At 65.2% G+C, this 57223-nt stretch carries 51 protein-coding genes (1 of these 51 running past the window's edge); 27 read left to right on the top strand and 24 right to left on the bottom strand.

Annotated features, from left to right (window positions below; translation table 11 throughout):
• Both rfbD and ACFOLG_RS12915 read left to right on the top strand, forming a co-directional pair.
• Positions 1-393, top strand: partial view of a dTDP-4-dehydrorhamnose reductase gene (rfbD, locus tag ACFOLG_RS12920; RefSeq protein ID WP_386092480.1) — the end only. The gene continues 507 nt to the left of window position 1, outside the view; 393 of the gene's 900 nt are visible here — the last part of the coding sequence; its start codon lies off the left edge, out of view; its stop codon occupies positions 391-393.
• Positions 394-546: 153 nt separating this feature from the next.
• The gene (locus ACFOLG_RS12915) at positions 547-981 is read left to right on the top strand and encodes a hypothetical protein (protein WP_386092477.1); all 435 of its coding nucleotides are present in this window, start codon (positions 547-549) and stop codon (positions 979-981) included.
• 65 nt (positions 982-1046) lie between these two features.
• Here the strand turns inward: ACFOLG_RS12915 and ACFOLG_RS12910 are convergent, their stop codons facing one another.
• On the bottom strand, positions 1047-1928 hold the full coding sequence (locus ACFOLG_RS12910; RefSeq protein ID WP_386092475.1) for a dienelactone hydrolase family protein: 882 nt from the start codon (positions 1926-1928) through the stop codon (positions 1047-1049).
• 367 nt (positions 1929-2295) lie between these two features.
• Here ACFOLG_RS12910 and ACFOLG_RS12905 point away from each other — a divergent pair, with 367 nt between their 5' ends.
• The 3 genes from ACFOLG_RS12905 to ACFOLG_RS12895 all read left to right on the top strand — a co-directional run bounded on the left by ACFOLG_RS12905 (position 2296) and on the right by ACFOLG_RS12895 (position 3634).
• Complete coding sequence (locus ACFOLG_RS12905) at positions 2296-2505, top strand: glycine zipper 2TM domain-containing protein (RefSeq protein ID WP_386092473.1); 210 nt, start codon at positions 2296-2298, stop codon at positions 2503-2505.
• Positions 2506-2642: 137 nt separating this feature from the next.
• A complete protein-coding gene (locus ACFOLG_RS12900) occupies positions 2643-3425 on the top strand; it encodes a substrate-binding periplasmic protein (protein WP_386092471.1) in 783 nt (260 codons plus the stop codon).
• Positions 3426-3505: 80 nt separating this feature from the next.
• Positions 3506-3634: a hypothetical protein gene (locus ACFOLG_RS12895; protein WP_386092469.1), complete on the top strand. Its 129-nt coding sequence runs from the start codon at positions 3506-3508 to the stop codon at positions 3632-3634.
• 135 nt (positions 3635-3769) lie between these two features.
• Here the strand turns inward: ACFOLG_RS12895 and ACFOLG_RS12890 are convergent, their stop codons facing one another.
• Positions 3770-5017 (bottom strand): nuclease-related domain-containing protein, encoded by a 1248-nt coding sequence (locus ACFOLG_RS12890; RefSeq protein ID WP_386092467.1) that lies wholly within the window; start codon positions 5015-5017, stop codon positions 3770-3772.
• Positions 5018-5056: 39 nt separating this feature from the next.
• Between ACFOLG_RS12890 and ACFOLG_RS12885 the strand changes: the two genes are divergently transcribed.
• Positions 5057-5284: a hypothetical protein gene (locus tag ACFOLG_RS12885; protein WP_386092465.1), complete on the top strand. Its 228-nt coding sequence runs from the start codon at positions 5057-5059 to the stop codon at positions 5282-5284.
• 206 nt (positions 5285-5490) lie between these two features.
• Here the strand turns inward: ACFOLG_RS12885 and ACFOLG_RS12880 are convergent, their stop codons facing one another.
• From ACFOLG_RS12880 to ACFOLG_RS12870, 3 genes are all read right to left on the bottom strand, one after another.
• Positions 5491-6108, bottom strand: coding sequence for an outer membrane beta-barrel protein (locus ACFOLG_RS12880; protein WP_386092462.1), 618 nt, complete (start codon positions 6106-6108; stop codon positions 5491-5493).
• 1316 nt (positions 6109-7424) lie between these two features.
• Complete coding sequence (locus ACFOLG_RS12875; RefSeq protein ID WP_386092459.1) at positions 7425-8078, bottom strand: hypothetical protein; 654 nt, start codon at positions 8076-8078, stop codon at positions 7425-7427.
• 57 nt (positions 8079-8135) lie between these two features.
• Entirely contained in the window at positions 8136-10958 is a 2823-nt protein-coding gene (locus ACFOLG_RS12870) for a valine--tRNA ligase (protein ID WP_386092456.1), read from the bottom strand.
• 215 nt (positions 10959-11173) lie between these two features.
• Between ACFOLG_RS12870 and ACFOLG_RS12865 the strand changes: the two genes are divergently transcribed.
• Positions 11174-12394, top strand: a complete 1221-nt coding sequence (locus tag ACFOLG_RS12865) for a response regulator (protein WP_386092454.1) — start codon at positions 11174-11176, stop codon at positions 12392-12394.
• A 61-nt stretch (positions 12395-12455) separates the two neighbouring features.
• Here ACFOLG_RS12865 and ACFOLG_RS12860 read toward each other — a convergent pair whose 3' ends face one another.
• A complete protein-coding gene (locus tag ACFOLG_RS12860) occupies positions 12456-13286 on the bottom strand; it encodes an SDR family NAD(P)-dependent oxidoreductase (protein WP_386092451.1) in 831 nt (276 codons plus the stop codon).
• A gap of 145 nt (positions 13287-13431) precedes the next feature.
• On the opposite strand from ACFOLG_RS12860, the gene ACFOLG_RS12855 reads away from it, so the two are divergent.
• The 5 genes from ACFOLG_RS12855 (at position 13432) to ACFOLG_RS12835 (ending at position 18916) form a co-directional block, all read left to right on the top strand.
• Positions 13432-14403, top strand: a complete 972-nt coding sequence (locus tag ACFOLG_RS12855; RefSeq protein WP_386092449.1) for a TerC family protein — start codon at positions 13432-13434, stop codon at positions 14401-14403.
• 150 nt (positions 14404-14553) lie between these two features.
• The gene (locus ACFOLG_RS12850) at positions 14554-14787 is read left to right on the top strand and encodes an exodeoxyribonuclease VII small subunit (protein WP_386092447.1); all 234 of its coding nucleotides are present in this window, start codon (positions 14554-14556) and stop codon (positions 14785-14787) included.
• Positions 14777-15673: a polyprenyl synthetase family protein gene (locus ACFOLG_RS12845; protein ID WP_386092444.1), complete on the top strand. Its 897-nt coding sequence runs from the start codon at positions 14777-14779 to the stop codon at positions 15671-15673. The genes ACFOLG_RS12850 and ACFOLG_RS12845 overlap by 11 nt, the downstream gene beginning before the upstream one ends.
• Before the next feature lie 19 nt (positions 15674-15692).
• Positions 15693-17549 (top strand): 1-deoxy-D-xylulose-5-phosphate synthase, encoded by a 1857-nt coding sequence (gene dxs / locus ACFOLG_RS12840; protein WP_386092442.1) that lies wholly within the window; start codon positions 15693-15695, stop codon positions 17547-17549.
• Between the two features lie 77 nt (positions 17550-17626).
• On the top strand, positions 17627-18916 hold the full coding sequence (locus tag ACFOLG_RS12835; RefSeq protein WP_386092439.1) for an MgtC/SapB family protein: 1290 nt from the start codon (positions 17627-17629) through the stop codon (positions 18914-18916).
• A gap of 3 nt (positions 18917-18919) precedes the next feature.
• Here ACFOLG_RS12835 and ACFOLG_RS12830 read toward each other — a convergent pair whose 3' ends face one another.
• Positions 18920-19702, bottom strand: coding sequence for an alpha/beta hydrolase (locus ACFOLG_RS12830; RefSeq protein ID WP_386092437.1), 783 nt, complete (start codon positions 19700-19702; stop codon positions 18920-18922).
• Positions 19703-19987: 285 nt separating this feature from the next.
• Here ACFOLG_RS12830 and dsbD point away from each other — a divergent pair, with 285 nt between their 5' ends.
• Complete coding sequence (gene dsbD, locus ACFOLG_RS12825) at positions 19988-21736, top strand: protein-disulfide reductase DsbD (protein WP_386092434.1); 1749 nt, start codon at positions 19988-19990, stop codon at positions 21734-21736.
• 9 nt (positions 21737-21745) lie between these two features.
• Positions 21746-22324: an HD domain-containing protein gene (locus tag ACFOLG_RS12820; RefSeq protein WP_386092431.1), complete on the top strand. Its 579-nt coding sequence runs from the start codon at positions 21746-21748 to the stop codon at positions 22322-22324.
• Between the two features lie 88 nt (positions 22325-22412).
• Here ACFOLG_RS12820 and ACFOLG_RS12815 read toward each other — a convergent pair whose 3' ends face one another.
• The 3 genes from ACFOLG_RS12815 to ACFOLG_RS12805 form a co-directional block, all read right to left on the bottom strand.
• Positions 22413-23567, bottom strand: a complete 1155-nt coding sequence (locus tag ACFOLG_RS12815) for an acyl-CoA dehydrogenase family protein (protein ID WP_386092430.1) — start codon at positions 23565-23567, stop codon at positions 22413-22415.
• A 10-nt stretch (positions 23568-23577) separates the two neighbouring features.
• The gene (locus ACFOLG_RS12810) at positions 23578-24762 is read right to left on the bottom strand and encodes an acetyl-CoA C-acyltransferase (RefSeq protein ID WP_386092427.1); all 1185 of its coding nucleotides are present in this window, start codon (positions 24760-24762) and stop codon (positions 23578-23580) included.
• Positions 24763-24876: 114 nt separating this feature from the next.
• Entirely contained in the window at positions 24877-25272 is a 396-nt protein-coding gene (locus ACFOLG_RS12805; RefSeq protein ID WP_386092424.1) for a MerR family transcriptional regulator, read from the bottom strand.
• Positions 25273-25501: 229 nt separating this feature from the next.
• Here ACFOLG_RS12805 and ACFOLG_RS12800 point away from each other — a divergent pair, with 229 nt between their 5' ends.
• The 9 genes from ACFOLG_RS12800 (at position 25502) to ACFOLG_RS12760 (ending at position 35554) form a co-directional block, all read left to right on the top strand.
• Entirely contained in the window at positions 25502-26350 is an 849-nt protein-coding gene (locus ACFOLG_RS12800) for a 3-hydroxybutyryl-CoA dehydrogenase (RefSeq protein ID WP_386092421.1), read from the top strand.
• Positions 26351-26515: 165 nt separating this feature from the next.
• Positions 26516-28015 carry a CoA-acylating methylmalonate-semialdehyde dehydrogenase gene (locus tag ACFOLG_RS12795; protein ID WP_386092419.1) on the top strand — a complete coding sequence of 500 codons (1500 nt, stop codon included), beginning with the start codon at positions 26516-26518 and terminating at the stop codon, positions 28013-28015.
• A 19-nt stretch (positions 28016-28034) separates the two neighbouring features.
• On the top strand, positions 28035-29195 hold the full coding sequence (locus tag ACFOLG_RS12790; protein WP_386092417.1) for an acyl-CoA dehydrogenase family protein: 1161 nt from the start codon (positions 28035-28037) through the stop codon (positions 29193-29195).
• Between the two features lie 32 nt (positions 29196-29227).
• A complete protein-coding gene (locus ACFOLG_RS12785; protein ID WP_386092415.1) occupies positions 29228-30007 on the top strand; it encodes an enoyl-CoA hydratase in 780 nt (259 codons plus the stop codon).
• 123 nt (positions 30008-30130) lie between these two features.
• A complete protein-coding gene (locus ACFOLG_RS12780) occupies positions 30131-31249 on the top strand; it encodes an enoyl-CoA hydratase/isomerase family protein (protein ID WP_386092413.1) in 1119 nt (372 codons plus the stop codon).
• 71 nt (positions 31250-31320) lie between these two features.
• Entirely contained in the window at positions 31321-32205 is an 885-nt protein-coding gene (gene mmsB / locus ACFOLG_RS12775) for a 3-hydroxyisobutyrate dehydrogenase (protein WP_386092411.1), read from the top strand.
• A gap of 354 nt (positions 32206-32559) precedes the next feature.
• Positions 32560-33009 carry a DMT family transporter gene (locus tag ACFOLG_RS12770; protein ID WP_386092408.1) on the top strand — a complete coding sequence of 150 codons (450 nt, stop codon included), beginning with the start codon at positions 32560-32562 and terminating at the stop codon, positions 33007-33009.
• Between the two features lie 125 nt (positions 33010-33134).
• Positions 33135-33527 carry a VOC family protein gene (locus tag ACFOLG_RS12765; RefSeq protein ID WP_386092405.1) on the top strand — a complete coding sequence of 131 codons (393 nt, stop codon included), beginning with the start codon at positions 33135-33137 and terminating at the stop codon, positions 33525-33527.
• 299 nt (positions 33528-33826) lie between these two features.
• Complete coding sequence (locus ACFOLG_RS12760; RefSeq protein ID WP_386092402.1) at positions 33827-35554, top strand: DEAD/DEAH box helicase; 1728 nt, start codon at positions 33827-33829, stop codon at positions 35552-35554.
• Between the two features lie 228 nt (positions 35555-35782).
• Here ACFOLG_RS12760 and ACFOLG_RS12755 read toward each other — a convergent pair whose 3' ends face one another.
• From ACFOLG_RS12755 to ACFOLG_RS12700, 12 genes are all read right to left on the bottom strand, one after another.
• A complete protein-coding gene (locus ACFOLG_RS12755; RefSeq protein WP_386092399.1) occupies positions 35783-36535 on the bottom strand; it encodes a competence/damage-inducible protein A in 753 nt (250 codons plus the stop codon).
• Positions 36536-36540: 5 nt separating this feature from the next.
• Complete coding sequence (locus ACFOLG_RS12750) at positions 36541-37311, bottom strand: YdcF family protein (protein ID WP_386092396.1); 771 nt, start codon at positions 37309-37311, stop codon at positions 36541-36543.
• A gap of 108 nt (positions 37312-37419) precedes the next feature.
• A complete protein-coding gene (locus tag ACFOLG_RS12745; protein WP_386092393.1) occupies positions 37420-38130 on the bottom strand; it encodes an ABC transporter ATP-binding protein in 711 nt (236 codons plus the stop codon).
• Positions 38127-38897 carry an ABC transporter ATP-binding protein gene (locus tag ACFOLG_RS12740; protein WP_386092391.1) on the bottom strand — a complete coding sequence of 257 codons (771 nt, stop codon included), beginning with the start codon at positions 38895-38897 and terminating at the stop codon, positions 38127-38129. The genes ACFOLG_RS12745 and ACFOLG_RS12740 overlap by 4 nt, the downstream gene beginning before the upstream one ends.
• A 3-nt stretch (positions 38898-38900) precedes the next feature.
• Entirely contained in the window at positions 38901-39959 is a 1059-nt protein-coding gene (locus ACFOLG_RS12735; RefSeq protein ID WP_386092388.1) for an ABC transporter permease subunit, read from the bottom strand.
• Between the two features lie 21 nt (positions 39960-39980).
• Positions 39981-40910: a branched-chain amino acid ABC transporter permease gene (locus ACFOLG_RS12730; RefSeq protein WP_386092385.1), complete on the bottom strand. Its 930-nt coding sequence runs from the start codon at positions 40908-40910 to the stop codon at positions 39981-39983.
• A gap of 495 nt (positions 40911-41405) precedes the next feature.
• Positions 41406-42755 (bottom strand): N-succinylarginine dihydrolase, encoded by a 1350-nt coding sequence (astB, locus tag ACFOLG_RS12725; protein WP_386092382.1) that lies wholly within the window; start codon positions 42753-42755, stop codon positions 41406-41408.
• The gene (gene astD / locus ACFOLG_RS12720) at positions 42752-44212 is read right to left on the bottom strand and encodes a succinylglutamate-semialdehyde dehydrogenase (protein ID WP_386092379.1); all 1461 of its coding nucleotides are present in this window, start codon (positions 44210-44212) and stop codon (positions 42752-42754) included. The genes astB and astD overlap by 4 nt, the downstream gene beginning before the upstream one ends.
• Positions 44209-45240: an arginine N-succinyltransferase gene (gene astA / locus ACFOLG_RS12715; protein WP_386092376.1), complete on the bottom strand. Its 1032-nt coding sequence runs from the start codon at positions 45238-45240 to the stop codon at positions 44209-44211. Before astA ends, astD begins: the two co-directional genes overlap by 4 nt.
• Positions 45237-46274, bottom strand: a complete 1038-nt coding sequence (locus ACFOLG_RS12710; RefSeq protein ID WP_386092373.1) for an arginine N-succinyltransferase — start codon at positions 46272-46274, stop codon at positions 45237-45239. Before ACFOLG_RS12710 ends, astA begins: the two co-directional genes overlap by 4 nt.
• A 118-nt stretch (positions 46275-46392) precedes the next feature.
• Positions 46393-47613 carry an aspartate aminotransferase family protein gene (locus ACFOLG_RS12705; RefSeq protein WP_386092371.1) on the bottom strand — a complete coding sequence of 407 codons (1221 nt, stop codon included), beginning with the start codon at positions 47611-47613 and terminating at the stop codon, positions 46393-46395.
• 186 nt (positions 47614-47799) lie between these two features.
• Positions 47800-48480 carry a Crp/Fnr family transcriptional regulator gene (locus tag ACFOLG_RS12700; RefSeq protein ID WP_386092368.1) on the bottom strand — a complete coding sequence of 227 codons (681 nt, stop codon included), beginning with the start codon at positions 48478-48480 and terminating at the stop codon, positions 47800-47802.
• A 102-nt stretch (positions 48481-48582) separates the two neighbouring features.
• Here ACFOLG_RS12700 and ACFOLG_RS12695 point away from each other — a divergent pair, with 102 nt between their 5' ends.
• The 3 genes from ACFOLG_RS12695 (at position 48583) to ACFOLG_RS12685 (ending at position 52126) form a co-directional block, all read left to right on the top strand.
• Positions 48583-49812, top strand: a complete 1230-nt coding sequence (locus ACFOLG_RS12695; RefSeq protein ID WP_386092366.1) for an NnrS family protein — start codon at positions 48583-48585, stop codon at positions 49810-49812.
• 69 nt (positions 49813-49881) lie between these two features.
• On the top strand, positions 49882-50886 hold the full coding sequence (locus tag ACFOLG_RS12690) for a response regulator (protein WP_386092364.1): 1005 nt from the start codon (positions 49882-49884) through the stop codon (positions 50884-50886).
• Between the two features lie 190 nt (positions 50887-51076).
• The gene (locus ACFOLG_RS12685) at positions 51077-52126 is read left to right on the top strand and encodes an oxidoreductase (protein WP_386092362.1); all 1050 of its coding nucleotides are present in this window, start codon (positions 51077-51079) and stop codon (positions 52124-52126) included.
• A gap of 187 nt (positions 52127-52313) precedes the next feature.
• On the opposite strand, the gene ACFOLG_RS12680 is transcribed toward ACFOLG_RS12685, so the two are convergent.
• Together ACFOLG_RS12680 and ACFOLG_RS12675 are read right to left on the bottom strand one after the other, a co-directional pair.
• Complete coding sequence (locus ACFOLG_RS12680) at positions 52314-53051, bottom strand: response regulator transcription factor (protein ID WP_386092359.1); 738 nt, start codon at positions 53049-53051, stop codon at positions 52314-52316.
• Positions 53033-55087: a PAS-domain containing protein gene (locus ACFOLG_RS12675; protein WP_386092357.1), complete on the bottom strand. Its 2055-nt coding sequence runs from the start codon at positions 55085-55087 to the stop codon at positions 53033-53035. The genes ACFOLG_RS12680 and ACFOLG_RS12675 overlap by 19 nt, the downstream gene beginning before the upstream one ends.
• A gap of 364 nt (positions 55088-55451) precedes the next feature.
• Here ACFOLG_RS12675 and ACFOLG_RS12670 point away from each other — a divergent pair, with 364 nt between their 5' ends.
• Positions 55452-57092: an acyl-CoA synthetase gene (locus ACFOLG_RS12670; RefSeq protein WP_386092355.1), complete on the top strand. Its 1641-nt coding sequence runs from the start codon at positions 55452-55454 to the stop codon at positions 57090-57092.
• Positions 57093-57223: the final 131 nt, after the last annotated feature.

Below are 57223 nucleotides of genomic sequence, written 5' to 3'. Positions count from 1 at the left end.
AAGGAGCAGCTGCGGGTGGTGAACGACCAGTTCGGCACCCCCACGCCGGCCAGCCTGCTGGCCGATGTCAGCGCCCAGCTGCTGGCGCGCACGCTGGCCGAGCGCGAACAGCCATACGGCAGCTACCATGTCGCCACCCAGGGCTGCACCAGCTGGTACCAGTACGCCGCGTACGTGATCGGCCTCGCCCGCGAAGCAGGTTGGCCGCTGACCCTGCCCGGCGACGGCCTGCAGCCGATTCCCAGTGCCGACTACCCGCAGCAGGCGCTGCGCCCGGCGTACTCGGTGCTGGATTGCCGCAAGCTGCAGCAGACGTTTGGCCTGCAGCTGCCCAGCTGGCAACAGGGCATCCGCCAGCTGTTTGCCACCCTGGACGCCGCCCGCCGCGGCTGAGCCGCACGGCAGCCGCAGCCACGCCGGCAAGGTCGGGGCGGCGCCATGTCACCAGCATGCCCCTTGCCCTGCCGCGCCGAGCCGAGCCGGTGGCGCCGGGCCCGGCGCCGGCTGCGGGCTATACTGCAACAGCAACTGCAACAGGAGCACACCATGCGTATATCCCTACTGACCCTGGCCGTGCTGGCGCTGAGCGGACCGGCCGTGGCGCTGGAGCTGAACACCGCCACCGTGACGCAGCTGGTGGACGCCGGCTTCAGCCTGACCGACGCGCAGACCATCTACGACGCCACCCACCCGCTGAGCGGCACCCCGGTCACCTTTACCAGCAGCAAGCAGCTGCTGACGCTGCCGGGCATCACCCAGGGCGACCTGAACCGCGTGCGCGCCAAGCTCGCCGTCGACGGCCAGCGCATCACCACCCGCTCCGGCACCGCGCCGGCCATTCCGGGCGTCAGCCCGGCAATACCGGCCAAGAAAGCCAGCCTGCCCAGCGGCAGCACGGATGACAATCCGGGCAACAAAGGCGGCAACAAGGGCGGTAATGGTGGTGGCAACAAGGGCGGCAACGGCAAGGGCAACAGCTAAACCGTTGCCATAAAAGGACACGGCGCCGGTGGCGATGGCTACCGGCGCCGTGTCCATTTGCCGCCTCAGCTTAATTGCTGCTGCAGGAAATCCAGCGTGCGCTGCCAGGCAAGGTTGGCCGCACCCTGGTCGTAGCGTGCCGTGTTGGTATCGTTGTTGAAGGCGTGATTCACCCCCGGATACAGGTACAGGGTGTAGCGCTTGCCCGCTGCCTGCATCGCGGCCTCGAACGCCGGAATGCCGGCATTGATGCGCTCGTCCAGCCCGGCATGGTGCAGCAGCAGCGGCGCCTGGATGCGGCCAACCTCGGCCGCCGCCGGATGGCTGCCGTAGTAGATCACCCCGGCGCGCAGCGCCGGCTGCTGCACCGCCAGCTGCCCGACCTGGCCGCCGCCCCAGCAGAAGCCCACCGCCCCCACCTTGCCGTTGCCCTTCGCCTGCAGGTACAGCAGCGCCAGCTGCGACACATCCGCGGTCATCGCCGCGTCCAGTTTGCCGAACAGCTCGCGCGCCTTGTCCTCGTCGGCCGGGGTGCCGCCCAGCGGCGACAGGTAATCCGGCGCCAGCACCCAGTAGCCGGCCAGTGCCAGCCGCCGCGCCACGTCGCGGATATGCGGGTTCAGGCCGCGGTTTTCGTGGATCAGCACCACCGCCGGCAAGGCCCCGCCCGCCGCCGGGCGCACCAGGTAGCCGTTCAGCAGCATATCGGCGCGGCGGCCAAAGCGGACATCCTCCGCCAGCAGCCGGCTGTCGCCGGCGGCCACCTGCTCGGCCTGCGCATAGTTGTTTTCCAGCAGCGGCAGCACGGCATAGGCGGCGGCCACCCCGCCCACCAGCCGCGCCAGGCGCTCGACAAAATCCCGGCGCGACAGCGGCTGATGCGTGTACTGGTCATACAGATTGATCACCTCCTGCGACAAGGCAGGCTGACGGGGTTGCGGCTTCATCGACGACTCCTCTGCAGGCAAGGGAACAGCTTGGCCGCAACCGGCGTGGCGGGCAGCGGCGGGCAGCAGCTGGTTGCCGCCGGCCCGGCGCACGGCGGCGACAGGCGCTAGACACCGCGTTATAGAAAAAGTTGGCCGTCATCGGCAAGCGGCGTGGTCGATGACAACCCGTGCGCCCCGATGCCGCCACGCGTGGCGCAGCAGAAATGGCGCCATTGGCATCGATCAGCGCACAACCGCCATGTCAAAAGGCTAAAGTCGGCGATTAGCCGCCCGAAACCGGAACTCGCCAAAAAAATGCCGGGTCATACTGGCGTGACAAACTGTGCGCTGGTTACCCAACGCCAGCCGTTACAAGGAGACCTCCATGAAAAGCACCCTGACCCGCAGTGCCCTCGTGCTACTGGCCATTGCTTCGCTGTCCGGCTGTGCCGGCATGACCCAACGTCAGCAAAATGCAGCCATCGGTGCGGCAGTCGGCGGTGTCGCCGGCTCGGTACTGACCAACGGCAGCACCGCAGGTACCGTAGGTGGTGCTGCCATCGGCGGCATTATCGGCAATGGCGGCGTGAAGTAAGCCCCGCCAGTGGCAAGCGCAAACCGCCGTCACCACCCGTGGCGGCGGTTTTTGCATGCCCGGCCGCTGCGCACGCAAACGGGCTATCGCCGGCGCAACTGCGCACTATATTTCCCTTGCCACCGGGAAATATCGCCATGCGCCACCTGCTGCCCACCCTGCTGCTCTGCACCGCCCCGCTGCTGGCCGGTGCGCAGAGCATCCTGATCGCCGCCGAGGACGACTGGGCGCCGTACTCATCGCGCCAGGGCAATAGCGACCAGCCGGAAGGGCTGACGCCGCAACTGGTGCGCGAGATCTTTGCCAGCCAGCAGGTAACCGTGCGCTTCATCGCCGTGCCGTTCTCGCGCTGCCTGCAGATGGTGGCCACCGGCAGCGCCGTCGCCTGCTTCAACACCACCATCACCGACGACAACCGCCGGCAATTCATCTGGCACCCCACCCCGCTGTTTCACGAAGAGCTGGCCATCTTCGCGCTCAAGCCCGCCGCCACGCCGCTCACCCTGAAAAACCTGGCCGGGCGCCTGGTGGGCATCACCCAGGGCTACACCTACCCCAGCAACTTCATGAACGCACCGGCCATCCGCCGGGTCACCGCGCTGTCCGACGACAACCTGATCAGCATGCTGCTGGCGCGGCGGGTGGATTTCATCCTGCTGAACACCCTGCCCGGCCTGCTGCGCGCCAGCCGCAACGCCGCCAGCGCCGGCAAGCTGCACAAAGTGGGCGTCATCAGCCGCGACGGCTTCTGGCTGAACTTCTCCCGCCACCACCCGGACGGCGCCGTGATGGCGCGGAAGTTCGAGGCCGGCCTGCAGGCGCTGAAACAGAGCGGCCGTTACCAGCAGATCATGCACAGCTTCCGCCAGCGGCTGGGCGCCGCCCCAGCTGGAACGGAGAGCAGCGCCGCGCCGCCATGACGCCCGCCGACGCGCCAGCCACGATCTATACTGGCGATAAGCTGCGACGCGACGCCGCGGCTGCGTCAAGGAGCATCGCCATGAGTAAAACCCGCCATAGCACCAAGGAAGCCAAGAAGCCGGCCATGCACACGGCCAAGGAAAAACGGGCTGCCAAACACATGAAGAAACACGCGACGGAAATGCCGCCTATCATCGTGCCGCATTAAGCGCCGGCGCTCCCATCAAATAATGCGGCCAACGTTGGCCGCATTTTTGTTTTCCCGTCACCGGCGCCACGCCCGCGTTGCCGGGCTAACACCAGCGCGGCGGGCTGTCGCCGTTGGTGTTGTGCGCCCCCGGCATTAGCCCAGATCCGGCAATGGCTTATCGTTACGATGCAGCAACTCGGACAGCTGGCAGGCGGCACACTCCACAAACAGAAAATCCCCTTCCTTACGCAGCTTGGTCTGGCGCCGGCACTGCCGGCAATCCAGCTTGATGGTGGTGTTGTCGCCGCAATCCCGGCACTTCAGGTAGTAGCCGAACTTGCCATAGCGAAACTCCAGCAACTGCGAACTGCAACCCTTGCAACAGGTGAAATACTGCTTTTGCGGACCCTCTGACGACAACAGCTTGTCGAGGAAGCCGACCTTGCGCAGCTTATTCCCAATGAACTCGAAATTGCGATAGCCCGGCGCCTTCTCCTGTGGGTGTAGCGGCACCGCCGGCTCGGCCAGCACCACTTCCACTACCGTGGCGGCATACTCGCGCACCGGCTCGTTTGCCTGCACCGCAGTGCTTGGCGTCACTGGGGGCACCGACTGCGCCTCCTGCCTTGGCGCGTGCATCTTGGCCATGTACTCGCCCAGTATCTTGCGGTACGGCGCCGGGAAAGCCATCGCCCCCGCCACCTTGGCGCGAATGCGCTCCCCCACCAGATCGGCCTTGCACACCTCGGCCACCGTCTCGCCCTTGGGCGGAATGAACTGGCCACGGCTGGAAATGGCGATCATGAAGTCGATCGACAGCGCATCAATCACCTGCGGCTGCTTGGCCATGCGGCGCAAAAACTTGCGCAGAAACTCGGCCTGTAGCCGGGCCTGCACAATCGGCGACGCCATGCCACTGGAACGGTCGTCGAACCAGCGCAGCCACTCGCCATCGGCCTTCATCTGCAGCTTGCCGGCCACACTCTTGCTTTCCACGATGGTCAGCCCCGCCGGGTGAATCAACACATGGTCCATCTGTGCTGCATCGCCATCCATCTCCAGCCGGATATCGTTGAGGATGAACACCTCCGCATCGTCGCCAAAATAGCGCCGCAGGTAGAACGCCATCTCTTTTTCGGCGGCATCGCCCGCGGCTTGCTTCCAGTCGCGGGCTTCGGTGAAAATTTTTTCTTTCAGGATCATGGTGTGTGCATCGATAACGACAGGTGCCAAAATTATAGGCGTAAAGCATATATTAATGACATTTACCTGCCGCCGAGCAAGGCAGCCTCGACAGTGCCACCCACCGTTGACCGCACGCCCCTTGCCCGTCTCCCGGCGCGCAGCTGCTCTTGAACCGCAAGGTGCACGGTGCCCAGTGACGGCAATGCGATAAAGCACGCCGCAACAACTACCATCAAGGATGAGGAGGGCATCATCATGAAATGCTGGACATACGACACCCGCTACGGCCCCTTCGAGATCGTGCCGCTCGATGGCAGCTACCACATCATGCACGAGGGCGAGGCGCTGGGCGCCTACCCCAGCCCGGAGGAAGCCGCCCGCGCACTGGCCGAAGGCCGCACCTCGTGGCCACCATTCGGCAGCCCGCAAGACCTGGGCATTCCGGCCGAGCTGCAGCAATGGCATGCCCGGCAGCTGGTTTAACACTGCCACCGGCAAGCAAGAGTGAAAAAAGGTTGGCCGCATGCCCATCAGGGTCTGCGGCCAACCTTTTCCCGTGTGAGCCAAACGCCGGGCCGCATGGCATGCCGCCCCAGCCGGCGCACAGCGTGCGCGCCAGACACTACCAGCTTGACCGCAACGCCTTGCACCATGCGGCCAAGCTTGCCTACCGCCCGACTACCGGCAAATCAGAAACCGTACTGCAGCCCCAGCGACAGGAAATCGGTATCGCTGCGGAAGTGCGCGCGGCCGCTGCCACCACCGGTTTCATACTTCATGCCGTCGAAACGCTCGAACTCGGCACGCAACGACAACGCCGGCGTCAGCGCGTAGCGCGCACCCACGCCGTAGTTGGCGTAGATGCCGCGATGGTCGTTGTTTTGCAGCGCCGAGCAGTTGACGACACAGGTGTAGTTGGTGGTCACCACGGCGGCACCCAGCTTGCCGAACAGCGCCAGCTGGTCGTTGAGCGGCAGCTCCGCCACCGCCGCCAGCGACAGCCCCTTGGCGCCGAAACGATCCTGCGCCGGCGCAGCACTCGACGTGCCCGAGAAACGGGAATGACCCAGCTTGAACACGCTCAGCTCAGCGCTCATGCTCTGGCTGAACGCATAACCAGCGTAAAGCTTCTGCGCGGCGGAGTAGTCATACACCTTGGCGCCGGCGTCGTAGAAAAGCTGGCCCTGGCCGGTAAAGTGGGTTTGCGCCTGGCCAGCAGCCACCCCGGCATACCAGCCCGGCGCGGCCGCCACGGCGGCAGTGCTGCTACAGGCGACAATCAGGGCAAACAGCGTGTTGCGGTTCATGTTCTTGCTTTCGTTTGGAGGTGCGGGAAATCGGGCCGGGCCGGGTAGTGCGCTTGCAGCAGGCAAGGGCCTCGCAGTATGGGCCGCTCGCCACCAGCAAGCAGCAAATCCGTGGCGCTTGGGGTGGGTCATTTTACATGGGCTTGTGACGTACCGCCGGGGCAATGGCAGTCGCAGGGGAAGGTGTGCATGCTCCAGGCCGGTCTACCGGGTGGCAGGCGGCGGGTGGTGACTACCTCCACGAAATACACACCGCAGACAAAACAAGGTTGGCCGCAATGCCGTCACAGCATGCGGCCAACCTTGGCACGGGCGCGGTGAGCGTTGGGCTTCATTGCATTCAACCCAACCTACCGTGCTGCATTGCAAGCCGCCCGCCACAAAGCAGGTTGGCCACAAACCTGTGACGGCTTGCGGCCAACCTCCGGTCATCGCCCACGCGATGAACGCAGGGCTTTGCTGCACTCAACCTGCAAAACTACGGCAAACCCCACCCAACAATCCAGCCCAATGTAACAACCAGCAGAACCGAACCGGCTTGCCCTTCCCGTTGGCGCGAGCCGGGCAAAACGGTGCGCCCCAGGTTTTAAGACGCTGCCTGAGCCGCGCGACGTTAGCGCTCGGCGAATCAGCGGCGCCTGGGGCGTACCGTTTGGCACGGGGTTTCGAGCAGCCACCGGGTCGCCTTTTCTTTGGTAGCTTTCTTTTGGCGAGGCAAAAGAAAGCTACCCGCCGCCGCGCGGAAAGCGGCATTCAAACAAGCCTCGTAGCGGCACCACAAACAAAACAAGGTTGGCCGCAGCGCCATCACGGCATGCGGCCAACCTTGCAGCGTGCGGTGAACGTTGGGCGTCATTTCATTCAACCCAACTTACCGTGCTGCACTCAACTTGCAGCACAGCAACAAACTCCACCCAGCCATTCTGCCCAACGAAACAACCAGCAGAACCGAACCGGCTTACCCCTCTCGTTGGCGCGAGCCGGGCAAAACGGTGCGCCCCAGGTTTTAAGACGCTGCCTGAGCCGCGCGACGTTAGCGCGCGGCGAATCAGCGGCGCCTGGGGCGTACCGTTTGGCACGGGGTTTCGAGCAGCCACCGGGTCGCCTTTTCTTTGGTAGCTTTCTTTTGGCGAAGCAAAAGAAAGCTAAAGCGGCAATCAAACAAGCTGCGTAGCAGCACTACAAACAAAACAAGGTTGGCCGCAACACCATCACGGCATGCGGCCAACCTTGGCATGGACGCGGTGGACGTTGGGCTTTATTTCATTCAGCCCAACCTACGAGCTGCCCCAACCTTCAGCATCAGCCAAAAAAAATCAATCTTCTTTTTGCAAAAGAAATTCTTTCAGCCCCTCAATCTGCTCATCAATATGGGTTTTTACCTCATCTGCAGCCGCTTCAATAGTAGTATCCAGATTCCACTCTACCTCATCGGGTACATTACTTACAGCCGACTCCAACTCTTCCAAACGGCCGAGCAATTCTTCTATCAGAGAATTATCACCCAAAAGCTCACCAACTTTTCTTGCAATGGAAACAGGAGAGTCCGCAACATGCCCATCCTCATAAGAGCGAACATTTTCCTTAATACCATTAATGGCAGCACTTGCCACTGCTATATCGCTAACACTAATTGGAATTGCTCGAACACCGTGTATATCAAAAGGTAATTTATCACCTTTTTCAATAAGATGAATATATGGCTTATTTGAACAATGCCGAATTGCCAATTCATAAAAAACGTTTGGATTATGACCTGTTAAATCCGCAATAACCAAATCAGAATCAACAATAGCATTAACAATTTGGCTAGTAATCATGCCCGTCTTAGGCATACTATCTGCGCGAATTATTTCGTAACCCAAGGGCTGCAATGCTGGCTTAATGATGTGCAACAAAACTTTATCCGCACGCTGCCTCACCTCAGAACCATCATCACCTATCGGCGAAATAACAAAACAAGTCTTCATATAAAACCCCCGCCACCTTTCGATGACGGGGGTTTTATCACGGATGACAATTAGTTATCAAGCCAACTTGGCGAGCTGCCCCTTGATCTTGTCCAGCTTGTCATTCAGCTCCGCCAGCTGCGCCTTGTCGCGCTCCACCAGGTGCGCCGGCGCCTTGTCGACGTAGCCCGGCTTTTCCAGTTTGGCGGTCAGCTTGTCCAGCTCGGCCTGCGCCTTGCCCTGCTCCTTGGTAAGGCGCGCGGTTTCGGCGGCTTTGTCCACTTCCACCTTCAGCATCAGGCGGGCGTCGCCAGAGATGGCTACCGGGGCGTCGTCGGCCGGCAGTGCGGCGACGATGCTGCCTTCGCTGATGCGCGCCAGCAGTTTCAGGTAGGGCACGAAGTCGGCCAGGCTGGCGTCGCTGGTTTCGATGAACAGCGGCGCTTTCACCGCCGGGCCGATGCCCATTTCACCGCGCAGGTTGCGCACCGCGTTCACCAGATCCTTGAACGCATCCATGCGGGCGTTGGCCGCAGCGTCGATCTTCTCGGGCACCGCCACCGGCCAGGCGGCAACCATGATGGAGTCGCTGTGCTTGGCGTTGGCCAGCGGGGCAACGGTCTGCCACAGTTCTTCGGTGATGAACGGCATCAGCGGGTGGGTGAGGCGCAGCGCCACTTCCAGCACGCGCACGATGGTGCGGCGGGTGGCGCGCTGCTGCGCGTCGTTGCCGTTCTGCAGTTGCACCTTGGCCAGTTCCACGTACCAGTCGCAGTACTCGTTCCAGATGAATTCGTAGATCACCTGGGCGGCGATGTCGAAGCGGTAGGTTTCCAGCGCGTTGGTGACATCGGCCTCGGCCTGTTGCAGGCGGCCGATGATCCACTTGTCGACGAAGCTGTATTCCAGCGGCAGGGTTTCGTCCTGGCCGCAGTCCTTGCCTTCCACGTTCATCATCACGAAGCGGGTGGCGTTCCACAGCTTGTTGCAGAAGTTGCGGTAGCCTTCGGCGCGCTTGAAGTCGAAGTTGACCGAGCGGCCGAGGGTGGCGTAGCTGGCCATGGTGAATCTGAGTGCATCAGTACCGTAGGCCGGGATGCCGTCCGGGAACAGCTTCTCGGTGGCCTTGGCGATCTGCGGCGCTTTTTCCGGGCGGCGCAGGCCGGTGGTGCGTTTTTCGATCAGCGGTTGCAGCGCGATGCCGTCGATCAGATCCACCGGGTCGATGACGTTGCCCTCGGACTTGGACATCTTCTTGCCTTCGTGGTCGCGCACCATGCCGTGGATGTACACGTCGCGGAACGGCACCTTGCCGGTGAAGTGCTTGGTCATCATGATCATCCGGGCAACCCAGAAGAAGATGATTTCGTAACCGGTCACCAGCACGTTGCTGGTAACGAAGGCGTTCAGTTCCGGAGTGTCTTGCGGCCAACCCAGGGTGGAGAACGGCACCAGCGCGGAGCTGAACCAGGTGTCCAGTACGTCCTGTTCGCGGCGCAGGGTTTTGCCCGGCGCCTTGGCGCGTACTTCTTCCTCGGTGCGGCCAACGTAGATGTTGCCGTCTTCGTCGTACCAGGCCGGGATCTGGTGGCCCCACCACAGCTGGCGGCTGATGCACCAGTCCTGGATGTTGTTCATCCACTGGTTGTAGGTGTTGACCCAGTTTTCCGGGATGAAGCGCACTTCGCCGCTGGCGACGGCGTCGATGGCTTTTTCGGCGATGGACTGGCCGGTGGCGTCGCCCTCGCCCACTTTGCTCATGGCGACGAACCACTGGTCGGTGAGCAGCGGCTCGATCACGGTGCCGGTACGGTCGCCGCGCGGCACCATCAGCTTGTGCGGCTTGGCTTCCAGCAGCAGACCCTGGGCTTCCAGGTCTTTCAGCATCGCCTTGCGCGCTTCACCGGTGGTGAGGCCGGCGTAGGCGGCTGGCAGGTCGATGGTGCCCTGGGCGGTGCCGTCGAAGCCGAACAGCTGCGCCTTGGCCAGGATGCGCGCTTCCAGGCTCATCACGTTGATGAGCTGGGTGTCGTGGCGCTTGCCCACCTGGTAGTCGTTGAAGTCGTGCGCCGGGGTGATCTTCACGAAGCCGGTGCCGAAGGCGGCGTCGACGTAGTCGTCGGCGATCACCGGAATCTGGCGGCCGGTGAGCGGCAGCTCCAGCATTTTGCCCAGCAGGTGCTGGTAGCGCTCGTCGGTGGGGTTGATGGCTACCGCCACGTCGCCGAGCAGGGTTTCCGGGCGGGTGGTGGCGACGGTGACAAACTCATCGCTGCCGACTACCGGGTACTTGATGTGCCACATGTGGCCATCTTCTTCCTCCGACACCACTTCCAGGTCGGAGATGGCGGTGCCGAGCTTGGCGTCCCAGTTGGACAGGCGCTTGCCACGGTAGATCAGGCCCTGTTCGAACAGGCGCACGAATACCTCGGTTACCACCTCGGCGCGGGCGTCGTCCATGGTGAAGTATTCACGGCTCCAGTCCACCGAGCAGCCGACGCGGCGCATCTGGCTGGTGATGGTGCCGCCGGATTTCTCTTTCCATTCCCAGATCTTGCTGGTGAACGCTTCGCGGCCCAGGTCATGGCGGTTGATGCCCTGCTCGGCCAGCTGGCGCTCCACCACGATCTGGGTGGCGATGCCGGCGTGGTCGGTACCCGGAATCCAGGCGGTGTTGTGGCCCTTCATGCGGAAGTAGCGGGTCAGACCGTCCATGATGGTCTGGTTGAAGGCATGACCCATGTGCAGGGTGCCGGTGACGTTGGGCGGCGGCAGCTGGATGCAGAAGGCGGGCTGGGTGCTGTCCATATGCGGCTGGAAGTAGCCGGACTGTTCCCATTGATCGTACCAGCGACGTTCGATGTCGCCCGGCTCGTAGCTTTTGGCAAGTTCCTGGGTCATGGTGTGAATTCGGTCTGTGTGAGGCAAAAAATGGCGTAAATTATAAACCGAATCCCGCTGTGCCGTCCTGCCCGCGCCGCCTGCCATCACCCGCTATTTGCTGGCAAATATGATGATGCGACCGCGCAGTTATAAATATTTGTATATATTACCGACACCCTGCCCGCCGGCCGGCCACATCGCCACCCAGACTTCAGCTCCGACATCACCACACCATGCACAGCCGCCACGTTCTGCTCGTTGAAGACAACCCCTCGGTACTGCGCGCCTTGCAGCGCATGCTGGAGAACGAAGGCTATGTGCCGCTGTGCGCCAGCAGCCGCCGCGAGATGCTGCAGCTGCTCAACGACGACGACGCCATTCCGCTGATGGCCTGTGTGCTGGACTACTGCCTGCCGGACGCGCCGGAAGGCGAGGCGCTGGCCGACCTGCTGCAACGCCAGATTCCCACCATCGTACTGACCGCGCGCAACGACCTTGCCACCCGCGAGCAGGTGCTACTGCAACCGGTGGTGGACTACATCCCCAAGGAAAACCCGTCCGCCTACGAGTACACCTTGCGCATGCTGCGGCGTATCGAGCACAACCCGGGTTCGCGCGTGCTGGTGGTGGACGATTCCAGCGCCATTCGCGGCTATCTGAAGCAGCTGTTGCGCCGCCAGCTGTACGAGGTGGTGGAAGCGGCCAACGGCGAGGCGGCGCTGGCGATCCTGAGCGCCGACAGCGGCATCCGCCTGGTGCTTACCGACCACGACATGCCGGGCATGAACGGCGTGCGGCTGTGCAGCGAGGTGCGCCGCTTCCGCAAGTCGGAAGAGCTGGCCATCATCGGTATCTCCAGCAGCCAGGACCCCAGCATGAGCGCGCGCTTCATCAAGGCCGGCGCCGACGATTTCCTCACCAAGCCGTTCAATCACGAAGAATTCTTCTGCCGCGTCACCCGCAACATCGAGTACGTGGAAAACCTGTGCGCGCTGGCCCGCGCCGCGCGGCAGGACATGCTGACCGGCCTGCCCAACCGCCGCAGCTTTTTCGAGCGCATCCAGCACCAGCAGCAGCCGTACGCGCTGGCGATGCTGGATGTCGATCACTTCAAGCGCATCAACGACAACTACGGCCACGACGTGGGCGATCAGGCGCTGCGCTGGCTGGCCGAGCAGCTGCGCGAGACGTTCTGCCAGGAAAACATCGCCCGCTTCGGCGGCGAGGAGTTCGTGGTGCTGCTGCCGGATGCCGGCGACCCGCTGCCGATGCTGGAGGCCTTCCGCCAGCGCGTGGCCAGCGCGGTACTGACCACCAGCCACGGCGAGCTGCAGTTCACGCTCAGCATCGGCGTGGCGGGCAACCTGCCGGATGTCAGCCAGCTGCTGAAAAAAGCCGATGCCCTGCTGTACCAGGCCAAACAGGCCGGACGCAACCGGGTGTACAGCAGCTGACGCCGCCAACATCGCCAAGCACCAGGCCGCCCACGGGCGGCCTGGTGCGTTTAGTGCGGCCTTACGCCGCGCGCGCCAGCACCCAATCCAGCAGACGGGTGGGCAGCAGCCACTTCAGGTGCCAGAACAGGTGGGTGGGGAAAGTGACACGGTAACGTGCCTTCGGCCGGCGCGCGGCCAGCGCTTTTTGCACCTGCGTCAGCACCGCCGTACCCGGCAGCGTGAACGGCGCGGCGTGGCCTTCCTTCTTCAGCCGCAGCAACTGGCGCTGGTAGGACTCGCGGTGCGCACTGGCGTCGATGGCGATGTTGCGCAGGAATTTCTGCAGCGCATTGGGGCGGAAGCGGCTTTCGATCGGCCCCGGCTCGATCAGGCTGACGTGGATGCCGCTACCGGCCAGCTCCAGCCGCAGCGTGTCGCACAGCCCTTCCATCGCGTACTTGCTGGCGTTGTAGGCGCCGCGGTATTTCATCGCCGCAAAGCCCAGCACAGAGCTGTTGAACAGCACCCGCCCCTCGCCCTGTGCGCGCATCACCGGCAGCACGCTGTTCAGCAGCTCCCAGGCGCCAAACAGATTGGTTTCGAACTGCTCGCGCATCGCCTGGCGCGGCACGTCCTCCACCGCCCCCGGCTGGCCGAAACCGGCGTTATTGAACAGCGCCTCCAGCCGGCCGCCGCTGCGGGCCAGCACCGCAGCCACCGCCGCGCGGATGCTGGCGCTGTCGTCCACATCCAGCTGCAGCGCATCGGCAAAACCCTCTGCGGCCAACCTTGCCACGTCCTCGGCACGCCGTGCGGTGGCGAACACGCGCCAGCCATCGGCTTGCAGGCCGCGCGCCACGTCCAGGCCGATGCCGCTGGAGCAGCCGGTTATCAGAATATTTTTTTGCATTTATTGAACCTGTGACAGCCTGCGCTCGTCTCACAGCGCTGCATATGTAACGATATGTACATCGCTGACCGGGGTACATTCCCGAACCCGGCCGATAATAACAAAACACATTCACGCGCCTCACACTTAAGGAGTATTCCCCGACATGGAACAGGCCCTCCCATCTATCGGATCGCCTTTCTTCTACACGGTGTTTTTTGTCGCCGTTTTCATCATGGTGGTGATCGACATGCTGGCGCTGAAGCAGAGCGGCTCGCACAAGGTGTCGATCAAGGAAGCCGCCGGCTGGTCCGTGGTGTGGGTCAGCGTGGCCTGTGCCTTTGGCGGCTGGCTATGGTGGACGCTGGCGAACGACCCGGCTTATGGCGAAGCGGTCGCCAACCAGAAAACCCTGGAGTTCTTCACCGGCTACGTGATCGAAAAATCGCTGGCGGTGGACAATATCTTCGTGTTCCTGATGATCTTCGGCTTCTTCAAGGTGCCGGTGGAATACCAGCGCCGCGTGCTGCTGTACGGCGTGTTCGGCGCCATCGTGCTGCGCACGGTGATGGTGTTCCTCGGTGCGGCACTGGTGCAGGAGTTCAGCTGGATCCTGTATGTGTTCGGCGCCTTCCTGCTGTTTACCGGCCTGAAGATGATGCTGCCGGAGAAGGAAGAAGAGCAGGACCTTACCAACAACGGCCTGCTCAAGTTCCTGCGCCGCCACATCCGCATGAGCAACGACTACCACGGCGAAGCGTTCTTCGTAATCAAGGACGGCCTGCGCTACGCCACGCCGATGTTCCTGGTGCTGGTGATGGTGGAGCTGTCGGACGTGGTGTTCGCGGTGGACAGCATTCCGGCCATCTTCGCGGTGACCATGGACCCGTTCATCGTGCTGACCTCCAACATCTTCGCCATCCTCGGCCTGCGCGCGATGTTCTTCCTGCTGGCCGACGTGGCCGACCGCTTCCACCTGCTGCGCTACGGCCTGGCCATCGTGCTGTCGTTCATCGGCCTGAAGCTGTTACTGCTGCAGGTATTGCACGTGCCGATCATGCTGTCGCTGGGCGTGGTGTTCGCGGTGATCGGCGGTTCGGTCATTGCCTCGCTGCTGTTCCCGAAAAAGACGCACTAAACCAGCCGCACCGTCCCTTCCCACCCCGCTGCAGACAGCCTGCCAGCGGGGTTTTTCATCTGCTGCAGCGCGATATGGCGGCTTTGTTACGCAGCGTAAAAACGCCTACAATGGCGGCCAACTTGCCATTCACTTACCGAAAGCCCCGCGATGGCCAAACCGACCAAAGCGCAAGCCAGCTTCGAAACCGCGCTGGCCCAGCTGGAAGACATCATCCGGGCGATGGAAAGCGGCGACATGCCGCTGGACAACGCCCTCACCTCGTACAAGCAAGGCATGGAGCTGATCAAGTTCTGCCAAAGCAAACTGGCGGATGCCGAACAACAACTGCGCGTGCTGGAGAACGACGAACTCAAGCCGCTGGATCTCGCCGATGGCCAATGACACTTTTACCGGCTGGATGACCGCCAGCCAGCAAGCCGTGGAAACGGCGCTGGAAACCCTGCTGCCGGACGCCAGCCGTGCGCCGCACGTGCTGCACGAGGCGATGCGCTACAGCACGCTGCAGGGCGGCAAGCGCGTGCGCCCGCTGCTGGCCATTGCCGCCGCCGAACTGGTGGATGCCGATGCGGCCAACGTGGCGCGCGTGGCCTGTGCCGTGGAGATGATCCACGCCTACTCGCTGGTGCATGACGACATGCCGTGCATGGACGACGACGTGCTGCGCCGCGGCAAGCCGACCTGCCACGTGCAGTTCGACGAGGCCACCGCGCTGCTGGTGGGCGATGCGCTGCAGACACTGGCGTTCGAGCTGGTGGCCAGCCCGCTGCCGGGCGTGGCCGCCGCGCAGCAGCTGGCGATGGTCAAGCTGCTGGCGCAGGCGTCCGGCCACGCCGGCATGGCCGGTGGCCAGGCCATCGATCTGGCCAGCGTCGGCAAGCCGCTGTCGCAGCCGGAACTGGAATTCATGCACCTGATGAAGACCGGCGCGCTGATCCGCGCCTCGGTGCTGCTGGGTGCGCTGTGCGGCCAACCTCTGGATGCGGCGCAGACCGAGGCGCTGGACCACTTCGCCAAGCGCATGGGCCTGGCGTTCCAGGTGGTGGACGACGTGCTGGACGTGGAGGCCGACACCGCCACGCTGGGCAAGACCGCCGGCAAGGATGCCGCCAACGACAAACCGACCTATGTCAGTCTGATGGGCCTGGGCGAGGCCAAGAGCTACGCCCGCGACCTGTACGACGACGCGCTGGCGGCGCTGGCGCCGTTCGGCAGCAAGGCCGCGCGCCTGCAACAGCTGGCCGAGTACATCGTCGCCCGCTCGTTCTGATCACCACAAAAAAACCAACATGACAACATTGCTCGACACCATACAGAGTCCGGCCGACCTGAGAAAACTCGGCCGCCAGGAGCTGCCGCAACTGGCACAGGAGCTGCGCGAATTCCTGGTGGAGTCGGTCAGCAAGACCGGCGGCCACTTCGCCTCCAACCTCGGCAGCATCGAGCTGACCATCGCGCTGCACTACGTGTTCAACACCCCGGACGACCGCCTGGTGTGGGACGTGGGGCACCAGACTTATCCGCACAAGATCCTCACCGGCCGCAAGGAGCAGATGTCCACCATGCGCCAGCTGGGCGGGCTGGCCGGCTTTCCCAAGCGCGGCGAGTCGGAATACGACACCTTCGGCGTCGGCCACTCCTCCACCTCCATCGGTGCCGCGCTGGGCATGGCGGTAGCCGCCAAGGCGCAGGGGCTGGCGCGCAAGTGCGTGGCCATCATCGGTGACGGCGCGATGACCGCCGGCCAGGCGTTCGAAGCGCTGAACAACGCCGGCGCGATGGACACCGACCTGCTGGTGATCCTCAACGACAACGACATGTCGATCTCGCCCAACGTCGGCGCGCTGAACAACTACCTGGCCAAGCTGATGTCCGGCCGCTTCTACGCGGCGATGAAACAGGGCAGCAACAAGGTGCTGGGCATCGCCCCGCCGCTGCGCGAGATCGCCAGCAAGATGGAAGAGCACGTCAAGGGCTTCTTCACCCCCGGCACGCTGTTCGAGGAGTTCGGCTTCAACTACATCGGCCCGATCGACGGCCACGATGTCGACGTGCTGGTGGACACGCTGAAGAACATCAAGAGCCTGTCCGGCCCGCAGTTCCTGCACATCGTCACCAAGAAGGGCCAGGGCTACAAGCTGGCCGAGAACGACCCGGTGAAGTACCACGGCGTCACCAAGTTCGACCCGGCCAACGGCCTGGCCGCCGGCAAGAGCGGCGGCGGCAAGCCGCAGTACACGCAGATCTTCGGCGACTGGCTGTGCGACATGGCCAAGCAGGATAAGCGGCTGGTGGCCATCACCCCGGCGATGCGCGAAGGCTCCGGCATGGTGCGCTTCGAGCAGGAGCACCCGGAGCGCTACTTCGACGTGGCGATTGCCGAGCAGCACGCGGTGACCTTTGCCGCCGGCATGGCCTGTGACGGCATGAAGCCGGTGGTGGCGATCTACTCCACCTTCCTGCAGCGCGGCTACGACCAGCTGATCCACGACGTGGCGATCCAGAACCTGCCGGTGGTGTTCGCCATCGACCGCGCCGGCCTGGTGGGCGCCGACGGCCCCACCCATGCCGGCGCCTTCGACCTGTCCTTCCTGCGCTGCATTCCGAACATGACGGTGATGGCGCCGTCGGACGAAAACGAATGCCGGCAGATGCTGTACACCGCCTTCAGCCTCGACACCCCGAGCGCGGTGCGCTACCCGCGCGGCACCGGCCCGGGCGCAGCCATCGTGCCGGAAATGTCGGCCATGCCGATCGGCAAGGGCCATATCCGCCGCCAGGGCGAAGGCAAGGTGGCGATTCTGGCGTTTGGCAGCATGGTGACCCCGGCACTGACCGCCGCCGCGCAGTTCGACGCCACGGTGGCCGACATGCGCTTCGTCAAGCCGCTGGATGCGGAGCTGGTCAAGCAGCTGGCCGCCAGCCACGAACTGCTGGTAACGGTGGAGGAAAACGTGATCATGGGCGGCGCCGGCAGCGCCTGCCTGGAAACGTTGGCCGCAGCCGGCCTCGCCTGCCAGACATTGCAATTGGGCCTGCCGGACGATTATGTTGAACATGGCGACCCGGCACTGCTGCTGGCCGGCTGTGGCCTGGACGCGGACGGCATCGCCCGCAGCATCGCCGCGCGCCTGGCCGGCAACTGACCCGCCCCGCCGGTGAGCAGCGGCCAGCAGCGTCAAGCTGCTGGCCGTTTTGCCATTTATCCCCGGAGAACAACAATATGCAATGGGATCTCTCCGCCTGGCTGCAGCTGGCCGGCACGCCGTACCAGAGCCTGCCGGCGCTGCTGTCCAGCCTGGGCGTCGGCCTGCTGATCGGCGTGGAACGCGAGCGCAAGCACCACGCGCTGGCCGGCATCCGCACCTTTCCGCTGGTTTGCCTGCTGGGCACCCTGCTGGCGATGCTGTCCCCGGCGCCGGACAGCGGCTGGCTGCTGGCCGCCGGCCTCTTGAGCATCGCCGGGCTGGGCTTCCTGCCGCTGGGCGCGCGCAGCGGCGACGAGCCCAACGAGCCGCGCACCACCACGGTGATCGCGCTGCTGGTGGCCTACACCCTGGGCGCGATGATCGGCCTCGGCAACACCGAGCTGGCGGTGGCGCTGGGGGTGATCACCACCGGCCTGCTGTACCTGAAGCCGGAATTGAGCAACTTCACCCACCACCTGGCGCGCCACGACCTGCTGTCGCTGCTGCAGTTTGCCGCGCTGACCTTCATCATCCTGCCGCTGCTGCCCAACCAGGGCTTCGGCCCCTACGCCGCCTTCAACCCACACCGCGTCTGGCTGCTGGTGGTGCTGATCGTCGGCGTCGGCCTGGCCGGCTATATGGCGGTGCGCATGCTGGGCGAGAAGGTCGGCGCGCCGCTGCTGGGCTTCATGGGCGGGCTGGTATCCACCACCGCCACCAGCCTGGTGTATGCGCGCGAGGCCGCCAGCAACCCCGGCTCGCAGCAGCTGGCGACGCGGGTGATCCTGCTGGCCAATATGGTGCTGTTCCTGCGCCTGCAGCTGCTGACGCTGGCCATTGCGCCGCAGGCCGCGCGCGGCATGTTGCAGATCATGCTGCCGGGCATGGCGCTGGGCCTGTTGTCCATTTTCATCGGCAGCCGCCGCGGCCAGGCGCAGGACGGCGCGCCGGAGCTGGAGCTGAACAACCCGGCACAGCTGCGCATCGCGCTGGGCTTTGCCGCGCTGTTTGCGGTGGTGATGCTGTGTTCGGCGTGGCTGAAAGACCTGTTTGGTGACAGCGGCCTGTACATGGTGGCGCTGGTTTCCGGCATCAACGACGTGGACGCCATCTCGCTGACGGTGCTGGAGCTGTTCAGCAAACAGCTGCTGCCGCTACAGCCGCTGCTGGTCACCGTCGCCATCGCGGTGCTGATCAACACCGTGTTCAAGTTCGGCCTGATCTTCAGCATCGGCGGCCGCACGCTGGCCATGCGCTGCCTGCCCACCTTCGGCATGGCGATGCTGGGCATGCTGGGCGGGCTGTGGTTCGCCGCGCTGCACTAGGCGTCAGCGCGCGGCCAGGCGGGCAATCAGGTCGGCGGTGTGCAGCGGCTGCTCCAGCGGAAACAGGTGGCTGCCAGGCTGGCGGTGGATGTCAGCGGCAAAGTGGCGCTGCATGAACGCCAGATCGTGCGGGCGGATGGCGCTGCCGTCGGCGGCGAGCACAAAGCTGAGCGGCACCTGCAGCTGGCCGCGCAGGAACCAGCTGTTGTGCGGCAGGGTGGCGTAGATGTCGTGTTCCACCTGCGGGCGGAACTTCAGCCGCCGCCCGCCGGCGCCGTTGTCCAGCGTACCGTGCTCGGCGTAGTCATGCAGGCAGTCTTCATCCCAGCGGGCAAACGCCGGCTTGCGGGCAAAGTAGTCGTACACCGATGCCACGCTGGCCCAGTTGTCGCGCCGGCGCAGCGTGCCGGTGCCGCCGGGGGTGATGCGCTGGATCAGCCCCAGTCGCTTGGCCAGCCAGATGACAAAGGCGCTGCGCGGCCCCAACAGCGGCGAATCCAGCACGATCAGGCGGCGAAAGCGCTGCGGCTCGCGGATCGCCGCCATGAACAGGATCGCCCCGCCCAGCGAATGCCCCACCGCCAGCACTGGCTCGCGGTAGTGCGCGTCCATATAGGCCAGCGTCTCGTCCACCAGCTGCGGCCAACAGTCGCTTACCGGGTAGGCCGGATCGTGGCCGATAGTGTCCAGATAGCCGACCTCGAAGCCATGCGTTGCCAGCCGCTGGTGCAGCTTGTGATAGATGGAGGCCGGAAAGCTGTTGGCGTGGGCAAAATGCAGTTTCATGGGCGGGCTTCGTGGCGGGATGTCTCATCATACACCAAGCAAACGCTTGGTTCAGTCTTGCCGCGCATGACGTTGGCCGCACACACTGCTAAGCTGCCGCCCGAAGACCACGCGGCAAGCCGCGCGCGCCAACAAGGCGAAAACGACGGCACCGACCGTGCTTGCGCAGCGTAAATGCACGGGCAGCAGGCACAGCCCGCGCCGCAGCACAGCCGGCTTGGCGGCGAAGCTGAACCAACGCCGCCCGCCGTGGTCACTTACCGACACCCGCAACCGCGACTACCCATGCTCCTGCCCCGTCTGTTCCGCCTGTTTTCCCTCCTGCTGCTGATGCTGGCCAGCGCCGGCAGCTGGGCACTCAACCCCGACGAGCTGCTGCCGCCGGAGCGCGCCTTCGCCGCACGGCTGGAACAGCAGGGCCAGGCGCTGCTGCTGCACCTGGACGTGGCGCAGGGCTACTACCTGTACCGCGAGCGCATCCAGCTGACGCCACAGCCGGCCGGCAGCGTAACCCTGCCGGCGCTGCCGGCCGGCGACACCAAGAACGACCCCTACTTCGGCCTCCAGCAGGTGTTCCACCAGGGCATCACGCTGACGCTGCCCATCAACGGCACGCTGCCGCCCGACTTCGCGCTGAAAACCGTGGTACAGGGCTGCGCCGACGCCGGCCTGTGCTACCCGCCGCTGACCCGCACCCTGCACGTCGGCGACGGCATGAGCAGTAATCCGTGGCTGGACAGCACGCCCGGCCAGCCGGCGGCGCCGACGCTGGCGCGCGGCAAGTTGGCCACCACACTGGCCGCCTTCTTCGCCGCCGGCCTGGCGATGGCCTTCACCGCCTGCATGTACCCGCTGCTGCCCATCGTGTCCTCGCTGATCGCCGGCCACGGCCAGCATCTGAGCAAGCGCCGCGGCTTCGGCCTGTCGCTGGCCTATGTGCAGGGCTTGGCGCTGACCTACACCGCGGTGGGCGTGGCCGCCGGGCTGACCGGCAGCCTGCTCACCGTGTGGCTGCAGCAGCCGGCGGTGATCCTGGCCGCCGCCGCGCTGATGGTGCTGTTCGCGCTGGCGATGTTCGACGTGATCAGCATCCAGCTGCCGTCCGCGCTGCAAAGCCGGCTGGCCGCCAGCTCCAATCGCCTGTCCGGCGGCCATGTCGCCACCGTGTTCGCCATGGGCGCACTGTCGGCGCTGCTGGTGGGGCCGTGCATCGCCCCGCCGCTGGCCATCGCGCTGGGCTATATCGGCCAGACCGGCGACGCGCTGCTGGGCGGTGCCGCGCTGTACGCCATGGCGCTGGGCCTCGGCCTGCCGCTGCTGCTGGTAGGCACCTTCGGCGGCCACCTGCTGCCGCGCGCCGGCCAATGGATGAACGCGGTGAAATTCGCCTTCGGCTTTGTGATGCTGGGGGTGGCGATCTGGATGGCCGGCCCCTTCCTGCCCACGCCGCTGACCATGCTGCTGTGGGGTGCACTGGCGCTGGGCATCGCCTGGCGGCTGGGGCTGCTGCGCCGCCTGCCGACCGGCGCCAGGTTGGCCGCAAGACTGGGCAAGTCGCTGGCGTTGCTGTTCGCGCTGGCCGGCCTGCTGCAGCTGCTGGGCGCCGCCACCGGCGCGCCGTCGCCGCGCCTGCCGTGGGCCGGCGTCTGGCACGGCAGCCAGCTGCCCAAGGCGGTGTTTACCCGCGTGGCCAGCAATGCCGAACTGGATGCCGCGCTGGCCCGCGCCCGCGCCGCCGGCCAGCCAGTGCTGCTGGACTTCTACGCCGACTGGTGCGTGAGCTGCATCGAGATGGAAGAAACCACATTCCGCGACCCGGCGGTGCGCCGGCGCATGGACAAGATGCTGCTGCTGCAGGCCGATGTCACCGCCAACAATGCCGAGCAGCAGGCCATGCTCAAGCGCTTCGGCCTGTACGGCCCGCCGGGCATCATGCTGTACGACCGCAGCGGCCGCCAGACACAGCAGGTGATCGGCTACCAGGATGCCGACAGCTTCGGCCGCAGCCTGGATACGGCCAACCCGAATCAGTAAAGGACAAGCATGCAAGCCATCGTTGATTTCATCCTGGAGCTGGACCGGCTCAAGGGCGTCACCCGCAAGACCCGGCCGCTGGGGCTGGACCGCCAGGAAAACTCCGCCGAGCACAGCTGGCAGATCGCCATGCTGGCCGCCTCGCTGCAACCGTACGCGCCGCAGCCGGTGGACATCCAGCACGTGATCGGCATGCTGCTGGTGCACGACATCGGCGAGATCGATACCGGCGACACCATCGTCTACGCCGAGGAAGGCTGGGAGGAACGCAAAGCGGCGGAGCTGGCGGCGGTAACGCGCATCTTCGGCCTGCTGCCGGAGGCACAGGGCGCGCGCTTTCTGGCGCTGTGGCAGGAGTTCGAGGATGGCGCCACGGCGGAAGCGCGCTTCGCCCACGCCGCCGACCGCGCCATGCCGGTGCTGCTGAACCTGGCCAACAATGGTCAGAGCTGGCGCGAGAACGGCATCAGCCACCAGCGGGTGGTACAGCGCATCGGCCCGCCGATCCGCGAGGGCTGCCCGGCACTGTGGAGCTACCTGGAGGCGCAGCTGGAGCACGCGCGGCAGCAGGGCTGGTTTGGCGCCTGACGCTCGCCTGACCAAACGCCAAGGGCTGGTGCATGGCACCGGCCCTTGTCACGTCAGCCTGCGGCCAACGTTGGCCGCAGTGATTACATCAGCTCGCCGTTGACATCACTTCGTCTTCCAGCGCGCGGGCGATCACCAGCTTCTGCACGTCCGAGGTGCCTTCGTAGATCTGCGCCACGCGCACGTCGCGGTAGATCCGCTCCAGCGGGTAGTCGGCCAGGTAGCCGTAGCCGCCCAGGGTCTGGATGGCCGCCGAGCACACCGCCTCGGCCATTTCCGAGGCCACCAGCTTGGCCATGCTGGACTCCTTCAGGCACGGCTTGCCGGCATCCTTCAGCGCCGCCGCATGCCACACCAGCTGCCGCGCCGCCTCCAGCTTCGCCGCCGCCTCGGCCAGGCGGAAGCCCACCGCCTGGTGGCGGATGATGGCCTGGCCGAAGGTGTGGCGCTCGGTGGCGTAGCGGGTGGCAAACTGCAATGCCGCGCGCGCCATGCCCAGGCACTGCGCGGCAATGCCGATGCGGCCGGATTCCAGGTTGGCCAGTGCAATGCGGTAGCCCTCGCCTTCCTTGCCCAGCAGGTGGCTGGCCGGTACGCGCACGCTGTCGAACACCACCTGACAGGTATCGGAGGCATGCTGCCCCATCTTGTCTTCCACCTTGGCCACGCTGTAACCGGCGGTGGCGGTGGGCACCAGGAAGGCGCTGATGCCCTTCTTGTGCGCCGCCGGATCGGTCACCGCGAACACGATGGCCACGTCGGCATGCTTGCCGTTGGTGATGAACTGCTTCACGCCGCTGATCACCCAGTCGTCGCCGTCGCGCACCGCGCGGGTGCGCAGTGCCGAGGCGTCGGAGCCGGCATCCGGCTCGGTGAGGCAGAAGGCGGAAATCCACTCGCCACGGGCGATCGGGCGCAGGAAGGTATCCTTCTGCCAGTCGTTGCCGAAGCACTCGATCGGGCCGCAGCCCACCGAGTTGATCACCGAGATGATGGTGGACAGCGCGCCGTCACCGGCGGCGATCTCCTCTATCACCGCGGCCAACGTCACGTAGTCGAGGCCAGCGCCGTCCCAGTCCGCCGGCACGGTAAGGCCGAAGCAGCCCAGCTCGCCCAGCCCCAGCAGCGCCTGGCGCGGAAAGAGGTGGCTCTTGTCCCATTCGGCGGCATGCGGCGCGATTTCGCGCTGCACGTAGTGGCGAACGGCGTCTACTACCAGTTCCTGTTCAGCAGTCAGCAGCATGTCGCGCTCCTTACACCAGCTCTACCGCCAGCGCGGTGGCTTCGCCGCCGCCAATGCACAGGCTGGCCACGCCGCGCTTGAGGCCGCGGGCCTGCAGTGCCGCCAGCAGCGTCACCACGATGCGTGCGCCGGAAGCGCCGATCGGGTGGCCCAGCGCGCAGGCGCCGCCGTTCACGTTCACCTTGTTGTGCGGCAGCGCCAGATCGTGCATCGCCGCCATGGTGACCACCGCGAAGGCTTCGTTGATCTCGAACAGGTCCACGTCGGCCACGTTCCAGCCGGCCTTGGCCAGCAGCTTCTGCATCGCGCCCACCGGCGCGGTGGAGAACCAGGCCGGCTCGTGCGCATGGGTGGCGTGCGCCACGATGCGCGCCAGCGGCTGCAGGCCGCGTGCCTCGGCCTCGCTCTGGCGCATCAGCACCAGCGCGGCGGCACCGTCGGAAATGGAGCTGGCATTGGCCGGGGTAACCGTGCCGTCCTTGCGGAAGGCCGGCTTGAGGGTGGGAATCTTGTCCAGGTTGGCCTTCAGCGGCTGCTCGTCGGTATCGATCAGCTCCTCGCCCTTGCGGCCAACTATCGTCACCGGCGCGATCTCACCCTTGAACGCGCCGCTGGTGATCGCTGCCTGCGCCCGGGTCAGCGAGGTGATGGCGTATTCGTCCTGCGCGCTGCGGCTGAAGCCGTACTTGTCGGCGCAGGCCTCGGCAAACACACCCATCAGCTTGCCCTTGTCGTAGGCGTCTTCCAGGCCATCCAGAAACATGTGGTCCTTGATCTCGCCATGCCCCAGGCGCAGGCCGCCGCGCGCCTTGGGCATGATGTAGGGGGCATTGCTCATGCTCTCCATGCCGCCGGCCACCATCACGCTGGCGCTGCCGGCCAGCAGCAGGTCGTGCGCCAGCATCAGCGCCTTCATGCCGGAGCCGCACATCTTGTTTACCGTGGTGGCGCCGGCGGACAATGGCAGACCGCCCTTGATCGCCGCCTGGCGCGCTGGCGCCTGGCCCTGGCCGGCCGGCAGCACGCAACCCATGATCACCTCTTCCACCGCTTCCGGCGCCAGGCCGGCACGTTCCACCGCGGCGCGGATCGCCGCCGCGCCCAGTTCGCTGGCGCTCAACGCCGACAGGCTGCCCTGAAAGCCCCCCATGGCGGTACGCGCCATGCCCACGATTACGATTGCATCTTGTTGCATTACAGCCTCCGGCGTGATGTGTACGTTTACGTTAACGTAAATCAATGCTAAAAAACAAGCCGCCTGCCCGGCGGCTGTCGCGTATCCGCGAAATATCCTGCGTTTGCTGCGCGCTCAGCCCTTACTGCGGGTGTGCAGCCACTCTTCGCACTGGCCGCGCACCTGGCCGATCTCCTTCAGCACCAGCTGCAGATCCTGCATTTGCTGCTGCAGCTGCCGCTCGCGGCGGGTGAGGATATCGATGAATTTCTTCAGCTGCGGCTCGTCGGTGTTGGCCGCATCGTACAGCTCGAACAGCTCGCGGATCTCCTGCAGCGACAGGCCGATGCGCTTGCCGCGCAGCGTCAGCATCAGCCGCACGCGGTCGCGCTTGGTATAGATGCGGCGCTGCCCTTCCCGCGCCGGGGACAACAACCCTTCCGCCTCGTAGAAACGGATGGCGCGGGTGGTAACGTCGAACTCCTGTGCCAGTTCGGAAATGCTGAAGGTGCGGTCAGCAGCTACGTTCACGACTACTCCTGAAAAACGGTGCGACAAGCACTTTGGTACGTGGCCGGCAAATGCGGAATCACGGAATTGTAATACGTGGCCGCGTTTACGGCATCCGGCATATCCCGTAGCACGAACCCGCCGCGGCGCGACACTGGCCGCGGCGATGTCGTGCAGGTTTTTTCATTATAGTTGACGTTTACGTAAACTAGAATTAATTTTGCCAGCAGATTTCAGCGGAGGACGCGACATGAGCATGACCAGCATCGGCGTGGTTGGCGCCGGCACCATGGGCAACGGCATTGCCCAGGTATTCGCCCAGGCGGGCTTCAACGTGATCATGGCCGACGTCGGCCAGCAGGCGCTGGACCGCGGCCTGGCCAGCATCAGTAACAGCCTGAGCCGGCTGGTGAAGAAGGGTCAGTTCAACGACAACGAGGCGGTGGCCACGTTGTCGCGCATCCGCGGCAGCGCCATGCTCAGCGAGCTGGCCGACTGCCAGCTGGTGGTGGAAGCCGCCACCGAGAACGCCACCATCAAGGAAAAAATCTTCCGCGAGCTGGCCGGCATCGTCTCCGCCGACTGCATCCTGGCCAGCAACACCTCGTCGATCTCGCTGACCACCATCGCCGCCTGGGTGAAGCAGCCGGAACGGGTGATCGGCATGCACTTCATGAACCCGGTGCCGGTGATGCAGCTGGTGGAAATCATCCGCGCGCTGCAGACCAGCGACGCCACCCACGCCGCCATTCACGAACTCAGCCTGCAGCTGGGCAAGACGCCGGTCACGGTGAAGGACGGCCCCGGCTTCGTCTCCAACCGCGTACTGATGCCGATGATCAACGAGGCCGCCTTCGTGCTGTACGAGAACCTGGCCAGCGCCGAGGACATCGACACCGTGCTGAAGCTGGGCATGAACCACCCCATCGGCCCGCTGGCGCTGGCCGACCTGATCGGCCTGGACACCTGCCTATCGATCATGGACATCCTGTACCGCGAGTTCCGCGACTCCAAGTACCGCGCCTGCCCGCTGCTGGTGCAGCTGGTGGCCGCCGGCCACCTGGGGCGCAAGAGCGGCCAGGGCTTCTACCGCTACTGATGGCGGAATGATTCGCCGGGCGGCGAATCCAACATCACGACACAGGCGCGCCCTGCCGGGCACAGCTCGGCCGGCCTGCCCCACTCTCGACCACGCGCCCGCCGGTGCCGGCGCGTGGTCAAAACTCTCGGCGCGCGCGGCGCGCCAGCCGGAAGGAGCAACACCATGTCTCAGCTTCCCACCGTCAAGCTGCTGATCGGCGGCGAGTTCGTCGAATCCCGCAGCAGCGAATGGCGCGAGGTGATCAACCCCGCCAGCCAGCAGGTGCTGGCCCGCGTGCCGATGGCCACCGCGGACGAAGTGGCCGCCGCGGTAGCCGCCGCCAGCCGCGCCTTCCAGAGCTGGAAGAAAACCCCGATCGGCGCCCGCGCCCGCATCTTCCTCAAGTACCAGCAGCTGATCCGCGCCCACATGCAGGAGCTGGCCGCCATCCTCACCGCCGAGCAGGGCAAGACCCTGGCCGATGCCGAGGGCGACATCTTCCGCGGCCTGGAGGTGGTGGAGCATGCGGCCAACATCGGCACCCTGCAGATGGGCGAATTCGCCGAAAACGTGGCCGGCGGCGTGGACACCTACACCCTGCAGCAGCCGCTGGGCGTGTGCGCCGGCATCACCCCATTCAACTTCCCGGCCATGATCCCGCTGTGGATGTTCCCGATGGCCATCGCCACCGGCAACACCTTCGTGCTCAAGCCGTCGGAACAGGACCCGATGGTGACCATGCGCCTGGTGGAACTGGCGCTGGAAGCCGGCGTGCCGCCCGGCGTGCTCAACGTGGTGCACGGCGGCGCCAGCGTGGTGGACGCCATCTGCGACCACCCGGACATCAAGGCGGTGTCCTTCGTCGGCTCCACCCGCGTCGGCACCCACGTCTACAACCGCGCCAGCCAGAACGGCAAGCGCGTGCAGTGCATGATGGGCGCCAAGAACCACGCCATCGTGCTGCCGGACGCCAACAAGGACCAGGCGCTGAACCAGCTGGCAGGCGCAGCCTTCGGCGCCGCCGGCCAGCGCTGCATGGCGCTGAGCGTGGCGGTGCTGGTGGGCGAGGCGCAGCAGTGGATACCCGAACTGGTGGCACGCGCCAGGAACCTGAGCGTGGGCGCCGGCAAGGACAACCCGGACCTGGGGCCGCTGATCAGCCATGCCGCGCGCGAACGCGTGGCCGGCCTGATCGCCAAGGGCGCCGCCGAGGGCGCCAAGCTGGAGCTGGACGGCCGCCACGTGCACGTGGCCGGCTACGAGCAGGGCAACTTCGTCGGCCCCACCATCTTCAGCGGCGTGAAGCCGGGCATGAGCATCTACCAGCAGGAAGTATTCGGCCCGGTGCTGTGCCTGCTGGCCGCCGACAACCTGGATGAAGCCATCGACATCATCAACGCCAACCCCAACGGCAACGGCACCGCCATCTTCACCCAGAGCGGCGCCGCGGCACGCAAGTTCCAGGAGGAAATCGACGTCGGCCAGGTGGGCATCAACGTGCCGATTCCGGTGCCGGTGCCGTTGTTCTCCTTCACCGGCTCGCGCGGCAGCAAGCTGGGCGACCTGGGGCCGTACGGCAAGCAGGTGGTGCAGTTCTATACCCAGACCAAGACCGTCACCAGCCGCTGGTTCGACGACGAGGCCAGCAGCGGCAAGGTGCACACCACCATCGCACTGCGCTAGGCACCGGAAAGGACATCGCATGGATTTTGCCCTCAGCGACGACCAAATCGCCTTTCGTGACAGCGCGCGCAGCTTCGCCCAGCACGAGCTGGCACCGCATGCCGCACGCTGGGACGAAGAGGAGATCTTCCCGCTCGACACCCTGCGCCGCGCCGGCGAGATGGGCTTTTGCGGCCTGTACACGCCGGAGCAGTACGGCGGCCTGGGCCTCTCCCGGCTGGATGCCGCCATCGTGTTCGAGGAGCTGGCCGCCGGCTGCACCTCCACCACCGCCTACCTCACCATCCACAATATGGTGAGCTGGATGGTGGGCAGCTTCGCCCGCCCGGAAGTGGCCGCCGCATGGGCACCGCGGCTGGCCAGTGGCGAGCTGCTGGGCAGCTACTGCCTGACCGAGCCCGGCGCCGGCTCCGACGCCGCCTCGCTGCGCACCCGCGCCGAGCGCCAGGGCGACAGCTATGTGCTGAACGGCAGCAAGGCCTTCATCTCCGGCGCCGGCAGTAGCAATGTGCTGGTGGTGATGGCGCGCACCGGCGGGCCGGGGCCGAAGGGCATCTCCGCGCTGCTGGTGCCGGCCGACACCCCCGGCATCCACTACGGCAAGAAGGAAAAAAAGATGGGCTGGAACAGCCAGCCCACCCGCACCATCACCTTCGACAATGTAACCGTGCCTGCGGCCAACCTGCTGGGCGCGGAAGGCCAGGGCTTTGCGCTGGCGATGAAGGGGCTGGACGGCGGCCGCATCAATATCGCCACCTGCTCGGTGGGCACCGCGCAGGCCGCGCTGGAGGCCGCCACCCGCCACGTGCAGCAGCGCCAGCAATTCGGCCAGCCGCTGGCCGAGTTCCAGAGCGTGCAGTTCCGCCTGGCCGACATGGCCACCGAGCTGATCGCCGCGCGGCAGCTGGTAAGGTTGGCCGCATGGCAGCTGGATAATGCCAGCCCGGATGCCAGCAGCTACTGCGCCATGGCCAAGCGCTTTGCCACCGATGCCGGCTTCAAGGTGGTGAACGAGGCGCTGCAGCTGTTCGGCGGCTACGGCTACATCAAGGAATACCCGCTGGAGCGCTACCTGCGCGACAACCGCGTGCACCAGATTCTGGAAGGCACCAACGAAATCATGCGCGTGATCATCGCCCGCCGCCTGCTGCAGGACGGCGCGCTGGATACGCTGCGCTGACGACTTCCCTGCCCTAACAACAGGAAACCACCATGCACTACGCCAATCTGCAGGTCGAAAAAATCGGCCACACCGCCCTCGTCACCATCGCCAACCCGCCGGCCAACACCTGGACCTACGACAGCCTGCAGGCGCTGAAGCGCCTGGTGGCCGACCTGAACGCCGACCGTGACATCTACGCGCTGGTGATTACCGGCGACGGCGAGAAGTTCTTCTCCGCCGGCGCCGATCTCAAGCTGTTTGCCGACGGCGACAAGGGCGTGGCCGCCAGCATGACCATCCTGTTCGGCGAGGCGTTCGAGACGCTGGCCGCCTTCCGTGGCGTCAGCATCGCCGCCATCAACGGCTACGCCATGGGCGGCGGGCTGGAGTGCGCGCTGGCCTGCGACATCCGCATCGCCGAGGAACAGGCGCAGATGGCGCTGCCGGAAGCCGCCGTGGGCCTGCTGCCCTGCGCCGGCGGCACGCAGCTGCTGCCGTGGCTGGTGGGCGAAGGCTGGGCCAAGCGCATGATCCTGTGCGGCGAGCGGGTGGATGCCGCCACCGCGCTGCGCATCGGCCTGGTAGAAGAAGTGGTGGCCCGTGGCAGCGCGCGCGACACGGCGCTGGCGCTGGCGGAAAAGGTTGGCCGCCAGTCGCCGTGCTCGGTCAGCGCCTGCAAGACGCTGGTGCAGCGCGCGCGCCATGCGCCGCCTGCGGCCAACCTGATTCACGAGCGCGAGCTGTTCATCAAGCTGTTCGACACCCAGGACCAGCGCGAAGGCGTGCAGGCGTTTCTGGAAAAACGCGCGCCGCAGTGGCAGAACCGCTAAACCGGGCTTAGCCACGACAATCGCGCCGCCAGCGCCGCCCGGCACGGCTTGCTTTTGCCGGGCAGCCCGGCTGGCACGCCGGCGGCGACCAAGCCACGGCCGGCCATCACCAAAGGGAACCCCATGAACGACGCGGTACTGTTTGACGAAATCGCCACCGCCGACGGCCGGCGCATCGGCGTGGCACTGCTCAACGCCGAGAAATCGCTGAACGCGCTGAATCTGGAGATGATCCGCCTGCTGGATGCGCGGCTGTCGATCTGGGACCGCGACGACGGCATCGTGGCGGTGCTGCTGCGCGGCAGCGGCGACAAGGCGTTCTGCGCCGGCGGCGACGTGCGCGCCATGCGCGAGGCGATCCTGGCCGACGACAGCTACCCCAACGCCTTTGCCAGCGATTTCTTTGCCCGCGAATACACGCTGGACCACCGCATCCACTGCTATCGCAAGCCGCTGCTGGTGTGGGGCAACGGCATCGTGATGGGCGGCGGCCTGGGGCTGATGGCCGGCGCCAGCCACCGCGTGGCCACCGCCAGCACCCGCATCGCCATGCCGGAAATCACCATCGGACTGTACCCGGACGTGGGCGGCAGCTGGTTCCTGCAGCGCATGCCGGCGCGCAGCGGCCTGTTTCTCGGCCTGACCGGCGCGCCGCTGAACGCGCGCGACGCGCTGCTGGCCAATCTGGCCGACCACATCCTGCCGCAAGCCGGCTGGCCGCTGCTGCTGGACTTGCTGCAACAGGCCGCCTGGCAGGCGGCGCCTGCGGCCAACCATGAGCTGCTCACCGCCCTCTTGGGCGAACTGGAGGCCGGCAACGGCGACGCGCTGCCGGACGGCAACCTGGCGCGCAATCTGCCGGCCATCCATGCGCTGCTGAACAAGGGCTCGCTGGCCGCCTTCGACTACGCACTGCGCCACGGCAGCTTCGGCGACCCGTGGCTGGCGGCGGCGGCGCAGAGCTATCACGCCGGCTGCCCGGCCAGTGCTGCGCTGATCTGGGAAACCTTCCACCGCGCCCGCCACCTGTCGCTGGCCGAGGTGTTCCGCCTGGAGCTGGTGCTGTCGGTGAACTTCTGCGCCGCACCGGACTTCCGCGAAGGGGTGCGCGCGCTGCTGGTGGACAAGGACAGGCAGCCGCGCTGGGCGCATCCCACCCTCGCCAGCGTGGACGACGGCTACGTGGCGCAACATTTCGCCTCACCATGGCGGCCGCAGGATCATCCATTGGCTACGCTATAAGTGCCAGACCCTCCCGGCGCCGGCGGCAGGCAGCGCCGACGCCGGGATTCCCCACCGCAAGGAGCCGCATCATGCAACACATCGCTTTCATTGGCCTGGGCAATATGGGCGGCCCGATGGCCATCAACCTGGTGAAGGCCGGCTACGCCGTGCGCGGCTTCGACCTGGCCGCCGAGGCGCTGGGCCACTTCGCCGCTCACGGCGGCGTCACCGCCCGTAGCGTGGCCGAGGCGGTCGCCGGCGCCGACACCATCATTTCCATGCTGCCGGCCGGCAAGCATGTCGCCGCGCTGTACCTGGGCGAGGAAGGGCTGTTCGCCGCGCTGCCGCAGGGCACGCTGGTGATCGACTGCAGCACCATCGACGCGCAGACCGCGCGCGAGGTTGGCCGCGTGGCCGAACACAGCGGGCTGTGCTTCATCGACGCCCCGGTTTCCGGCGGCACCGCCGGCGCCGCCGCCGGCAGCCTCACCTTCATGGTGGGCGGCGATGCGGCCAACGTTGACGCCGCGCGGCCGCTGCTGGCGGCCATGGGCAAGCGCGTGTTCCACGCCGGCGACGCCGGTGCCGGGCAGATCGCCAAGGCCTGCAACAATATGCTGCTGGGCATCCTGATGGCCGGCACCGCCGAGGCGCTGGCCATGGGGGTGAAGAACGGGCTGGACCCGGCGGTGCTGTCGGAGATCATGGCCAGCAGCTCCGGCCGCAACTGGGCGCTGGAGCTGTACAACCCGTGGCCGGGGGTGATGGACAATGTGCCGGCCAGCCACGGCTACCAGGGTGGTTTCATGTCCGAGCTGATGCTGAAAGACCTGGGCCTGGCCGAGGAAATGGCGCTACACAGCCATGCGGCCAACCCGCTGGGCGCACTGGCGCGCAGCCTGTACGAACAGCACGTGGCCGCCGGCAACGGCAAGCTGGATTTTTCCAGCATCGTGCAGCAGTTCCGGCGCTGAGCCGTGCAGAATGGAGGCCCGGCACTGCCGGGCACTGCGCCAAGCCGTGCTGAATCAGCTCTGCCGCACATGGCGGACCATGCACAAGCGTTCATCGGGCGCGTCAAAGCAACCGCCCGCTTAGCCTGCACCCGCAGTGCGCGCCCCGTCCCTGCCGCCTGGGGCCGGGCGGTGTAAACCGCCTGTGCTGTGATGCCAAGATGCATTCACACGCTAAAAACAAGGCATCACCGTCAAGCGACGGCCCGAGTGATGGCAGGCACACCTCGCCCCGGTGCCGGATAGTCGGCGCAAGCAGCAGGCCTGCCGAAGCCAAGCGTGGCCCACCCAATTTAGCCTGGGAGATATCGTCAGATGGCAAACCCGCTTTTCTTCTCCAGTCTGATGATGGCAACCGGGGTCGGCATCCCGGTCATGGCGGCGTTGAGCGGCACCCTGGGCGCCCGGTACGGCAGCACCGGGTTGGCCGCAACCGTGCTGTTTGCGGTAGCGCTGCTGGTTGCCGTGGCCTATCTGTTCGCGGTCGAGGGCGGCCTGAAACCGTTGCCCCAAACTGCCCTGCCGTTCTATTTCTACCTGGGCGGCTTGTTCGTGGCCTTTTACGTGCTCAGCGTCACCTGGGTGGCGCCGAAGTTCGGCGTCGGCAATGCCGTCGCCTTTGTGCTGCTGGGGCAGCTCGTCTCCATGGCGGCGATAGACCAGTTCGGACTACTGGGTGCTCCCACGCATGCCATCACCCCGCAACGGGCCATCGGGCTCGTGCTGATGGCCGTGGGGGTGTTTCTGGCGGTACGCCGCGGCTAACAACGCTGCGGTCGCTAGAACAGCGGAAATACCGCGCATTGCAGCCGATCTACCGCTACAGCAACGATTAGCGTGACCGCTACGCCAGCATGGCGATGCTTGGTCCGTCGCACAGGAGCGCCAGCATGAGCATTGAACTCGATCACCTCATGGTGCCGGCACTCGATCAGCGGGCAGCAGCCAGGCTGCTCGGTACGCTGCTCGGCGTGCCCTGGGCCGAGTCGGGGCTGGGGCCGTTTTCGCCGGTTTACGTCAGCGACCACCTCACGCTCGACTTCATCGACGACACGGCGCCACTGCCAGTCAACCACTACTGTTTCCGCGTCAGCGAGGCGGAGTTCGACCAGATCCTGGCGCGGATCAGGCAAGCGGGTATCAAGTTCCGCAGTGCCGTGCACGGTGGCGACGATATGCAGGTAAGCCACGCCTTCGGCGGCCGGCTGGTGTACTGGAGCGAGCCCGACGGCCATGCCTGGGAAATGCTCACCGTCAGCTACGCCCGGCCCCCCGACGCGTGACAGGCGGCCCAGCGCCGGCAGCGATGCCCGGCCGCGCCATTTGCGCCCCGCCCCCGCCAGCACCACTCACTCCGGCGCAGCACTATCGCAAGCATCAACAAAAGCACCACAATCAACGCAGTTTTCACAGCACTGCCGGCGCAATCGGAGTACACTAGCGGTTCGCGCTCTTGCCAATCAGCGCGATCTCCTCTTGGCCCTTGGCTTCCTGCCGGGCCCACCTCGACAAACAGAACTAATGTCTACCCGGATTGGTATTGTCTTACGCAATGGGCGGACATCTGATTGCAAACTACTACATGTCAGAATCGAATTTTGCCGCACTGGGCCTTGCTGAGCCCATTCTGCGTGCCGTAGCCGATACCGGCTACACCCAGCCTACCCCGATCCAGGCGCAGGCCATTCCACAAGTATTGCAAGGAGGCGACCTGCTGGCCGCAGCCCAGACCGGCACCGGCAAGACCGCAGGCTTCACCCTGCCGCTGCTGAACCGCCTGATGGACCAGCCGTCCAAGCAAAAGGGCCGCCCGCGTGCCCTGGTACTGACCCCGACGCGCGAACTGGCCGCCCAGGTGGAAGAATCGGTCCGCGAATACGGCAAGTATCTGCCGCTGAAATCCATGGTGATGTTCGGCGGCGTCGGCATCAACCCGCAGATTTCCGCACTGAAGAAGCCGGTGGACATCCTGGTAGCCACCCCAGGCCGCCTGCTGGATCATGCCGGCCAGAAGACCGTGGATCTGTCCGGCGTGGAAATCCTGGTATTGGACGAAGCCGACCGCATGCTGGACATGGGCTTCATCCACGACATCAAGAAAGTGCTGGCCCTGCTGCCGGCACAGCGCCAGAACCTGCTGTTCTCGGCCACCTTCTCCGATGACATCAAGAAATTGGCCGACAAGCTGCTGAACCAGCCCAAGCTGGTGGAAGTGGCGCGCCCGAACCAGACCAATGCGCAGATCAACCAGAAAGTGCATCTGGTCGACCGCGACCGCAAAACCGAGCTGCTGATCGAAATGATCAAGGCCGGCGACTGGCATCAGGTGCTGGTGTTCACCCGTACCAAGCACGGCGCCAACCGCCTGGCGGAAAAGCTGGAAAAAGCCGGCATCGCCGCGATGGCCATTCACGGCAACAAGAGCCAGGGTGCCCGCACCAAGGCACTGGCCGGCTTCAAGGACGGCAGCCTGCCGGTACTGGTCGCCACCGATATCGCCGCCCGCGGCCTGGATATCGAAGAGCTGCCACACGTGGTCAACTACGAGCTGCCCAACGTGTCGGAAGACTACGTGCACCGCATCGGCCGTACCGGCCGCGCCGGCTGCACCGGCGAGGCGATCTCGCTGGTCTGCGTCGACGAACTGGGCTTCCTGCGCGACATCGAGAAGCTGACCAAGCAATCCATCGAGCGCTTTGCCCTGCCGGGCTTCGAAGCCGACCCGAATGCCGAGCCGCAAGCCATCGAAATCGGCCTCGGCCGCTACATCCACGGCGCGCTGACGCCCACCACCGCGCCGAAAGGTGCCAAGGGCGACAGCCGTGGCCGCGGCGGCCAGCAGCGTCGTCAAGCGCAGCCGGCACGCGCCAAGCCCGCCGGCGACAAACCGGCTGCCGATGCCGGCCGCGACAAGCCGCGCCAGCCGCAGGCCAAGCGCCCGCCGAAACAGGGCGATGGTGCCCCGCGCCAGCAACAGCCGGCCCGCGGCGATCGCCAGGGGCAGAACCAAGGCCAGGGTCAGAACAATGGCCAAGCGCGCCGCCAGGACAAGCGCAAGGTGGCACCGGGCATGGACGAGCCGAACGGCAATGTGTTCTATGACAATGGCCCGCGCCAGCCTAGCCTGACCATGCACGAGCTGAGCCAGGGTCTGATCCCGGGCAAGCAGCCGCGCCAGTACAACGGCAACCCCGCGCAGCAACCGTCGGCATCCCGCGGCCACGGCGGCCCGCGTCAAGGCCAAGGCCAGGGCGGCAAGCCGCGCCAGCAGCAGGCGGCACTGTTCAACGCCCCCAAGCGCAAGCCTTAAGCGACACGCAGCATGCGGCCAACCTTGGCCGCGATGCGAAAAAACCGGCCCATCACACGATGGCCGGTTTTTTTATGAGTCCGCCACATTGACCGCCCACGACAATAGTTGCCGTCGCATCAGAACCGGCCTACCGCCGGCGCAGCGCTCGCTACCGCACCGGCTACTCGACTCGACCACAGCACGAGGCGACAGGCCAAGCAAGCAGCACACAAGCGCTAGCGGATCTCAACCCCTGGCCTGCACCTGATAACCCATGCCCTGCAGCGCCGTCTGCCATTCCGCCAGCGCCATCGCCACCAGCGCCGGCTGACCACTAAAGCTGAATTCGATGTGCGGCTGCGGAATGGCCTCGCTGCCGAAGCTGGGCAGGCTGGAAAAGCGCAGCGTCGGGTAGCGGGCGACAAACTCCTGCATCAGGCTGATCAGATCGCCTTCGCGCGCTTCCAGCGCAATGCAGCCCTGCTCCACGTCCGGCGCATCACTGAACAGCTGGCGGTAATGCGTGTCCAGCACCCATTCCACCATCGGCCATGCCATGCTGGGAAAACCGGGCACGAAGTGCACATCGCGGCAACTGAAGCCCGGAATCTGGTTTACCGGGTTGGGAATGATGCTGGCCGAGGCCGGAAACGCCCCCATATTGATGCGGTGCGGGTAAGCATCGGCACCAAAACGCCCCTCGATCAGCTGCCTCGCCTGCGGGTGCACGGTCAGCAGCTCGCCCAGCGCCCGCGCGGCACAGCCGCGGGTGTGGTCGTCCGGGGTGGCACCAATGCCGCCGAAGCTGAACACCAGGTCGCCGCTGTCGAACGCCCGCCCAAGCGCCGCCTCGATGCGCTGCGGATCGTCGCCAAGATACTCCGCCCACGCCAGTTTCATGCCGCGGGCAGCCAGGATGCGGATCAGCGCCGCCATGTGTTTGTCCTGGCGCTTGCCGGAAAGCAGCTCGTCGCCAATGATCAGTGCACCCGTTTTCATACTATTCATCCTGCCAATAAGGAACGAACGGCATAGTACAACGCCCCCAGCAACTCGCGCAGCGCCTGATGGTTTTCCTGCAGCGCCCGGCCCTGCGGAATCCAGTTCAGCACGCCGGCGCCGTCGTAACGGGTAAAGCCGGTGGGCGCCGGCAGCACCTGCAGCCCCTGCTGCTGGAAAAACGGCAGCGCACGGCGCATATGCCAGGCCTGCGTCACCAGCGTGATGCGGCTGATGCCAGCCTCGCGCAGCAGCTTCACGCTGAACTGAGCGTTCTGCAGCGTGGTATTGGACTTATCCTCCAGCCAACGCGGCGACAGCGCGTAGTCGTCGCGCAGGCTGTGCGCCATCACCTGCGCCTCGGCCTCGCCGCCCAATGGCGCGCCACCGCTCAACAGCAACGGCAGGCCGCTGCGGCGCACCAGCCAGGCGCCATAACGCAGCCGCGCGGCGCTATCGGCAGCCAGCACGTTGGCCGCATACTCCGGCGCCGGTTTCTTGCCGCCGGACAGCACCACAATCGCCTGTGTCTGCCGCACCTGCTGCAGCGTGGCCGGCGGATAGCGCTCCAGCCAGCCATTGAGGGTGATCGCCGTCACCGGCAGCGCCAGCAGCCAGGCCAGCAGCACCCCGCCCCACGACAAGGCACGCGCCAGGCGCGGACGGCGTCGCCACAGCAGCAGCCCCGCCACGATAGGCAGCAGATACACAAACGGCGGCAGCAGCACGGCTCCCAGCAACTGGTGCAGCAGCACCTGCAGATCGACGCCAGCCATTATCGTTTCCCTTTTCCCCTAGCCAGGACGCAACATAAGCGGTCGCCAGCGCCGCAACATAAAAAACGCCCCCGGAAACCGGGGGCGTTTGGCTTGCTCACAACCAGCTTATTCGCCGAGGTAGGCGTTACGCACGCGTTCGTCGGCCAGCAGCTCGTGTGCCGGGCCGCTCATGGTGATGCGACCGCTTTCCATCACGTAACCGCGCTGCGACACTTCCAGCGCCAGCTTGGCGTTCTGTTCCACCAGCAGCATGGTCACGCCTTCCTTGGCCACCATCTGGATGATCTCGAAGATCTTTTCCACGATCAGCGGCGCCAGGCCCATCGACGGTTCGTCCAGCAACAGCAGTTTCGGCTGCGACACGATCGCGCGTGCCATGGCCACCATCTGCTGCTCACCACCGGACAGGGTGCCGGCCAGCTGCTTCTGACGCTCTTTCAGACGCGGGAACAGCTCGTAGCCACGCTCGATGTCGCGCTGGATGCCGTCCTTGTCGTTGCGGTGGAAGCCGCCCATTTGCAGGTTTTCTTCTACCGTCAGCTTGCCGAAGATGCCGCGACCTTCCGGCACCATCACCAAGCCGTTGCGCACGAAGTTGTACGGCGCGATGGCGGTGGTGTCCTTGCCGTCGAAGTTGATGCTGCCGCCGGACTTCTTCACCATGCCGACCAGGGTTTTCAGCGTGGTGGTCTTGCCGGCGCCGTTGGCACCGATCAGGGTCACCAGCTCGCCCTTGTTGATGTGAAAATCAATGCCGCGCACGGCCTGGATGCCGCCGTAGGCGACTTGCAGGTTTTTGACTTCCAAGAGACTCATGAGTGTGCCGCTCCCAGGTAGGCTTCGATAACTTTAGGATCCTTGCGCACCACTTCCGGCACGCCTTCTGCGATCTTCTTGCCGTAATCCAGCACGGCAATACGGTCGCACAGGCCCATCATGAGTTTTACGTCGTGTTCGATCAGCAGCACGGTCACGCCGTCGTTGCGGATCTTTTCCATCAGCGCCTTCAGACCTTCGGTCTCGCTCGGGTTCATACCGGCGGCCGGTTCGTCCAGTGCCAGCAGCTTCGGCTCGGTAGCCAGCGCACGGGCGATTTCCAGACGACGCTGGTGACCGTAGGACAGGTTGCGGGCACGTTCGTACGCCACGTCCTCGATACCCACGTAGCGCAGCAGCTCCCAGGCCTTGGCCTCGATGGCGGCTTCTTCCTGACGCACGGACTTGGTACGCAGCACCGCGCCCAGGGCGTTGGCCTTGGAGCGGATGTGGCGGCCAACCATCACGTTTTCCAGCGCCGTCATTTCATGGAACAGACGGATGTTCTGGAAGGTACGGGCGATACCACCGGCCACCACGATGTGCGGAGGGGCACGGAACAGGTCCTGGCCGGCGAAGCTGAAAGTGCCTTCGTCCGGGGTGTACAGGCCGGTCAGTACGTTGAACAGGGTGGTCTTGCCGGCACCGTTGGGGCCGATCAGGCCGTAGATCTCGCCCTTGTTGATGTGCAGGGCAACATTGTTGAGGGCATGCAGACCGCCAAAGCGTTTGTGGATGCCTTCGATTTTCAGCAGAACTTCAGCCATGGCTTAACCTTTCTTGGCATCGTCGAACTCGGCCTGGCGTCGCTTGGACGGCCACATGCCTTCTGGGCGGGTCAGCATCATGACAACCATGGCCAGACCGAACAGCAGCATACGAGCATTTTCAGGATCGACGATCATCTTGCCGAAGGTGTGCATTTGCAGCGGGCCGATCACGTCACGCAGGATTTCCGGCGCAATGGTCAGCGCTACGGCACCCAGGATCACGCCCGGGATGTGGCCCATACCGCCCAGTACCACCATGGCCAGGATCATGATCGATTCCAGCAGGCTGAAGGATTCCGGCGAGATGAAGCCCTGGAACGCCGCGAACAGGCCACCGGCCACACCACCGGACAGTGCGCCCAGTGCGAAAGCCAGCAGTTTGATGTTGCGGATGTTCAGGCCCATGGCGGAGGCCGCGATGTAGTCTTCACGCATCGCCACCCAGGCACGGCCGATACGGGAGTGCTGCAGGCGGGAAACCATGATCACCACCAGCACGGTCAGTGCCAGGAACATGTAGTAGTACAGATGTACCGGGTTCAGCGTGAAGGCGCCGACCTGGGTAATCTTGCCCAGCGAGAAGCCGGCGAACTGGATCGGGTCCACCAGGTTGATACCCTGCGGGCCGTTGGTGATGTTGATCGGTGCGTTCAGGTTGTTCATGAAGATACGCACGATCTCACCGAAACCCAGGGTCACGATGGCCAGGTAGTCACCCTTCAGCTTCAGTACCGGGGTACCCAGCAGGATACCGAAGAAGGCGGCGCAAGCTGCCCCCAGCGGGATGGTGATATAGAACGGCAGGTGGATACCGAAGTGCGGCGAACCCAGCAGCGCGAAGGTGTAGGCACCCACGGCGTAGAAGGCGATGAAGCCCAAGTCCAGCAGGCCGGCAAAGCCCACCACGATGTTCAGACCCAGCGCCAGCATTACATACAGCAGCGCAAAGTCGATGGTACGCACCCAGGCGTTGCCGAGCGTGCCGCTGACCACGAAGGGCAGCACCGCCAGCACGATGGCCGAAGCCAGGAAGGTGCCGAGTTTCTTGTTGCTTGTCATTAGATGTGCTCCTACCTGGACTTATGCGCGATCGGCAATCTTTTCGCCCAGCAGACCGGACGGACGGAAGATCAGCACCACGATCAGCACGGCAAAGGCGAAGATGTCCTGGTAGTTGGAACCCAGGAAGCCACCGGTGAGGTCGCCGATGTAACCGGCGCCCAGGCTCTCGATGATGCCCAGCAGGATACCGCCGGCTACGGCGCCACCCAGGTTGCCGATACCACCCAGTACCGCGGCGGTAAACGCCTTCAGACCGATCATGAAGCCCATGTAGTAGTGAGCCTGGTCATAGTTGGTGGCAACCATCACACCGGCGATGGCACCCAGACCGGAACCCATCACGAAGGTAGCGGACACGATAGTGTTGACGTTCACGCCCATCAGACCGGCAACGCCCGGGTTCTGGCTGGTGGCGCGCATGGCGCGGCCGAGTTTGGTCTTTTCGACCACCAGCAAGAGACCTGCCATCAGCACCAGGCACAGTACAACGATCACCACTTGCAGCTGGGTGATGGTGGCGCCAAAGATGTCGATGGTGTCGTGGCTGAGGATAGGCGGGAACGGAATGTAGTTACGGCCCCAGATCATGATGGCAGCCTGCTGCAGCACGATGGACAGGCCGATCGCGGTAATCAGCGGCGCCAGCTTGGGCGCATTGCGCAGCGGGCGGTAAGCCACGCGTTCAATGGTGAAGCCCAGCAGCATACATGCCGGGATGGCCACCATCAGCGCGATCAATACCATTGCGCCACCCGGAAGGTGTACGCCGGCATTGGTCATGGCGGAAATGACGGTGATGGTAACCATGGCGCCAAACATCACTACTTCGCCGTGAGCGAAGTTGATGAGGCCCATGATCCCGTACACCATGGTATAGCCGAGTGCGATCAGGGCATAAATACTGCCCAGCACCAGACCATTCAGGATCTGTTGTACAAAAATGTCCACGGTGGGATCTCCTTTGGATGAACTTCCCGACGGCTTTTTTGAAGGGATTACTCCCGTTGCCGCCTTACCAGCCGTGTAGCGCCGACTGTCAACCAGCCCTACAAGCCGAGCGGATTATGTAGGCGTATCCAATCGACTGTCAATCTTAAAACAGCCAAAACAGGTCGTTTTCTGACAAAATTTCCACACCATGTAAATATTTGATTTCATTGAGTTTTTTGGCAAAACAAAAACACTTCACCGCTATGTTGCAGTGCAACTAAGCGGTATTTTCAGCGTTCTTTTCCCTGCTGCCGGCATTTAAAAATTTTCGTATTTTTTCATTCTGAAATCATATAGTTTCGTTAACGAAAACCATGCTGATCGTTTTCGCACCAATAGCGGGCAAACGCTCGCACCAAAACTGGATACAATCTATCGTATTCGTTTGCGAACGCAAAAAAACAGCCGCACGATGATCGTGCGGCTGTTTTTGTCCGGTCTGGCTGTGGCTGCTTACAGCAACTGGAACGGATATACCGAACCCAGGCGCAGAATGCCGGTCAGCTCGTCCAGCGCGGTACGACACTCCAGCAGCAGCTGCGGGTCGCCCAGGTCGGCCGGGGCAATGCGATCACGATAATGCTTGTCTACCCAAGCATTAAGCGTGCCAAACAGTGTCTCATTCATCATTACATTCGGATTCACCGCGGCAATCTCGCGCTCCGACAGCGCCACGCGCAGGCGCAGGCAGGCCGGGCCACCGCCGTTCTGCATGCTCTGCTTCAGGTCATAGACGCGCACTTCGTCGATCGGGCCGCCGCTGTTCACCAGCTTCTGCAGGTAAGTCCACACCCGTTCGATATTGCGGCACTCTTCCGGCACCACGATGATCATCTTGCCGTGCGGCTTGGATAGCAGCTGGCTGTTGAACAGGTAGCTCTTCACCGCCTCTTCCACGCTCACCTCGGCCTGCGGCACCTCGATGGCGATGAACTTGCCACCGGCTGCGGCCAACTTGCGGTCCAGCTCGGCCAGCACCTCGGCTTGGTGCAGGAACGACTTCTCGTGATGGAACAGCACGTTGGCATTGCCCACCGAGATCACGTCGTTGTGGAACACGCCGGCATCGATGGTGGCCGGGTCCTGCTGCGCATACACCACGCCCTCTTCCTTCAGACCATGCAGGCGGGCGATCGCCTGGCAGGCTTCCAGCGTCTGGCGTGCCGGGAAGCGCGCCGGCGCCGGGTAGCGGCTGTCGAAGGCCGCGGCGCCGAACACGAAGAACTCCACGCCGGCGCCATCGTACTCGTGGCAGAAGCGGGTATGGTTGGCCGCACCTTCGTCACCGAAGTGCATCTGCGCCGGCAACGCCTCGTGCACCGCGAAGTGCGACTCGTTGGCGAACATCGCCTGCAGGATGCGACGGGTGGTCGGGTGCTCGATGGAGCGATGGAACTTGTTGTTCAGGTTAGCCGGTGTGAAATGCACGCGACCATCGGCAGTATCGCCGGACGGGCTGACGGTGGCGGCGTTGGCAGTCCACATGCAGGACGCGGACGATGCCGCCGCCAGGATGGCCGGCGCTTCCTTGGCGGCGCGCTCGACTACTTGCGCGTCGGTGCCGCCGAAGCCCAGGCGGCGCAGGCTGGCCACGTCCGGACGCTCGTGCGGGGCCAGTACGCCCTGCTTGAAGCCCATGTCGTGCAGCGCCTTCATCTTGGCCAGGCCCTGCTTGGCGGCCAGCCGCGGGTTGGACACCGCGTTCTGATTACCAGTGGAGGCCACGTTGCCGTAGGACAGGCCGCTGTAGTTGTGCGTCGGGCCGACCAGGCCGTCGAAGTTCACTTCAAATGCGTTGCTCACAGTGCGATCCCCGGAGAAAGTTGAGTCGGAACGGTCAGGCTGTCGCATTCCAGCGATGCCACCGGCCAGGCGCAGTAATCGGCCGCGTAGTAGGCGCTGGGGCGATGGTTGCCCGAGGCACCGATGCCGCCGAACGGGGCGGCGCTGGAAGCGCCGGTCAGCGGCTTGTTCCAGTTCACCACGCCGGCACGGCTTTCCAGCAGGTAGTGTTCGTATTCGGCGCGCTCGTCCGACAGCACGCCGCCGGCCAGGCCAAAGCGGGTGTCGTTGGCGATGGCGATGGCCTCGTCAAAGGTGCTGTAGCGGATCACCTGCAGCAGCGGGCCGAAGAACTCGTCGTCCGGACGCTGCGCGTTGGTGGTGTCGATGATGCCCGGCGACAGGATCGCGCCGCTGTCGGTCAGGCGTTTCATCTCCAGCAGCAGCTTGCCGCCGCTGGCCAGCAGCGCGGCCTGTGCCTGCAGCAGCGCCTCGGCGGCAGCGTTGGAAATCACCGAACCCATGAACGGCTGCGGCTCTTCGTTGTAGCGCCCCACCTTAAGGTTGGCCGCAACCTGCACCAGGCGCGCCACGAAGGCATCACCCCACTGCCCGGCCGGCACCAGCAGGCGACGGGCGCAGGTACAGCGCTGGCCAGCGGAGACGAAGGCGGACTGGATCACGTGGTGCACGGCGGCATCCACGTCGGCCACCTTGCCGACGATCAGCGGGTTGTTGCCGCCCATTTCCAGCGCCAGGATCTTGTCCGGGTGGCCGGCAAAATTCTTGTGCAGCAGGTTGCCGGTGCCGGAGCTACCGGTGAAGAACAGGCCGTCCAGGCCGGCATGGCCGGCCAGCGCGATGCCGGTATCCTTGGCGCCCTGGGTCAGGTTGAGCACGCCCGCCGGCAGGCCGGCCTCGTCCCACAGCCGCGCGGTTTCCTGCGCCGTCCACGGTGTCAGTTCAGACGGCTTGAAGATCACGGTATTACCGGCGATCAGCGCCGGCACGATGTGGCCGTTGGGCAGATGGCCGGGGAAGTTGTACGGGCCGAACACGGCCACCACGCCGTGCGGCTTGTGGCGCAGCACCGCCTGGGCATCGCCCATCGGCGCGCTGCGCTCGCCGGTGCGTTCCTGGTAGGACTTCACCGAGATGTCCACCTTGTTCACCATGGTGGTGACTTCGGTCTGCGCTTCCCACATCGGCTTGCCGGTTTCCTGGGCGATGATCTCGGCCAGGCGTGCCTTGTTGGCCGCCAGCAGTTCGCCGAAGCGGCGGATGATGGCGATGCGCTCATCCACTCCCAGGCGTGCCCAGGACTTGAACGCGCCGCGCGCGGCGTTGACGGCGGCATCCACCTGCTCGCTGCCGGCGGCATTGCCCTGCCAGATCAGCTCGCCGCTGGCCGGGTTGTACTTGCTGATGGCTTCGCCACTACCGGCCAGCCACAGACCATTGATGAATTGGGTACTCACTGTGCAGCCTCCTTCGGCGACAGCGCGACCACGCGCAGCATGTCACCCTGCTTGATATTCAGTGCCGCTGCCTGCTCGGCGGTAATGTCGATGCTGTCGCTGCCCACCGGCTGCGCCGCCATGATCACGCGGAAGTTTTCGCGGCTGGTATTGGACAGCAGCTGGAAATCACCCTCGGCTACTGCGGCCACGATATTGACCGGCAGCAGGCGGCTGTCGCGCACCGCGCGAATGTCTTTGGTGTAAGCCTGCACCGTGGGGCCGCCGTCGAAGATGTCGACGTAGCCTTCGTAGCGGAAGCCTTCGCCGTACAGCATGGCCACCGCCGGGCGGGTGTTGTCGTGGGTCTGGCCGATCACCGCCTGCGCCTCTTGCGGCAGGAAGTCGATGTACACCGGGAATTTCGGCATCAGCTCGGCCACGAACGCCTTCTGCCCAACGCCGGTCAGGTAGTCGGCCTCGGCGAAGTCGATGGAGAAGAAGTGGCGGCCCAACGCCTCCCACAGCGGCGACTTGCCGTCCTGGTCGGACACGCCGCGCATCTCCGCCACCACCACCTTGCCGAACAGCTCGGGGAACTGCGCCAGGAACAGGAAGCGGCTCTTGGACAGCAGGCCGCCGTTGCGGTTGACGCGGAAGTCCGGGTGCAGGAACAGCGTGCACAGCTCGCTGTAGCCGGTGTGGTCGTTGGACAGGAACAGTGTTTCGTGGCGGGTGTACACGCCCAGCTCTTCCGAGGCGTGCACGATGGTGCCGACGCGGTAGTTGTACCAGGGTTCCTTCAGGCCGACGGCGGCCTCCAGTGCGCAGATACCGCCAACGCGACCGCTCTCGCTGTCTTCCAGCACGAACACGTAGCCGCAGTCGGCCAGTTCGGCGGCACCGGCAAAGGTTTTCTCCGAGCGCGCGATGCGTGCGGCCAACCTTTCGGCGTTCACCGGCAGCGAGGTCAGCCCCACACCGGCGCTGCGCGCCAATTCCATCAGACCGTCCAGATCACTGGCGCGGATCGGGCGAATGACCATCATGCTGCGTTCCTCCCAGCTTCCGGCAGCAGCGGCACGACACAGGCGTACTGGCCGCTGACCAGCGCCAGCACGCGGGCGGTGTCTGGCGTAATGAACAACACATCGTCCACCAGTGCCGCACGGGCCTGGATGACGGCAAATTCGCTGCTGCGATGGTTGGAGATCAGCATCTCCTCCTCGCCTTCCGGCAGCAGCGGCGCCACTTCCACGCGATGCTTACGCTGCTCGCGCAGGCTGAACAGCTGGTCCACCTCGGCGGTCAACACCGCGCCGCCATCGAAGATGTCGATGTAGTCGTCGGCCTCGAAGCCTTCGCGGGTGAGGATGTCGAACGGGCGCTCGAAGTCCGGATGGATCTGGCCCACCGCGTTCTGCGCCGCATCCGGCAGCAGCGGCACATAGATCGGGTAGGTCGGCATCAGCTCGGCGATGAAGGTCTTGCTGCGCTGGGCGAAGGCCTGCTCCACCTGCGGAAAGTCCATATTGAAGAAGCGGCGGCCGATGGCATCCCAGAACGGCGACTGGTCGTTCTGGTCCAGAATGCCCTGCATCTCCACCAGGATGCGGCGGCCAAAGCGCTCGCGCGCGGCGGAGATATACATCAGACGGGCACGCGACAGCAGCTCGTAGGCACGCATCTGCTGTTTGGGGGCGCAGAAATAGCCGCACAGCTGCACCAGGCCGGTCAGGTCGTGGCACATGGTCAGCACGTGAATGCGGTTGTTGACCTTCAGCGCCCGCGAGGCATGCACCATGGTCTCGCTGCGGTAGCTGTAGAACGGCTCTTCGAAGCCGGCGGAGGCGCTGATCGAGGCGGTGCCCACCACTTCGCCGCCGTCTTCCAGCACGAACATATAGTATTCGCGGCCGGTGCCGGCGATGGCCTCGTGCTCGAAGGCGCCGAGCGAGGACTGGATCTTCTCGTACAGCTTTTCGCGATTGTTCGGCAAACTGGTAACGCCGATCCCGCTGTCTACCGCCATCTTCTCGATGACCGGCAGGTCGGAAATACGGACTGGGCGCACTGTCAGCATGACATGCCTCTCTCTCGTAATAACCCGGGAATCAGGCGCAGCGGCGCCCGCCCAGCTGCCGTCGCGGCAGCTGGGTTCCCTTGGAATGGTATTGGACTAGTGGCTTCCGGAAACGGAATCAGGCGCGGCTGGCTGCCACCACGGCAGCAACAGCGGCGTCGAAGCGGGCCAGACCGGCGTCGATGTCTTGGTCGTCCACTACCAGCGACGGCGCGAAGCGCACCACGGACAGGCCGGCTACCAGCACCATCAGCTGCTGGGCTTCGGCGGCCTTCAGGAAGTCGCGGGCGCGGCCGGCGAACTCCTCGGTCACCACGGCGCCGATCAGCAGGCCCATGCCGCGGATTTCCTTGAACACGTTGTACTTGGCGTTGATGGCGTTCAGGCCGTCAACGAAACGCTGGTGCTTGGCGGCCACGCCGGCCAGCACGTCCGGACGCGATACGATCTCCACCACCTTCTTCGCCACCGCGGTAGCCAGCGGGTTGCCGCCGTAGGTGGTGCCGTGAGTGCCCACTGCCAGACTCGGAGCCACCTTGTCGGTAGTCAGCATGGCGCCGATCGGGATGCCGCCGCCCAGGCCCTTGGCGGAGGACAGGATGTCCGGGGTCACGCCATACGCCTGATAGGCGTACAGGGTGCCGCAACGGCCAACACCGGTCTGCACTTCGTCGAACACCAGCAGCGCATTGTGCTGGTCACACAGTTCGCGTGCGGCCTGCAGGTACTCCTTGCTGGCCGGCAGCACGCCGCCCTCGCCCTGCACCGGCTCGATCACCACCGCGCAGGTCTTGTCGGAAATCGCCGCCTTCAGCGCGTCGATGCTGTTGTATTCGATGTGGGTGATGCCGGCCGGATTGGGGCCAAAACCTTCGGCGTACTTCGGTTGGCCGCCAACGTTGACGGTGAACACGGTACGGCCGTGGAAGGAGTTCTTGCAGGAAATGATTTCGTACTTGTCGGCGCCGAAGTGATCGGCCGCGTACTTGCGCGCCAGCTTGAAGGCGGCTTCGTTGGCCTCGGCACCGGAGTTGCAGAAGAACACGCGATCGGCAAAGGTTTTTTCCACCAGCAGCGACGCCAGTTCCAGCGCCGGCTCGTTGGTGAACACGTTGGACAGGTGCCACAGCTTGTGCGCCTGCTCGGTCAGCGTGGCCACCAGTTCCGGGTGGCAATGACCCAGGGAGTTCACCGCGATACCACCGGCAAAGTCGATGAACTCGCGGCCATCCTGATCCCAAACGCGGGAACCCTCACCCTTTACCGGAATGAAACCGGCCGGGGAGTAGTTGGGGACCATGACCTGGTCGAAAGTTGCGCGGCTGACTTGCTTGCTCATTGATGGTTCCTTCCTGCAATTCGTCTTGAGTTCTTGTGTTGGCGACCCGCCGTCGTGGGGTGCGGCGGGCCTGTCCCTTAGGCTTGCATCGATTCTAATCGAATCTTTCGGCCAGACCATATCCGCTATGCGACATGGCCTTACACTTTTTCAAGAGATGTACAAGAGTGAACCAAAAACAAAAAATCAAGCCACTTCAATGAGTTGCTGCAGCTTATTCGCATCCGGGATATGAATTTCCCGCCCCTCGACCACAATCTGCGCCTGCTCCGACAGTTTTTGCAGCACCCGCGAGAATGTTTCCGGTGTCAGGTTCAGCCGCGACGCCATCACCTGCTTGTTCACCGGCAGCGTCACCGCCCCGGCATGCTCGCCCTCGCCCAGCGCCTGCAGCAGATAGCTCACCACCCGCGCCACCGCCCCCTGCAGGCTGTAGCTGGCGACATCCTGCAGCAAGCCGTGCAGGCGCATCGACAGCCCCGCCAGCATGCGCCGCGCTAGTTGCGGGTCGCTATCCAGCAGCGCCAGCAGCGGCGCCGCCGGCACGAACAGCACCAGCGCGTCCTCCAGTGTCTGCGCCATCACCGGGTAGCTGCCGGTCATGAACATGATGGCCTCGCCGAAGCTCTGCCCTGGGTAGATGATCTCCACCACCTTTTCGCTGCCGCTGCGCGAGGACACGCTGAGCTTGACCTTGCCGTACACCAGCACGTGCATGCCGTCGCAGGCATCGCCGCGCTGGAACAGCACCGCTCCCTTCTCGTAACGATGCTCGGTGGTGACATTGGCGATCTGCTGCAGGTGCTCGGGCGAGCAGCTGGCAAACAGCGGCAGGTGCTGCAGGAAACGGCTGGCGGATGCTTGCATGGTGGGTGCTCCTGATTTCTTGACGACTATCATTCTCGCCAGCGTCACGGCAACCGACACTGGCCCTATTAAGATTTCCCGCTGTTAATAACAGTTACCGTCATGAGCCACCATACACCATTAGAGCTAATTGCCCGCGCGCCGCATCGCGCCGGCTTCGTCCCCGGCATCGCCGCCGCCGCGCTGCTGACCCTGGCCTGGGCCGCGGAGCTGGCGATGCGCCTGGCCGGCGGCAGCATCGCCACCAGCATCGCGGTGTCGCAGGCGCACGGCCTGCTGATGCTGTACGGCATCTTCCCGTTCTTCATGTGCGGCTTTTGCTATACCGCGGTGCCGCGCTGGCTGAATATCGGCAATCCCGCGGCGCGCACTTTCGTGACCATGCCGCTGCTGTTGCTGGCCGGGGTGCTGTGCTGGCTGGCCGGCTTGTGGCTGGGCAAGGCCTGGCTGCTGGCCGGCACCGCCGCACAGTTGGCCGCATTCGCCGGCCTGGTGTTCACACTGGGCGGCATGATCCGCCGCAGCACGGTGGCCGACAAACAACACGCCCGCTGGGTGGTGGCCGGCTTTGCGCTGGCCGCCGCCGGGCTGCTGTGCGCGCTGCTGTGGCTGGCCGGGCTGTTTGCCAATGGCTGGTGGTGGACACGGCATATCGCGCTGTACGGTTTCCTGCTGCCGGTGTTCCTGAGCGTGGCGCATCGCATGCTGCCGTTTTTCAGCAGCACGGTGCTCAAGCCCTATACCCCGTGGCGGCCGTACTGGCTGCTGCAGCTGTGGCTGGCAGGCAGCGTGCTGCACGGCGCGCTGGGCATCGCGCTGCTGCCGCAGTGGCCGCTGGATCTGCTGCTGGCCGCGCTGTTCGGCTACACCAGCTGGCGCTGGCAGCTGCGCCACAGCCTGAGCGTGCCGCTGCTGGCCATGCTGCACCTGGCCTTTGCCTGGCTGGCGCCGGCCTTCCTGCTGCAGGCGCTGGCCGGGCTGGGCTGGCTGTCGCCACTGGCCGGGCTGCATGCCATCACCATCGGCTTCTTCATCACCATGCTGGTGGGCTTCGCCTCGCGCGTCATGCTCGGGCACTCCGGGCGGCCGCTGCAGGCCTCGCCGGCACTGTGGCGGCTGTACCTGCTGCTGCATGGCGTGGCGCTGCTGCGGGTGAGCGCCGACATCGCCACCAGTGCGGCCAACCTGCTGCTGGCCGGCGCCGGCATCCTGCTGGCGCTGCTGCTGACCGGCTGGCTGCAGCTGGGCGCACCGTGGCTGTTGCGCCAGCGGGTAGACGGCAAAACCGGCCAATCACCCGCAGCGCATAAATCTCCGCCGACCGACCATTGAAATAACATCTACGCTGAGGAACAGATGCAGTAAAGTTGCCGACTAGCCGCAAACCATCAGGAGAACACCATGTCCGAGGCCAGCTTGCTGATCGTGGAAGACAGCCAGAGCCAATGTGCCCTTTATCGCAGCCTGTTCGACGGCCAGTACAGCCTGCGGTTTGCGGCCAACGGGCAGGCGGCGCTGGCCAGCGTGGCGCAGCAGTTGCCGGACGCCATCCTGCTGGACGTGGAAATGCCGGACATGGACGGCTACACCGTGTGCCGTCAGCTGCGCGCCGCCGGCCACGAGCTGCCCATCCTGTTCGTGTCCTCGCACGGCAAGCTGGAAGACCGGCTGCAAGGCTACGATGCCGGCGGCAACGATTTCCTGTGCAAGCCGATAGACGGCCGCGAGATGCTGCTGAAAGTGGCGCTGGCGCTGCGCAGCCACGCCGAGAAGCGCGAACTGCAGCAAAGCGGCCAACACGCGTTCTCCGCCGCCATGACCGCGATGAGCGCCATGTCGGAAATGGGCGTGCTGATCGAGTTCATCCGCAACGTGTCGCGGCTGGCCAACTACCACGACATCGGCGCCGCCATCTGCAGCACGCTGGAAGCCTTAGGCCTGCACGGCTGCGTGCAGGTGTACGGCAGCCGCGGCGAGACGCTGCACTCCAGCGACGGCCAGCCCAGCGAGCTGGAAGCCAGCATCATCGCCAACGCCCGCACCCTGTCGCACATCTACTCCAGCGGCAGCAACACCTCGTTCAACTACCCGCACTGCTGCCTGATCGTGCGCGACATGCCGCTGGAAGACGAAGTCCGCTGCGGCCGCCTGCGCGACCACCTAGCCATCCTGGCCGAAGTCGCCGCCAGCCGCGCACAGGCACAGGACGAACTGCACCGCGAAATTGGCAGCCTGCAACAGCGGCTGGACAGCCTGCAACAGCGGCTGGACAGCCTGAACGCCGCCGTGCTGACCCTGCGCCGCGAACTGCCCGCCAGCAGCGCCAGCCTCGGCCTGAACCCGCAACAGCAGCAGCAGCTGGCCCGCCTGTTCGACCAGCAACTGGTGGCACTGCAGCAGGGCTGAACCCCGGAGCAAGCGAACGCGGCCAGGCTGTTACAGCCTGGCCGCAGCCATTTATACCCGCTTGTCGCAAAGCCTTGCCGGCATTGGCTGGCAGCCGTTTTCACGTAGTGTCGCAACTACAGCAAACCCTGCCTTGCCAGCCACTTTGGGCTAGGGTAAAAGTTGCTTCCTTTTGCTTGCGAGACCTGTCATGTCTGCCCCGCTGAATGTCGCCCTGGTGGGCTACGGCTATGCCGGACGCACCATCCACGCCCCGCTGATCCAGGCCAGCCCGCGCCTGAAACTGCACACCATCGTCAGCAGCAAGAGCGAGCTGGTACAGGCAGAACACCCCGGGGTGCACATCGCCAGCGACACCCTGCAGGCGCTGGCCGACCCGCAGGTGGACCTGGTGGTGATCGCCAGCCCCAACGACAGCCATTTCATTCACGCCGACTGCGCGCTGACGGCCGGCAAGCACGTGGTGGTGGACAAACCGTTCACGGTGACGCTGGACGAGGCGCAACAGCTGATCGTGCAGGCGCGCCGCCACCAGCGCCTGCTGTCGGTGTTCCACAACCGCCGCTGGGACGCCGACTTCCTCACCGTGCAGCAGCTGCTGAGCGCCGGCACGCTGGGCGACATCACTCTGTTCGAATCGCGCTTCGAGCGCTACCGCCCGCAGGTGCAGGTGCGCTGGCGCGAATCCGACGTGGCCGGCGGCGGGCTGTGGTACGACCTCGGCCCGCACCTGCTGGACCAGGCGCTGCAACTGTTCGGCACCCCGCGCGCCATTCACGCCGACCTGGCGGCGCAGCGCCAGGGCGCGGTCACCACCGATTACTTCCACGTGCAGCTGCGCTACCCACGCCTGCGCGTGCGGCTGTCCGGCAGCTGCCTGATCAGCGGCGGCTCGCCACGCTTCGCGGTACATGGCACCGCCGGCAGCTACGTGAAATACGGGCTGGATCAGCAAGAAGCCACGCTCAAGCGCGGTGAACTGCCCGGCAGCAGCAACTGGGGGGAAGACCCGCTGCACGGCATGCACTACTGGCAGCAGGATGGCGACGAACACGGCACGGTATACCCGACCGTCGCCGGCGACTACCGCCAGTTTTACGATGGCGTGGCCGCCGCCATTCTGGACGGTGCGGCCAACCCGGTCACCGGCGAACAGGCGGCGGAGGTGATGCGCCTGATCGAGCTGGGCGTGGCCAGCGCCCGCAGCGGCCAGGAACTGGCGGTCAGCCCCGGCTATTAAGCGGCCCGTTGGCCGCACGGGCATGGGCGTGCCGGCAGCCGGCCATGCGGCCAACCTTCAGGGATCGCCGTGATGTAGGCCATCGCCAGCCGGCTTGCCTAACCGCCGCCGCGGAAACGACAGCAGCCGGGAGGCAGCCGACGCGCACCGTTGGCCCATACCTGTCTGGCCATGCCGGCTTGGCTCACTACTCCCAGCTCACTGCCGCCAGGAACAGATAGCCGGCGCCGTACACCGTCTTGATCATGCGCGGGCTGTAGGAGTCGTCCTCCAGCTTGCGCCGCAGCCGCGAGATGCGCACGTCGATGCTGCGGTCGTACGGCGACATATCGTCCTGCCCCAGCAGCTGCTCGCGCGGCAGTACGCGGTTGGGGCGTTCCAGGAAGCGCTGCAGCATCTGGCCCTCACCGGCGCTGAGCGCCTTCTCGCCACCGTCCGGCGCGGTGAGCGTGAGGCTGTCCACCTCGTAGCGCCAGCCGGCAAAGCTGGCCACCCGCCCGCCGCCACTGGCCGGTGCCTGCAGGCCGTCATCGCAGCGGCGCAGCACGCTGCGTACCCGTGCCACCAGCTCGCGCGGCTCGAACGGCTTCATGATGTAGTCGTCGGCGCCGCTTTCCAGCCCCATCACCCGGTCGCCGACATGGCCGCGGCCGGTGAGGATCACCACGCCGCAGCGGCCGTGGGCGCGGATTTCGCTCACCAAGCTCATGCCGTCCATGTCCGGCAGCCCCAGGTCAAGGATCACCAGGTCCGGCAGCTGCTGCCGCAGCCGGCGCTGCAGTTCGCTGCCACTATGGAATACCTCGCAGCGAAAGTGATAGTCGCGCAGCACGTTGCCGATCAGCCGTGCCACCGCCAGATCGTCTTCCACCAGGTAGATCAGCTTGTCGGCGTCGGTGGCCGGGTTCAGGGTTGGGGCGGACACAGCATCACCTCGTCGAGCAAAGCGGCCAGTTGGGCCGGGGTAAAGGGTTTTTCCAGCTTGGGGAAGTTGGCCGCAGCGCCGCGGCCGGCCTCGTCGTAACCGCTCATCAGCACGATGCGCATCTTCGGCCGCAGCTGGCGCGCACGCTGCGCCAGGGCGCGGCCGTCCAGCTGGCCGGGCATCACGATGTCGGTGAGCAGCAGGCCGATGTCGTCGATGCTGGCCACCATCACCGCCGCCTCGTCGCCGCTTTCCGCTTCCAGCACCGGGAAGCCCAGCCCGGTGAGCTGCAGCCGCACCACGCGGCGCACGTCCGGGTCGTCTTCCACCAGCAACACCAGCGGCCGCTCGCGCCCGCCGGCCTTGCCGCTGAAGTTGAGCCGCCCGGTAAGCGCCGCCTCCGGCTGCGTCAGCGGCAGGTAGAGGCTGAACACCGTGCCCTGCCCCGGCGCGCTGGCCACCTGCACCGCGCCGCCGGACTGGCGGGCAAAGCCGTACACCATGGCCAGCCCCAGGCCGCTGCCGGAGCCGAAGCGCTTGGTGGTGAAGAACGGTTCGAACACCCGCAGCTGCACTTCCTGGCTCATGCCGCTGCCGCTGTCACGCACTTCCAGCCGCACGTAGTTGCCGGGCTGCAGGTGCAGTTCGCTGTCGCGCTCGGTCAGCGTGATGCGGCTTGCGGCCAAGGTCAGCTGGCCGCCCTCGCCCATGGCGTCGCGCGCGTTGAGCACCAGGTTGAGGATGGCGCTTTCCAGCTGGTGCGGGTCGGCCAGCGCGTGCAGCGCCTCCACCGGCAGCTGCGTGCTCACCGCGATGTTTTCCGGCAGCGAGCGGCGGATCAGCTGCAGCATGTCCTGGAACAGGCTGGCGATGTTCACCGCGCGCGGCGCCAGCGGCTGCTGGCGGGCAAAGGTCAGCAGCCGGTGCACCAGCGCCACGCCGCGCTCGGCGGCCTGCAGTGCCGGGTCGAGGTAGTCTCGCACCGCGGCATCGTGCTGGTGGCGGCTTTGCAGCTCGGCCAGGTTGCCTATCACCACGGTGAGCATATTGTTGAAGTCGTGCGCCATGCCGCCGGACAGCTGGCCCACCGCCTCCATCTTCTGCGCCTGCACCAGCGCCGCCTGGGTCTGCGTCTGCTCGGTGATGTCAAAGGACAGCACGAAGCAGCCCAGCACCTGGCCATCCGCCGCGATCTCCGGCACCAGCGTGCTGCGCGCAAAGATGGTGCTGCCGTCGTCCTTGTCCATCGAGTATTCGTAAGTGATCTGCTTGCCGGACAGCGCCTCGTTCACATAGCCCACCACCGCGGCGTAGAACTTGCTGCCCAGCGCCGCCTCGATGTGGCGGCCGACGATGTGCTCGTTGCGGCGGCCGAACCAGTCGGCGTAGCCGCGGTTGGCGTAGCGGTAGATGTGATCCTTGTCGAAGTAGGCGATCAGCGCCGGAATGGTGTCGGTGATCAGCCGCAGCCGCTCCTCGCTGCGGCGCAGCGCGGCGGTGATCTGGGCGTTGGCCGCATCGGCCTCGCGCAGCTGGCGGTTGGCGGCCTCCAGCTCGGCGGTGCGTGCGCCCACATGCCATTCCAGATCCTGCTTCTGCTGCTGCAGCAGGCGCTCGTAAGCCTGCTGCTCAGTCTTGTCGGTGTACAGCGAGATGAAGCCGCCGCCCGGCAGCGGCTCGCCGCGCACCCGCAGCACCGAGCCATCCGGGCGCATGCGCTCGGTGTCGTGCGGCTCGAAGCGTCGCGCCAGCGCCACCCGCTCGGCTACCTGCTGCTGCGCATCGCCCGGGCCGTATTCGCCGCGTTCCGCGTTATAACGAATGAATGCCTCGAACGGCGTGCCCACCTGCCCCAGCGCGGCCGGGAAGTCCAGCAGTTGCAGGAAGCGCTGGTTGCAGGCCACCAGCCTGAGGTCGGCGTCGAACACCGTCACGCCCTGATTCAGCAGATCCAGCCCGGCCAGCAGCATGGCGCCACGCTGTGCCAGACAGGTATCAGTTTCGGCATCGGCTGCGACAACAATCGCTTGCGGCATGGCTGGCAGCGTCCTTGGTAACAATTCGAAAGTTTTGATTCTAGGCCAAGCCCGCCCGGCCAGGGGGCACTGCAATCATTCGTTACATTTGCCACATAGTTGTGCAAGGTTGGCCGGCAATCATCGACCCCATAACAGCGCACAACATGACGACCGCCAGGCCTGCAAGGCGCGGCGCGGCGACAGACGGGTGCCTCGGAAAACCCGGATTTCCAATCGAGACAAGGCGGCGAGACAAGGCGAGAGCGAAAAATTTCGACGCAGCATATGTTTGATATGTCAGGAGAAATTTTTCGTGAGCAACGCAATATCGCGACGAAAGCGGGAGTTTTTCGAGATGCCCAGACCAGAGGAGAAGCACAGCATGTCCCTGCAGGCATACCAGCAAGACCTGCCGCAAACCGCGGCCAACCACGTGGCACTGTCGCCACTGAGCTTCATCGAGCGTGCGGCCAACGTCTACCCCACCCGCCCGGCAGTAATCCACGGCGCCATCCGCTACAACTGGGCCGAAGCCTATACCCGCAGCCGCCGGCTGGCTTCCGCGCTGGTGAAGGCCGGCATCGCCCGCGGCGACACCGTGGCGGTGATGCTGCCCAACATCCCGGCGATGTTCGACTGCCACTTCGGCGTGCCGATGAGCGGCGCGGTGCTCAACACCCTCAACACCCGGCTGGACCCGGAAGCCATCGCCTTCATGCTGCGCCACGGCGAGGCAAAAGTGCTGATCACCGACCGCGAGTTCTCCTTCACCATCGCCCCGGCGCTGGCCATGCTGGACACCCCGCCGCTGGTGATCGACGTGGATGACCCGGAATACGCCGGCCCCGGCGAGCGACTGGGCAGCATCGAATACGAAGCCTTCATCGCCGGCGGCGACCCCGGCTACGACTGGCAGCTGCCGGCCGACGAATGGGACGCCATCGCCCTCAACTACACCTCCGGCACCACCGGCAACCCCAAGGGCGTGGTCTACCACCACCGCGGCGCCTACCTGAACGCAGTGTGCAACATCATGGAATGGGGCATGCCGCGCCACGCCACCTATCTGTGGACGCTGCCGATGTTCCACTGCAACGGCTGGTGCTTCCCGTGGACCATGGCGGCCAACGTCGGCACCAATGTCTGCCTGCGCCGCGTCGACCCGCGGCTGATCTTCGAGCTGATCAAGCAGCACCAGGTAAGCCACTACTGCGGCGCGCCCATCGTGCACAACATGCTGATCAACGCGCCGGACGACTGCAAACAGGGTATCGAACACCAGGTGAACTGCCTGGTGGCCGGCGCCGCGCCGCCGTCGGCAGTGATCGAGGGCATGGAAAAGCTGGGCTTCAACATCACCCACGTCTACGGCCTGACCGAAACCTACGGCCCGGCGGCGGTATGCGCCAAGCAGGACGAATGGGCTGACATGGACATTGGCGGCCGCACCGAGCGCAACGGCCGCCAGGGCGTGCGCTACACCATGCAGCAAGGCATGACGGTGATGGATCCGGTCACCATGAACGAGGTGCCGCACGACGGCGAAACCATGGGCGAGATCATGTTCCGCGGCAATCTGGTGATGAAGGGCTATCTGAAGAACCCGGCCGCCACCCGCGAATCGCTGGCCGGCGGCTGGTTCCACACCGGCGACCTGGCGGTGATCCAGCCCGACGGCTACGTGAAGATCAAGGACCGCTCCAAGGACATCATCATCTCCGGCGGCGAGAACATCTCCTCGCTGGAGGTGGAAGACGTGCTGTGCCGCTTCCCCGGCGTGATCACCGCCGCGGTGGTAGCGCTGCCGGATCCGAAATGGGGCGAGGTGCCGTGTGCCTTCATCGAGCTGAAGGAAGGCGTGGCTGGTGACGAGGCGGCGGTGATCGAGCACTGCCGCGCCCATCTGGCGCGCTTCAAGGTGCCCAAGCGCATCGTGTTCGGGGCGATTCCCAAGACATCCACCGGCAAGATCCAGAAATTCCTGCTGCGCCAGCAGACCAACGCCGCGTCTGCCATCGAGTAGCAAGCCCGAGTTTGCTCCGCTGCACCGGAGTCGTCGCATCTCAACAGGGGTGTTGGCGATGACCCGGCGGTGACGGGGCAGCAATCTGTGGCGCCGGCCCGGCTGCCACATCATTCCCCGCTCTGCCCCGC

It is taken from the genome of Vogesella facilis, assembly GCF_042648525.1.
Classification (GTDB): domain Bacteria; phylum Pseudomonadota; class Gammaproteobacteria; order Burkholderiales; family Chromobacteriaceae; genus Vogesella; species Vogesella facilis.
Note: the sequence above shows the minus strand (reverse complement) of the source record. Positions and strands in the feature narration are given on the sequence as shown.

Coding starts and splice junctions, on each gene's coding strand:
- ACFOLG_RS12760 (WP_386092402.1), top strand. CDS start 33,827: ATGTCAGAATCGAATTTTGCCGCACTGGGCCTTGCTGAGCCCATTCTG.
- ACFOLG_RS12855 (WP_386092449.1), top strand. CDS start 13,432: ATGGAACAGGCCCTCCCATCTATCGGATCGCCTTTCTTCTACACGGTG.
- ACFOLG_RS12800 (WP_386092421.1), top strand. CDS start 25,502: ATGAGCATGACCAGCATCGGCGTGGTTGGCGCCGGCACCATGGGCAAC.
- ACFOLG_RS12735 (WP_386092388.1), bottom strand. CDS start 39,959: ATGACAAGCAACAAGAAACTCGGCACCTTCCTGGCTTCGGCCATCGTG.
- ACFOLG_RS12850 (WP_386092447.1), top strand. CDS start 14,554: ATGGCCAAACCGACCAAAGCGCAAGCCAGCTTCGAAACCGCGCTGGCC.
- ACFOLG_RS12900 (WP_386092471.1), top strand. CDS start 2,643: ATGCGCCACCTGCTGCCCACCCTGCTGCTCTGCACCGCCCCGCTGCTG.
- ACFOLG_RS12885 (WP_386092465.1), top strand. CDS start 5,057: ATGAAATGCTGGACATACGACACCCGCTACGGCCCCTTCGAGATCGTG.
- ACFOLG_RS12700 (WP_386092368.1), bottom strand. CDS start 48,480: ATGCAAGCATCCGCCAGCCGTTTCCTGCAGCACCTGCCGCTGTTTGCC.
- ACFOLG_RS12690 (WP_386092364.1), top strand. CDS start 49,882: ATGTCCGAGGCCAGCTTGCTGATCGTGGAAGACAGCCAGAGCCAATGT.
- ACFOLG_RS12685 (WP_386092362.1), top strand. CDS start 51,077: ATGTCTGCCCCGCTGAATGTCGCCCTGGTGGGCTACGGCTATGCCGGA.
- ACFOLG_RS12785 (WP_386092415.1), top strand. CDS start 29,228: ATGCACTACGCCAATCTGCAGGTCGAAAAAATCGGCCACACCGCCCTC.
- ACFOLG_RS12820 (WP_386092431.1), top strand. CDS start 21,746: ATGCAAGCCATCGTTGATTTCATCCTGGAGCTGGACCGGCTCAAGGGC.
- ACFOLG_RS12905 (WP_386092473.1), top strand. CDS start 2,296: ATGAAAAGCACCCTGACCCGCAGTGCCCTCGTGCTACTGGCCATTGCT.
- ACFOLG_RS12745 (WP_386092393.1), bottom strand. CDS start 38,130: ATGAGTCTCTTGGAAGTCAAAAACCTGCAAGTCGCCTACGGCGGCATC.
- dsbD (WP_386092434.1), top strand. CDS start 19,988: ATGCTCCTGCCCCGTCTGTTCCGCCTGTTTTCCCTCCTGCTGCTGATG.
- mmsB (WP_386092411.1), top strand. CDS start 31,321: ATGCAACACATCGCTTTCATTGGCCTGGGCAATATGGGCGGCCCGATG.
- ACFOLG_RS12710 (WP_386092373.1), bottom strand. CDS start 46,274: ATGCTGACAGTGCGCCCAGTCCGTATTTCCGACCTGCCGGTCATCGAG.
- ACFOLG_RS12675 (WP_386092357.1), bottom strand. CDS start 55,087: ATGCCGCAAGCGATTGTTGTCGCAGCCGATGCCGAAACTGATACCTGT.
- ACFOLG_RS12815 (WP_386092430.1), bottom strand. CDS start 23,567: ATGCTGCTGACTGCTGAACAGGAACTGGTAGTAGACGCCGTTCGCCAC.
- ACFOLG_RS12795 (WP_386092419.1), top strand. CDS start 26,516: ATGTCTCAGCTTCCCACCGTCAAGCTGCTGATCGGCGGCGAGTTCGTC.
- dxs (WP_386092442.1), top strand. CDS start 15,693: ATGACAACATTGCTCGACACCATACAGAGTCCGGCCGACCTGAGAAAA.
- ACFOLG_RS12705 (WP_386092371.1), bottom strand. CDS start 47,613: ATGAGCAAGCAAGTCAGCCGCGCAACTTTCGACCAGGTCATGGTCCCC.
- ACFOLG_RS12915 (WP_386092477.1), top strand. CDS start 547: ATGCGTATATCCCTACTGACCCTGGCCGTGCTGGCGCTGAGCGGACCG.
- ACFOLG_RS12670 (WP_386092355.1), top strand. CDS start 55,452: ATGTCCCTGCAGGCATACCAGCAAGACCTGCCGCAAACCGCGGCCAAC.
- ACFOLG_RS12740 (WP_386092391.1), bottom strand. CDS start 38,897: ATGGCTGAAGTTCTGCTGAAAATCGAAGGCATCCACAAACGCTTTGGC.
- ACFOLG_RS12765 (WP_386092405.1), top strand. CDS start 33,135: ATGAGCATTGAACTCGATCACCTCATGGTGCCGGCACTCGATCAGCGG.
- ACFOLG_RS12695 (WP_386092366.1), top strand. CDS start 48,583: ATGAGCCACCATACACCATTAGAGCTAATTGCCCGCGCGCCGCATCGC.
- ACFOLG_RS12750 (WP_386092396.1), bottom strand. CDS start 37,311: ATGGCTGGCGTCGATCTGCAGGTGCTGCTGCACCAGTTGCTGGGAGCC.
- ACFOLG_RS12895 (WP_386092469.1), top strand. CDS start 3,506: ATGAGTAAAACCCGCCATAGCACCAAGGAAGCCAAGAAGCCGGCCATG.
- ACFOLG_RS12780 (WP_386092413.1), top strand. CDS start 30,131: ATGAACGACGCGGTACTGTTTGACGAAATCGCCACCGCCGACGGCCGG.
- ACFOLG_RS12880 (WP_386092462.1), bottom strand. CDS start 6,108: ATGAACCGCAACACGCTGTTTGCCCTGATTGTCGCCTGTAGCAGCACT.
- ACFOLG_RS12860 (WP_386092451.1), bottom strand. CDS start 13,286: ATGCAAAAAAATATTCTGATAACCGGCTGCTCCAGCGGCATCGGCCTG.
- ACFOLG_RS12770 (WP_386092408.1), top strand. CDS start 32,560: ATGGCAAACCCGCTTTTCTTCTCCAGTCTGATGATGGCAACCGGGGTC.
- astA (WP_386092376.1), bottom strand. CDS start 45,240: ATGATGGTCATTCGCCCGATCCGCGCCAGTGATCTGGACGGTCTGATG.
- ACFOLG_RS12875 (WP_386092459.1), bottom strand. CDS start 8,078: ATGAAGACTTGTTTTGTTATTTCGCCGATAGGTGATGATGGTTCTGAG.
- ACFOLG_RS12910 (WP_386092475.1), bottom strand. CDS start 1,928: ATGAAGCCGCAACCCCGTCAGCCTGCCTTGTCGCAGGAGGTGATCAAT.
- ACFOLG_RS12790 (WP_386092417.1), top strand. CDS start 28,035: ATGGATTTTGCCCTCAGCGACGACCAAATCGCCTTTCGTGACAGCGCG.
- ACFOLG_RS12830 (WP_386092437.1), bottom strand. CDS start 19,702: ATGAAACTGCATTTTGCCCACGCCAACAGCTTTCCGGCCTCCATCTAT.
- ACFOLG_RS12845 (WP_386092444.1), top strand. CDS start 14,777: ATGGCCAATGACACTTTTACCGGCTGGATGACCGCCAGCCAGCAAGCC.
- ACFOLG_RS12865 (WP_386092454.1), top strand. CDS start 11,174: ATGCACAGCCGCCACGTTCTGCTCGTTGAAGACAACCCCTCGGTACTG.
- ACFOLG_RS12870 (WP_386092456.1), bottom strand. CDS start 10,958: ATGACCCAGGAACTTGCCAAAAGCTACGAGCCGGGCGACATCGAACGT.
- ACFOLG_RS12835 (WP_386092439.1), top strand. CDS start 17,627: ATGCAATGGGATCTCTCCGCCTGGCTGCAGCTGGCCGGCACGCCGTAC.
- ACFOLG_RS12810 (WP_386092427.1), bottom strand. CDS start 24,762: ATGCAACAAGATGCAATCGTAATCGTGGGCATGGCGCGTACCGCCATG.
- ACFOLG_RS12755 (WP_386092399.1), bottom strand. CDS start 36,535: ATGAAAACGGGTGCACTGATCATTGGCGACGAGCTGCTTTCCGGCAAG.